This is a genomic window from Lacihabitans sp. CCS-44 (assembly GCF_024343735.1).
GTDB lineage: Bacteria > Bacteroidota > Bacteroidia > Cytophagales > Spirosomataceae > Leadbetterella.
The window spans coordinates 403,700-461,370 of sequence record NZ_RJUE01000060.1; the positions used below are offsets into that span (position 1 = coordinate 403,700).

Annotated in this window: 52 protein-coding genes and 1 tRNA gene (2 of these 53 running past the window's edge); 27 read left to right on the top strand and 26 right to left on the bottom strand. The window is 37.8% G+C overall.

Features of this window, described 5'->3' with window-relative positions; all coding sequences use genetic code 11:
- Positions 1-365, top strand: partial view of an amidohydrolase gene (locus tag EGI26_RS15970; protein WP_255079989.1) — the 3' portion only. Its footprint begins 1,060 nt before the window's first position; 365 of the gene's 1,425 nt are visible here — the last part of the coding sequence; its start codon lies beyond the left edge, outside the window; it ends in the stop codon at positions 363-365.
- A 59-nt stretch (positions 366-424) separates the two neighbouring features.
- On the opposite strand, the gene EGI26_RS15975 is transcribed toward EGI26_RS15970, so the two are convergent.
- From EGI26_RS15975 to EGI26_RS15990, 4 genes are all read right to left on the bottom strand, one after another.
- Positions 425-781: a protease inhibitor I42 family protein gene (locus EGI26_RS15975; protein ID WP_255079990.1), complete on the bottom strand. Its 357-nt coding sequence runs from the start codon at positions 779-781 to the stop codon at positions 425-427.
- Between the two features lie 175 nt (positions 782-956).
- Positions 957-1,370 carry an alternative ribosome rescue aminoacyl-tRNA hydrolase ArfB gene (arfB, locus tag EGI26_RS15980; RefSeq protein WP_255079991.1) on the bottom strand — a complete coding sequence of 138 codons (414 nt, stop codon included), beginning with the start codon at positions 1,368-1,370 and terminating at the stop codon, positions 957-959.
- A 9-nt stretch (positions 1,371-1,379) separates the two neighbouring features.
- Entirely contained in the window at positions 1,380-2,096 is a 717-nt protein-coding gene (locus EGI26_RS15985; RefSeq protein WP_255079992.1) for a glucosamine-6-phosphate deaminase, read from the bottom strand.
- A 62-nt stretch (positions 2,097-2,158) separates the two neighbouring features.
- Positions 2,159-2,983, bottom strand: coding sequence for an SGNH/GDSL hydrolase family protein (locus EGI26_RS15990; protein ID WP_255079994.1), 825 nt, complete (start codon positions 2,981-2,983; stop codon positions 2,159-2,161).
- A 208-nt stretch (positions 2,984-3,191) separates the two neighbouring features.
- Between EGI26_RS15990 and EGI26_RS15995 the strand changes: the two genes are divergently transcribed.
- The gene (locus EGI26_RS15995) at positions 3,192-4,472 is read left to right on the top strand and encodes an NAD(P)/FAD-dependent oxidoreductase (RefSeq protein ID WP_255079996.1); all 1,281 of its coding nucleotides are present in this window, start codon (positions 3,192-3,194) and stop codon (positions 4,470-4,472) included.
- Positions 4,473-4,691: 219 nt separating this feature from the next.
- Here EGI26_RS15995 and EGI26_RS16000 read toward each other — a convergent pair whose 3' ends face one another.
- Positions 4,692-4,880, bottom strand: coding sequence for a hypothetical protein (locus tag EGI26_RS16000; RefSeq protein ID WP_255079997.1), 189 nt, complete (start codon positions 4,878-4,880; stop codon positions 4,692-4,694).
- 389 nt (positions 4,881-5,269) lie between these two features.
- Positions 5,270-6,745, bottom strand: coding sequence for a PLP-dependent aminotransferase family protein (locus tag EGI26_RS16005; protein WP_255079999.1), 1,476 nt, complete (start codon positions 6,743-6,745; stop codon positions 5,270-5,272).
- Positions 6,746-6,828: 83 nt separating this feature from the next.
- On the opposite strand from EGI26_RS16005, the gene EGI26_RS16010 reads away from it, so the two are divergent.
- The 5 genes from EGI26_RS16010 (at position 6,829) to fabG (ending at position 10,470) form a co-directional block, all read left to right on the top strand.
- Positions 6,829-7,248, top strand: coding sequence for a GNAT family N-acetyltransferase (locus EGI26_RS16010; RefSeq protein WP_255080000.1), 420 nt, complete (start codon positions 6,829-6,831; stop codon positions 7,246-7,248).
- A 29-nt stretch (positions 7,249-7,277) separates the two neighbouring features.
- Entirely contained in the window at positions 7,278-7,916 is a 639-nt protein-coding gene (locus tag EGI26_RS16015) for a pyridoxamine 5'-phosphate oxidase family protein (RefSeq protein WP_255080002.1), read from the top strand.
- Between the two features lie 32 nt (positions 7,917-7,948).
- Positions 7,949-8,377: a GNAT family N-acetyltransferase gene (locus EGI26_RS16020; RefSeq protein WP_255080004.1), complete on the top strand. Its 429-nt coding sequence runs from the start codon at positions 7,949-7,951 to the stop codon at positions 8,375-8,377.
- Positions 8,378-8,559: 182 nt separating this feature from the next.
- Positions 8,560-9,654, top strand: a complete 1,095-nt coding sequence (gene gcvT / locus EGI26_RS16025; protein WP_255080006.1) for a glycine cleavage system aminomethyltransferase GcvT — start codon at positions 8,560-8,562, stop codon at positions 9,652-9,654.
- 81 nt (positions 9,655-9,735) lie between these two features.
- The gene (fabG, locus tag EGI26_RS16030; protein ID WP_255080009.1) at positions 9,736-10,470 is read left to right on the top strand and encodes a 3-oxoacyl-[acyl-carrier-protein] reductase; all 735 of its coding nucleotides are present in this window, start codon (positions 9,736-9,738) and stop codon (positions 10,468-10,470) included.
- Between the two features lie 89 nt (positions 10,471-10,559).
- Here the strand turns inward: fabG and EGI26_RS21240 are convergent, their stop codons facing one another.
- From EGI26_RS21240 to EGI26_RS16045, 3 genes are all read right to left on the bottom strand, one after another.
- Entirely contained in the window at positions 10,560-11,984 is a 1,425-nt protein-coding gene (locus EGI26_RS21240; RefSeq protein WP_255080012.1) for an adenosine deaminase, read from the bottom strand.
- A 108-nt stretch (positions 11,985-12,092) separates the two neighbouring features.
- Positions 12,093-12,947, bottom strand: a complete 855-nt coding sequence (locus tag EGI26_RS16040) for a lipopolysaccharide assembly protein LapB (protein WP_255080014.1) — start codon at positions 12,945-12,947, stop codon at positions 12,093-12,095.
- A 196-nt stretch (positions 12,948-13,143) separates the two neighbouring features.
- Entirely contained in the window at positions 13,144-14,760 is a 1,617-nt protein-coding gene (locus tag EGI26_RS16045; protein ID WP_255080017.1) for an ABC-F family ATP-binding cassette domain-containing protein, read from the bottom strand.
- Positions 14,761-14,983: 223 nt separating this feature from the next.
- On the opposite strand from EGI26_RS16045, the gene EGI26_RS16050 reads away from it, so the two are divergent.
- Positions 14,984-17,953: a glycoside hydrolase family 3 N-terminal domain-containing protein gene (locus EGI26_RS16050; protein WP_255080018.1), complete on the top strand. Its 2,970-nt coding sequence runs from the start codon at positions 14,984-14,986 to the stop codon at positions 17,951-17,953.
- Positions 17,954-18,050: 97 nt separating this feature from the next.
- Here the strand turns inward: EGI26_RS16050 and EGI26_RS16055 are convergent, their stop codons facing one another.
- From EGI26_RS16055 to EGI26_RS16080, 6 genes are all read right to left on the bottom strand, one after another.
- Positions 18,051-18,491, bottom strand: coding sequence for a LytTR family DNA-binding domain-containing protein (locus EGI26_RS16055; RefSeq protein WP_255080019.1), 441 nt, complete (start codon positions 18,489-18,491; stop codon positions 18,051-18,053).
- Between the two features lie 287 nt (positions 18,492-18,778).
- Positions 18,779-19,327, bottom strand: coding sequence for a hypothetical protein (locus EGI26_RS16060; RefSeq protein WP_255080020.1), 549 nt, complete (start codon positions 19,325-19,327; stop codon positions 18,779-18,781).
- A complete protein-coding gene (locus EGI26_RS16065; RefSeq protein ID WP_255080023.1) occupies positions 19,324-20,604 on the bottom strand; it encodes an adenylosuccinate synthase in 1,281 nt (426 codons plus the stop codon). Before EGI26_RS16065 ends, EGI26_RS16060 begins: the two co-directional genes overlap by 4 nt.
- A 22-nt stretch (positions 20,605-20,626) precedes the next feature.
- Positions 20,627-21,097, bottom strand: coding sequence for a Fur family transcriptional regulator (locus EGI26_RS16070; RefSeq protein WP_255080024.1), 471 nt, complete (start codon positions 21,095-21,097; stop codon positions 20,627-20,629).
- An 81-nt stretch (positions 21,098-21,178) separates the two neighbouring features.
- Positions 21,179-21,721 carry a hypothetical protein gene (locus tag EGI26_RS16075; protein WP_255080026.1) on the bottom strand — a complete coding sequence of 181 codons (543 nt, stop codon included), beginning with the start codon at positions 21,719-21,721 and terminating at the stop codon, positions 21,179-21,181.
- A gap of 7 nt (positions 21,722-21,728) precedes the next feature.
- Complete coding sequence (locus EGI26_RS16080) at positions 21,729-24,002, bottom strand: bifunctional (p)ppGpp synthetase/guanosine-3',5'-bis(diphosphate) 3'-pyrophosphohydrolase (RefSeq protein ID WP_255080027.1); 2,274 nt, start codon at positions 24,000-24,002, stop codon at positions 21,729-21,731.
- 198 nt (positions 24,003-24,200) lie between these two features.
- Here EGI26_RS16080 and EGI26_RS16085 point away from each other — a divergent pair.
- The 5 genes from EGI26_RS16085 to EGI26_RS16105 all read left to right on the top strand — a co-directional run bounded on the left by EGI26_RS16085 (position 24,201) and on the right by EGI26_RS16105 (position 28,798).
- Positions 24,201-24,282, top strand: a tRNA-Leu gene (locus tag EGI26_RS16085).
- 75 nt (positions 24,283-24,357) lie between these two features.
- Complete coding sequence (locus EGI26_RS16090) at positions 24,358-25,701, top strand: trigger factor (protein WP_255080029.1); 1,344 nt, start codon at positions 24,358-24,360, stop codon at positions 25,699-25,701.
- Positions 25,702-25,823: 122 nt separating this feature from the next.
- On the top strand, positions 25,824-26,495 hold the full coding sequence (locus EGI26_RS16095) for a ClpP family protease (protein ID WP_255035526.1): 672 nt from the start codon (positions 25,824-25,826) through the stop codon (positions 26,493-26,495).
- 133 nt (positions 26,496-26,628) lie between these two features.
- On the top strand, positions 26,629-27,891 hold the full coding sequence (clpX, locus tag EGI26_RS16100) for an ATP-dependent Clp protease ATP-binding subunit ClpX (protein ID WP_255080031.1): 1,263 nt from the start codon (positions 26,629-26,631) through the stop codon (positions 27,889-27,891).
- A 139-nt stretch (positions 27,892-28,030) separates the two neighbouring features.
- Complete coding sequence (locus tag EGI26_RS16105) at positions 28,031-28,798, top strand: hypothetical protein (protein WP_255080032.1); 768 nt, start codon at positions 28,031-28,033, stop codon at positions 28,796-28,798.
- Between the two features lie 78 nt (positions 28,799-28,876).
- Here EGI26_RS16105 and EGI26_RS16110 read toward each other — a convergent pair whose 3' ends face one another.
- Complete coding sequence (locus tag EGI26_RS16110) at positions 28,877-30,328, bottom strand: tagaturonate reductase (protein ID WP_255080034.1); 1,452 nt, start codon at positions 30,326-30,328, stop codon at positions 28,877-28,879.
- A 235-nt stretch (positions 30,329-30,563) separates the two neighbouring features.
- Here EGI26_RS16110 and EGI26_RS16115 point away from each other — a divergent pair, with 235 nt between their 5' ends.
- From EGI26_RS16115 to EGI26_RS16135, 5 genes are all read left to right on the top strand, one after another.
- The gene (locus EGI26_RS16115; protein ID WP_255080036.1) at positions 30,564-31,343 is read left to right on the top strand and encodes a (Fe-S)-binding protein; all 780 of its coding nucleotides are present in this window, start codon (positions 30,564-30,566) and stop codon (positions 31,341-31,343) included.
- Positions 31,344-31,595: 252 nt separating this feature from the next.
- On the top strand, positions 31,596-32,885 hold the full coding sequence (locus EGI26_RS16120; RefSeq protein ID WP_255080037.1) for a Gfo/Idh/MocA family protein: 1,290 nt from the start codon (positions 31,596-31,598) through the stop codon (positions 32,883-32,885).
- 107 nt (positions 32,886-32,992) lie between these two features.
- A complete protein-coding gene (gene nhaD / locus EGI26_RS16125; protein ID WP_255080042.1) occupies positions 32,993-34,270 on the top strand; it encodes a sodium:proton antiporter NhaD in 1,278 nt (425 codons plus the stop codon).
- Between the two features lie 126 nt (positions 34,271-34,396).
- Entirely contained in the window at positions 34,397-35,161 is a 765-nt protein-coding gene (locus EGI26_RS16130; protein WP_255080044.1) for a ThuA domain-containing protein, read from the top strand.
- Between the two features lie 201 nt (positions 35,162-35,362).
- A complete protein-coding gene (locus EGI26_RS16135) occupies positions 35,363-35,998 on the top strand; it encodes a GNAT family N-acetyltransferase (RefSeq protein ID WP_255080045.1) in 636 nt (211 codons plus the stop codon).
- A gap of 1 nt (position 35,999) precedes the next feature.
- Here the strand turns inward: EGI26_RS16135 and EGI26_RS16140 are convergent, their stop codons facing one another.
- From EGI26_RS16140 to EGI26_RS16165, 6 genes are all read right to left on the bottom strand, one after another.
- A complete protein-coding gene (locus EGI26_RS16140) occupies positions 36,000-36,842 on the bottom strand; it encodes a hypothetical protein (RefSeq protein WP_255080047.1) in 843 nt (280 codons plus the stop codon).
- On the bottom strand, positions 36,839-37,720 hold the full coding sequence (gene bla, locus EGI26_RS16145; RefSeq protein ID WP_255080052.1) for a class A beta-lactamase, subclass A2: 882 nt from the start codon (positions 37,718-37,720) through the stop codon (positions 36,839-36,841). Before bla ends, EGI26_RS16140 begins: the two co-directional genes overlap by 4 nt.
- A 154-nt stretch (positions 37,721-37,874) precedes the next feature.
- Positions 37,875-38,867, bottom strand: a complete 993-nt coding sequence (locus tag EGI26_RS16150) for an aspartate-semialdehyde dehydrogenase (RefSeq protein WP_255080055.1) — start codon at positions 38,865-38,867, stop codon at positions 37,875-37,877.
- A 186-nt stretch (positions 38,868-39,053) separates the two neighbouring features.
- Positions 39,054-39,647: a 5-formyltetrahydrofolate cyclo-ligase gene (locus EGI26_RS16155; protein WP_255080058.1), complete on the bottom strand. Its 594-nt coding sequence runs from the start codon at positions 39,645-39,647 to the stop codon at positions 39,054-39,056.
- Positions 39,648-39,665: 18 nt separating this feature from the next.
- Positions 39,666-40,853, bottom strand: a complete 1,188-nt coding sequence (locus EGI26_RS16160; RefSeq protein ID WP_255080059.1) for a molybdopterin molybdotransferase MoeA — start codon at positions 40,851-40,853, stop codon at positions 39,666-39,668.
- A complete protein-coding gene (locus tag EGI26_RS16165; RefSeq protein ID WP_255080061.1) occupies positions 40,854-41,948 on the bottom strand; it encodes an XdhC family protein in 1,095 nt (364 codons plus the stop codon).
- Between the two features lie 54 nt (positions 41,949-42,002).
- Here EGI26_RS16165 and EGI26_RS16170 point away from each other — a divergent pair, with 54 nt between their 5' ends.
- The 7 genes from EGI26_RS16170 (at position 42,003) to EGI26_RS16200 (ending at position 50,164) form a co-directional block, all read left to right on the top strand.
- Positions 42,003-42,785: a sulfite exporter TauE/SafE family protein gene (locus EGI26_RS16170; protein ID WP_255080062.1), complete on the top strand. Its 783-nt coding sequence runs from the start codon at positions 42,003-42,005 to the stop codon at positions 42,783-42,785.
- Entirely contained in the window at positions 42,782-43,024 is a 243-nt protein-coding gene (locus EGI26_RS16175; protein ID WP_255080064.1) for a MoaD/ThiS family protein, read from the top strand. Before EGI26_RS16170 ends, EGI26_RS16175 begins: the two co-directional genes overlap by 4 nt.
- Positions 43,025-43,071: 47 nt before the next feature.
- Entirely contained in the window at positions 43,072-43,497 is a 426-nt protein-coding gene (locus EGI26_RS16180) for a molybdenum cofactor biosynthesis protein MoaE (protein ID WP_255080067.1), read from the top strand.
- A 90-nt stretch (positions 43,498-43,587) separates the two neighbouring features.
- Positions 43,588-46,284 carry a DUF1553 domain-containing protein gene (locus tag EGI26_RS16185; protein WP_255080068.1) on the top strand — a complete coding sequence of 899 codons (2,697 nt, stop codon included), beginning with the start codon at positions 43,588-43,590 and terminating at the stop codon, positions 46,282-46,284.
- Complete coding sequence (locus EGI26_RS16190) at positions 46,284-47,765, top strand: DUF1501 domain-containing protein (protein ID WP_255080076.1); 1,482 nt, start codon at positions 46,284-46,286, stop codon at positions 47,763-47,765. Before EGI26_RS16185 ends, EGI26_RS16190 begins: the two co-directional genes overlap by 1 nt.
- A gap of 129 nt (positions 47,766-47,894) precedes the next feature.
- Positions 47,895-48,809 carry a sugar phosphate isomerase/epimerase gene (locus EGI26_RS16195; protein WP_255080077.1) on the top strand — a complete coding sequence of 305 codons (915 nt, stop codon included), beginning with the start codon at positions 47,895-47,897 and terminating at the stop codon, positions 48,807-48,809.
- Positions 48,806-50,164 carry a c-type cytochrome domain-containing protein gene (locus EGI26_RS16200; RefSeq protein WP_255080078.1) on the top strand — a complete coding sequence of 453 codons (1,359 nt, stop codon included), beginning with the start codon at positions 48,806-48,808 and terminating at the stop codon, positions 50,162-50,164. Before EGI26_RS16195 ends, EGI26_RS16200 begins: the two co-directional genes overlap by 4 nt.
- Here EGI26_RS16200 and EGI26_RS16205 read toward each other — a convergent pair.
- The 4 genes from EGI26_RS16205 to EGI26_RS16220 all read right to left on the bottom strand — a co-directional run bounded on the left by EGI26_RS16205 (position 50,157) and on the right by EGI26_RS16220 (position 56,050).
- On the bottom strand, positions 50,157-51,806 hold the full coding sequence (locus EGI26_RS16205; protein WP_255080079.1) for a hypothetical protein: 1,650 nt from the start codon (positions 51,804-51,806) through the stop codon (positions 50,157-50,159). The two genes, EGI26_RS16200 and EGI26_RS16205, sit on opposite strands and share 8 nt — an antisense overlap.
- 43 nt (positions 51,807-51,849) lie before the next feature.
- Entirely contained in the window at positions 51,850-52,947 is a 1,098-nt protein-coding gene (locus tag EGI26_RS16210; RefSeq protein WP_255080080.1) for an NTP transferase domain-containing protein, read from the bottom strand.
- 63 nt (positions 52,948-53,010) lie between these two features.
- Positions 53,011-53,490 (bottom strand): cyclic pyranopterin monophosphate synthase MoaC, encoded by a 480-nt coding sequence (gene moaC / locus EGI26_RS16215; RefSeq protein ID WP_255080081.1) that lies wholly within the window; start codon positions 53,488-53,490, stop codon positions 53,011-53,013.
- 94 nt (positions 53,491-53,584) lie between these two features.
- The gene (locus EGI26_RS16220) at positions 53,585-56,050 is read right to left on the bottom strand and encodes a DUF5916 domain-containing protein (protein ID WP_255080082.1); all 2,466 of its coding nucleotides are present in this window, start codon (positions 56,048-56,050) and stop codon (positions 53,585-53,587) included.
- Positions 56,051-56,280: 230 nt separating this feature from the next.
- Between EGI26_RS16220 and EGI26_RS16225 the strand changes: the two genes are divergently transcribed.
- Positions 56,281-57,309 (top strand): LacI family DNA-binding transcriptional regulator, encoded by a 1,029-nt coding sequence (locus EGI26_RS16225; RefSeq protein ID WP_255080083.1) that lies wholly within the window; start codon positions 56,281-56,283, stop codon positions 57,307-57,309.
- A gap of 219 nt (positions 57,310-57,528) precedes the next feature.
- Positions 57,529-57,671 carry the 5' portion of a TonB-dependent receptor gene (locus EGI26_RS16230; protein ID WP_255080084.1) on the top strand. 2,869 nt of this gene lie beyond the right edge of the window, so 143 of the gene's 3,012 nt are visible here — the first part of the coding sequence; its start codon is at positions 57,529-57,531; the stop codon falls past the right edge of the window.

Genomic DNA, 57,671 nt, shown 5'->3' on the forward strand with positions numbered 1-57,671 from the left:
CTTTGGCCACACTAGAGTCGGCAGACCAAATAAAACCATACACTTCGGGATTGGCTACACCAGCATCAACAGATGTGGGTGATGTGAGTTGGGTGGTTCCTACGGCTGGACTTTCTACTGCCACTTGGGTGCCTGGTGTGCCAGCACATAGTTGGCAAGCGGTTGCTTGTAATGGCATGAGTATTGGGCACAAAGGCATGATAAATGCAGCTAAAACAATGGCTTTAACTGCAAAAGACTTGTTTTCAGACGCAGATTTGGTTGAGAAATCGAAAGAAGAACTTTATAAAATGCGTGGAGGCAAAGACTTTGAATACAAGTCACTCGCCGGAGACAGAAAGCCACCATTAGATTATAGAAAATAGGCTTAAGACAATCACTAATACACGTTTTATTTGTGTATTAGTGGCAAAAATCACAGAGACTATTCAACATTAACCGTCAAAGTATCCGATTGAGCAGGAGGAACATCTGTTTCCCAAGATCTTCGGTAGGTGAATATTATTTGAGTACTACCGGCACTAACACCTTCTATTCTGTATTTAAACTTCGATGGCGTTCCTACCATACCTTCTTTATTTTCAGAGACAATTTCCTCAGATATTTTCACTATTTCAGGATTTTCGGCTTTGTACTGCCATGTGTATCCTGTTGTAGGATTTCCTTCTAATTCATGCGTAATACTTTGTCCAATTTTGATGGTCTTTCCCATAAGTTTATGTTTTTGTTGACAGCTCCATGTGGTGATGGTGATGAGGGCGATGATTAGGTTTTTTTTCATGGTTTTGGTTATTGGTTTGATTATTAATGTATTGTGGCTTTACGGTTTGAGGTGTCTGAGTTGCTATGCTTTTTGCAATGATTGCGTGTTACTGTGCTTGAGCCGCAATGCGTGTTACTATGCTTGAGCCGCAATGCATTGCGGCTTTACGGCGGCGGCGGATCGGCCTGCTGCACTAGTCGTGCATAGGCCTTGCCCGCATTGCCTTTTTTTCGGCGTTTACTTTCTTGGTTTTTAGTCTTTTTTCTATTTTTTCGAGTGTTGGTTTGGTTGGTTTTCGCTTTTTAGGCACAGTTAGAGCCGATATCAAGAGTTCCTTGAACTTCTTGAGAGCCAATTCTTTGTTTTTTAACTGCGACCGACTTTCTTGGCAAACCACCAAAAGTTCGTCTTCTTGGTTAATCTGGTTTTTGAGTTTTTCTCTGATTTTCTCTTTTTCAGTTTCGTCCAAAAGGGCAGAAGCATTAATATCAAACCTTAATTCTACCTTTGTTTCGACTTTATTGATATTTTGGCCTCCGGCTCCACTACTTTTTGAAGTATTAAAAACCACCTCACCAGTGAAATCTATTTTTGCGATATTTTTCATTTCTAAAAATTACAAATTGGCCGCCGCTTCTTTGTCTATCCATAGCAAACCGTCCTTATGTTTTCTTAAAACAGTAGCGGGAAGTTTTTCGTTTATTTCCTCCGAAATCATTCTTTTAATTATATCGGCTTTTCCAGCACCATTGGCCATTACCATAGCTTCTTTGGCGTCTAAAAGATGTTTCAATCCGACTGTTATTCCCTTTGTCAAGGGCGTACTCGAATTAAAGTATTTTTGCCCAGTAATAGCAGTAACTTCTTCTAAATTAGTCACTTGACAATAGGAATCAAACGAAGAACCAGGTTCATTTAGTCCAAGATGCCCATTTGTTCCCAAGCCCACAAGGATAAAATCAAGGCCGCCTTTGGCAAATATCAAATCGTCCACCCTTTTACATTCTGATTCTAAATCTTCAGTCATGGAATCAAAAAAAGCGTAGTTCGATTCAGGAATATTCAAAGGTTTGAGTAGATTTTGTTCTACTATATACCTACAGCTGCCTTCACTTTCGCCCGAAATACCTACCCATTCGTCTAAGCCGATAATAAAAGTCTGATCAAAGTCTTCTGTTTTGGCCAGTTCAGTTAATTTTTGGTAGGCAAGTATGGGAGTATTGCCAGACGTAAGTACCAACGTGGCATTTGGCTTATTTCTTACCAATGCTAAAATGTGTTTGGCCACTGCAAGAGAAAGGGCCTCGTGATTGCTAAATACTTCTAAGAGCATTTTTGAATTATTTGGGGTCAAAACTGTGTTGTTAAATGTTTGGCAATATTAGCCAAATAAAATCACTTTTTATTAAACGCCTTTATTATAGCGTTTGCTATAATCTCATTGCCATTGTCGGATGGATGAAGTCCGTCATAAGTCATGGCTATGGCATCCTCAGGATATGGATATTCATCTTTTTCAGGATTAAAAGGTATTTTTGTATAGGCTGGATACTTATATCTCTTACTCAATCCTGTTTTTGGGTCTTTAAGAAGTTTGTATTTCACCGCGTTTTTAACAGATAATTTTTTGTTGTGATACAAATCCACCACTTGAATGTTTTCAGCCTTTCCTATTGCCTTTATAGCATCAACAAATTGTTCAAGAAACTGTCCATTTTTGTCTTTATACGACCCGTAAGCATTGTTTTTCATGTTGGCCAAATAGACAAAATCACCTCTCTGCATAGGAGTAATTAAGACAATTTTGGCATCTTTGTTCAGACTTTTGAGTTTGTCAAGAATTACTCTGAAAGCTCCATTAACTGTACCAATTCCCGTATTTTTCTCATAATCATCCAAAGTACCGAGCGGTTTTCCTCCCCACCAATCATTTGTGCCAAGAAAAACAGTGTAAATATCTGCTTTTTCTATTTTTAAATCTTCTATTTTTTCGGCAATTCGAATGGCAGTCCAACCATTATGACCTTGGTTTACATAAGAAATATGGGGAAGTTTTTCGGTTACTCTTGTCAAATATCCTTTTTTAACGCGATTGCCAGTTTGTTCAGGATGGTCGTTTAGATAGGTAATGGAATCGCCAATGGCTACCCATTTGATATTTTGAAAAGATAAAGAGCTCAATCCTATAAAAAGGACGAGACTGAAGAGTAGTTTTTTCATTTAAAAGGTTGATTTTGAATAGAAAACAAATTTATACTATTCTCGAATCTGTTTTTGGTTTTTATAAAAATGTTTTTGAAACTAAATCTTGTCAAAAGAAACTATTTTTGCTCACGAAAATGTTCTCTAAACAAAGGTGTTACATTTAAAACAAAGAAATATCAGATAGATTTTAAGCTATAAAATCATCGAAATATTTAACTAAAATATGAATCCGAACATACCAGAAACCAATCAGAAAAGAGTAGTAATTGTAGGAGCAGGCTTCGGAGGCCTCGTATTTGCTCAAAAAATCGCCAAACAAAATTTCCAAATCGTATTAATCGATAAAAATAATTATCACCAGTTTCAGCCGCTGTTTTATCAAGTCGCGATGGCCGGATTGGAGCCCAGTTCTATTTCGTTTCCACTTCGGAAAATATTTCAACACATGCCGAATGTCCACATCAGAATTACGAAAGTAAATGCTGTGGATGCCACAAAACAGTCGATTTCGACAGATTTGGGTGAAATTTCTTATGATTATCTGGTTTTGGGACTGGGAACAGACACCAATTTTTTTGGAATGCAAAATATGATAGATAAGGCCATTCCGATGAAGTCAGTTTCAGAGGCCATTTATTTAAGAAATAGAGTTTTGCAAAACCTTGAAGATGCTTTAACCACCCAAGATCCGCTAGAAAGAGAGGGCTTGATGAACATGGTGGTAGTTGGCGGTGGACCAACAGGCGTGGAGGTTTCGGGTACATTGGCAGAAATGAAAAAGATAATTTTGCCGAAAGATTATCCAGAATTGGACTTCAATTTAATGAAAATCTATCTTTTTGAATCGTCACCAGAAGTTTTGGAAGTAATGTCTGATCAAGCTTCGGTAAAAGGAAAAGAATATCTTGAAAAGCTTGGAGTAATTATCAGAACTGGCGTGAGAATCGTGGACTTTGATGGGGAATACGCCTACACCAACACAGACGAGAAAATAAGAACCAACAACGTGGTTTGGGCAGCAGGAGTGCGAGCGAATGGAATTGAGGGTTTTTCTTCCGAAATTTTTACTAGAGGAAATAGAATTAAAGTAAACGAATTTAACCAAGTAGAAGGTTTTCAAAATATCTTCGCCTTGGGCGATTTGGCCTTAATGACAGCGGACTCGGAATTCCCGAACGGTCACCCACAAATGGCTCAACCGGCCATTCAACAAGGAAAACTTTTGGCAGCGAATTTTTCCAAAATTATCAATAATCAGAGCCACAAGCCATTCAAATACAAAGACTTAGGTTCGATGGCCACCATTGGCCGACATCTTGCCGTGGTGGATTTGCCATTCTGGAAATTCCAAGGCACATTTGCGTGGTATGTGTGGATGTTTGTACACCTGATGTCTATTTTGGGCGTAAAAAACAAAATCCTGATATTCATAAACTGGCTTTGGAGTTATATCACTTATGATCAGTCTTTGAGATTGATAATTAAGCCTAGGTTTAAGGAGTAGGGCAGTATTTTTTACAGTTTAATTTCCATGAATAGGGTTCTTGCATTTCTAAACGAGTATTTCCCTCTTTGAGCTAACTAAAACAAAATGTTTTTTATATTCATTTATTTCAATTTTGCTGTTTTTTAAGTCAATTGGCGAATGATATGAAGGAAATATCCTTCAAGAGATGGACCTCTTTCACAACTGCAAATGTAAAGGTCTTTGTAAAATACGTGCTTACTTGACAAATTCTCTATAAATCATTGAAATACCCAATAAAATTGCTCCTATTGCTGCCCAATAACCTCTTATATTTGCTACCCAAGATAGACCAGCACTTTCTTTTAATGATGTGGTTTTTTTCATATAAATATAAAAACCAAGACCGAAAATTAGCGATAAAATTCCTAATAAAATAGTTTTCATTTTTTCTTGAATTAATTCAGTGGTTTTTGCAAGATTTTCAACTTTACTAGTGTCATTCCTTTATATATGGTCTAACCAACCCCTTCTGTTTCTGATGTAATCACTTTACCAATTGTACCGTAGAATTTGTTAGTCTCTCAGTTGGTTTTAGCTCTCCCAGTGCATGCTTACACAAATGTGTACTTATGGTTTTTGTGCAAAGTGAAACACAGTGTTTTTTTTAATTTGTTTCAATTATGCGATATTAGTTTGTAAAACCAAAAATCTCTACGACGGCTAAAAATCTGCTATTAACGAGTGGGAAAGAAATATTCTTAATTCATGAAACAAATTTCAGTCGTAAAAATAACCTAATTCTACAATATATTTTCAAAGTAGAAATCTAAATGTCAAACCGAAGTGAACTGCACGGAACGTTTCAACACCTCAACCGCTTCCCTCAACTCTTCAATAGTAGACGAAGCAAAGCCAAGCCGGGTATAGTTTTTAATCTTCCATTCTACATTGTGGTGAACGCCATTGGAGAGGTAAAGTCCATTTTTCAGGGCCACTTCAGTGGTTTTCTGTATGTCTATTTCATCTGCAAACTTTACCCAAACAGACATTCCGCCTTCAGGTATCTGAAAATCAACCAATTCGCCAAAGACCCTTTTAAGCTCTTCGCAGAAAAAATCACGTCTGTTTTTATATTCTTTCAAGCCTTTGCGTAGGTGTTTTTGGATTATTCCTTCGTGCAAAAGTTGGGCTATGGCGTTTTCGAGCATATTGTCGCCTTGGCGGTCAATAATTCTTCTATAATGGGCCAAATGTTCAATCACGTCTTCTGTCGCCACCAAATATCCTACTCGAAAGGCAGGTGATATGCTTTTGGTGAAAGAGCCCGAATACAAAACCATGCCTTGGTTATCTGCACTAGCCAAAGGCATGAGCGGTCGGCTTTGGTAATGAAAATCATAGTCATAATCGTCCTCAAAGATGATGAACTTGTATTTTTGAGCCAGTTGTAACAACTTTATTCTTCTATCTGCCTTCAGCGTGACGGTAGTAGGATAGTTGTGGTGCGAAGTTATATAGATCAATCGGATGATATGGCTTTTACATAATTCCTCTAAAGCATCCACATCTAATCCATTTTCGTCGATTGGCACTTTCAAAAGCTCTGCACCGGCTTGTAGGAAACTTATATTAGCACTTTGCCAACTAGATTCTCCAATGGCCACTTTATCGCCCGCCTTAATAAATGCCAGACTGGTAAGATACAAACCCATTATTGTGCCTCTCACTATGAGCAAATTGTTTTCATTGATATTCAGTCCTCGAGTCTCATTCAAATATTTTGCGAGCTCTTTTCTGAGCCAAAGACTTCCTTTTGTATCACCATAGCCGAGTTTTTGATAAGAATTTCCAAGAATCAAATTACTGCGATAGGCTCTTGCCAAGTCCGCCAAAGGGGCCAATCGTGGGTCTGGAAAACCGTCGTCGAGATGAAGTTTGTCAGTAGCTTTTATCACTTCTCTGATAAGGAAATCTTTCTTTTCAAATGCAAATCCAGCACTTTTTGATTTTTGATTTTTTTGATTTTCTTCTAAAAATTGTGGGATTATTTCAGGTAGATTTTGAGCCACGAAAGTCCCATTTCCTTGTTTGGTTTCGAGCCATCCTTGAGTTATAAGTTCGTCATAAACTTGAGTAATGGTTTTTCGATGAACGCCCAAGGCTTCGCTTAAAGCCCTAGAGCTGAGTAGTTTTTGACCAAAAGACAGTTTTCCATCACGTATCAAAACCATCAATTGCTGAGAAATTTGCTGATAGATCGGGTTTTTTAGTGATTTATCAATCGTTATATTTGACTTGAAAGGAAACATAAATTGGACTACTTGTTTTATAAATATTGGACGATTTGTGTCAGCCAGTAAAAGTATAGCTTTGTGGTGTAATAAAAAATACGATGGAAATAAAATTTGCAGAAACCGAAGAAGATTTAAAGAAATGTTTGGAAGTTATTCAGGCCTTGCGACCGCATTTGACCTTGGATCGATTCCTTTCTTTGGTTCCAGAAATGAAAAAAGAATCCTACCGGCTTGCTTTTATTGAAGAAAATGGAAAAGCCGTTTCTGCTTGCGGGTTCAGATACATGACTACGCTTTTTGAGTGTAGGTATATCTATATTGACGACCTCAGCACTTTGCCCGAAGCGAGAGGAAAAGGTTACGCTGGAGCACTTTTTGATTTTGTTGTAGAAATGGCGAAAGAGGAAGGGTTGCCAGCCGTTCATTTAGATTCGGGCCATCAACGATTTGATGCCCACAGACTTTACCTCAACAAAGGAATGAAGATTGTTTACCATCATTTTAGACTTGAAATTTGATTTAGAATTTTTTAAAAACGAAGAAAATTATGATACAACAAACCCCACGTACTACCACGAGTAGAATGCCCAAACGTACACAATACGATGAAGAACTAGTCTATTCTATTTTGGACGAAGCCTTATTTTGCACCATTAGCTATGCCATTGATAATCAACCTTTTTCTATCCCAACAGCATTCGTTAGGAAAGAAAATAGGTTATATATCCACGGTTCTGTGGGCAGCCATTTTTTACGAGGAATAGAATCTGGAATACCTGTTTGTATTTCGGTGATGCTCACCGATTCTTTGGTGGTGGCGAAGTCTGCATTTCATCATTCAGTCAATTATCGGTCTGTTATTATTTTCTCGAATGCAGTAAAACACGAAGAGTTTGACGAAAAAGCTTCTTTTTTTCAAGAATTGACAGAGAAAATAGTACCGAACAGTTGGGATTATCTTCGTCCTATGAAAGCCAGTGAGGTCAATAAAACCACACTTTTGTCTTTCGAAATACTAGAAGCATCGGCCCGTATGCGTACAGGGATGCCCAATGACGATGAAGCCGACAAAGAACTTCCCATTTGGTCAGGAATTATCCCGATTCCAAGCAAAAGACTAACACCAGTTGCTGATGAAAACAGTGTCGGTATTCAGTTGCCAGAGCATTTGGAGAATATGCAATAGTTTAAATCATATTTTTAATAACAGAATCAATTATGGATAACATAAAAATTAAAACAGGAAAGGAAAACATGGATATAAAAGAAATACATCGTTTTCTAAGCAATGAGTCATATTGGGCAAAAGGGATATCATTTGATTTAGTGAACAACTCTCTTGAAAATTCATTCTGTATAGGGGCATTTGTGAATGATAAGCAAGTTGGATTTGGACGAATTATTACAGATTATCACACATTTGGGTGGTTTGCAGACTTCTTTGTTTTGTCGGAGTTTCGAGGCCAGGGGGTTTCAAAAAAAATGATTTCACACATTTCAAATCAGGAATGGATAAAAAACCTAAGGAGGATAATGTTAAATACAAGTGACGCACATGGGTTGTACCAACAATTTGGTTTTAAAGAATTGACAAATCCAACATTTATACTCGAGATTTACAGGCCAGATGTCCATTTGCGTCCGTAATGGTGACTAGGGTTGCCCAACAGCCGCAATTTGATTTGTGATTTTCTCTAAAAAAGATTTTGAAAAAGGTCTTTACGGATTAATACCTAAGGGATGTTTAAATTAGTGGACGCTAAAAGTAGGTTATTTACAAACCGTAAGGAACAAATATTATCTTTGTAAAAAAAAATCAAAATCAATAAATGGACGCAAAGAAAATAACGCTCAGTGACTTTCACGAATCGATTGGTGGCAAAATGGTGCCTTTTGCAGGCTTTTATATGCCTGTAAGATATTCATCTGACAATGAAGAACATCGTTGTGTGCGTGAGGGCGTGGGCGTATTTGACGTGTCGCACATGGGTGAGTTTCATTTGAAAGGCGAAAAAGCTTTGGATTTGATTCAATATGTAACCTCAAACGATGCCTCAGTTTTGTTTGATGGTAAAATTCAATACGCATACTTACCCAACAAAGAGGGCGGGGTAGTAGATGACCTTTTGGTTTATAAAATACAAGACAACGAATATATGTTGGTCGTCAATGCGGGAAACATAGAAAAAGATTGGAACTGGATTTCGAGCCACAATACTTTTGGCGTTGAAATGAAAGACCTTTCTGATGCAACGAGTTTGTTTGCAGTTCAGGGTCCGAAAGCTACTGAAACGCTCCAAAAGCTGACCAGTATCGATTTGTCTACAATGGACTATTACACCTTTGTTAAAGGCGAATTTGCGGGTCATCAAGGCATTACAATTTCGGCCACAGGTTACACAGGAGCAGGCGGATTTGAGATTTATCTGCCAAATGAAATAGCAGAGGAGGTTTGGAAAAAAATATTTGAAGCAGGAGCAGAATTTGATATTAAACCAATTGGTTTGGGAGCAAGAGATACGTTGAGACTTGAAATGGGCTATTGTCTTTATGGCAATGACATCACAGATACTACTTCGCCGCTTGAAGCAGGCTTGGGCTGGGTGACCAAATTCACCAAAAGTTTTATCAATAGTGAAAACCTGTTGGCTCAAAAGCAAGTTGGTTTAAAGCAAAAATTGGTTGGCCTTGAAATGATTGACCGTGGAATACCTCGCAGTCACTACGAAATCTGTGATGCAGACGGAAATACGATTGGCGAAATTTCTTCAGGGACACAATCACCAACTTTGAATAAGGGTATTGCGATGGGTTTTGTAAAAACCGATTTTAGTAAAGTAGGAACTGAAATTTTTGTAAAAATCAGAGAAAAATTGGTAAAAGCACAAGTGGTGAAATTACCTTTTGTAAAGCCTGGGGTGTAATATAGTCGCCAAAGTCTGTGTCTTCACGGACTTTGAATAGCCAACTTGGAAAGTTTTCCAAAACATCAACCTTAAAACTAAATGAAACTAAACAATAAAGTAGCCGTCATCACAGGCGGAGCAAGAGGAATCGGAAAAGCATCAGCAGAACTTTTTGCCAAAGAAGGGGCAACAGTCATCATCTGGGATTTACTTGATGCTGGCCAAGAAACTGCTGACGGAATACTTAAAGCAGGAGGAAACTGTCAGTTCATGAAAGTGGCAGTAACTGATCCTGAGGCGATAGGAAAGGCGGTAGCTGAAATTATCAGTCAACATCAGAAAGTAGACATTTTAATCAACAATGCTGGTATCACTCGTGACAAAAGCATGCTCAAAATGACGCATGACGAATGGCAGTCTGTAATCGACGTGAATTTGACTGGTGTTTTTAACTGCACGAAAGCAGTGGTTCCATACATGGTAGAACAAAAGTATGGTAGAATAATCTGCACTTCGTCAATAGTCGGAATTTCTGGAAACTTCGGACAAACCAACTATGTGGCCACAAAAGCTGCGATAATCGGCATGGTAAAAACTTGGGCCAAGGAATTCGGAAAACACAATATCACAGCAAATGCTGTAGCTCCAGGTTTTATAAAAACCGACATGACAGATCTTATGCCTCAGGAAGTTATAGATAAAATGGTGTCCGAAATACCTTCAAAAGGTATGGGATTACCAATAGACATCGCCAATGCATACCTGTTTTTGGCATCAGAGGAGGCTTCATTTATCAATGGCCATACGCTTTCGGTGAATGGTGGGATGGTGTAAGTTTGACAGAAAATATAAATTTGTTGATAAAAAAAGGTAGAAAGAAAAAGAAATTCTATCCGTGTCAAATCAGTTAAATCCGTGTTCTTTCACTTCTCAAAAACTATTTTCTCAAATTCAAGAAAATCATTTTCCAATTTCTTCAAAATAGAAGTTTTCAAACTTTCCTCTTCAATAAAAGAAAAGCGAATACTGTTGAAAACCAGCTGCTTAATTTCTGAATAAGAAAACTCTGGATATCTTTTAGCCAGCAAAACGTATTGTTCCGTAAGATTGGTTCTTAAAACCCCAGCATCGTCCGTAGAAATTACGATAGGAACACCGTGTTGATGATAAAGCGAAATGGGATGCTCGTCGTTTTTAACATTCAGAATAAATTCATTACTCGTCAGGTTAATTTCTACTGCAATTTGCTCGTCTTTCATTTTTTTCAAAAGCGAAAAAGCATCTTTTTCAAATGGCATGTCTATTCCATGTCCAACTCGCTTCGCATTGGCTACAGAAATGGCTTCATTGATGTGCCAAGACAGATCTTCAGGCTTCACCAATCCAAGTGACAGTTCGCCTGCATGAAGTGCGTTTTTGGTGTTCGGAAACTTCTTGTTTAGGTATTTGTACATTTGCATGTGAAGCCAATAATCATTCATGGCCACATCACGATCTTCTTGCCCCACAATGTTCACACCATTAATTAGCTGGCTGCCTTGGTCGCTTAGATAGCAAACAAGCAAATCTCCAAAGACTTCTGCTGGCTGTTTAAGTCGCAGTATTGCATTTTGATAGCGAAGGGTGAAGTTTTGATCATCAATCTTGTTAGAATTATGAATTTTTGCCAAACCTTCATTATAAATTTTTGCTTGATTCTCTGCCCCGTTTTTCATGAAATAGGCATGCATTTCATCCAATATTTTTTCCAAATCCTCCTCACTTTGCTTGGCTTGAGCAACTCTAAGGGGTGTGTTAAAAGCATCGACTTCGTTGCCATTTTTTCCTTTGAAAAACAGCAGAAACATAGTTTCGATATAACTCACATTTTCCTTTAAGGCTCTATTTTTTAGTTCCCCAAGTCCAGAAACTATCTCTCGGTCTTTAGCTGGACTGAAGCCATCGAAAGTGCTAAAAAAGTGGTCGTCGGAGGGGCCTTTTGAAGCATGAAAGTCTTTACTCGACCATTTTTCCAGAAGCTTTTGTTTATAAACGCCAAACTCATTTTTCTGAATTAAATCTGAAATTTTTCGCCAGCTTTTATCTTTTTGAACATTGCCAGAAAACTCTTTTTGAACAACTAAAGTACTGATATTGAGCCAAAAATCATTCTTTACGGCATAATCAATAAATGTTTCGGTATAAATAGAGCCATCGTAGTGGTGATGCAAATCTCCGCCTTTGGGCATAGCCGAAAAGAATGCCCTTAGTTTGGCAGTATTATCACGGATTTGGTCAAATTGAACATCGAGAGATTGACTTTTGGCAGAAAAAAAACTGAAAACGAAAAGGATGAATAATTTCTTCACTTGGCTGATTGTTGAGTTTAAACTTGAGTTTAAATTCTCTGCAAGTTACGGATTTTTTTGTTTTTTGTAATAAGAAGGATTTCTTAGAAAAGAATTACTTAGACAATTTCACTTAAAAATACCCTTGGGATCTCCCTTTTTTTTCAAAAGTTCTGTCAATATTTCAAAATTCACCTCTTTGGTATTTAGATCATACCCTTGATGGAAACTTCCCCAAGCTTCATCTAGCTTGTTTTCTATGATATTTACCAAAGTAAGCTGCATATAAGCAGGGGTATATTTGGGTTGAATTTCCAACGATTTCGAGAGTAGGTTGCGTGCGTTTGCCGTTTCTATCATTGAGTTTGGGTTGTTAAGTGCTGTTTTTATATAAACAGTGGCCAAGTCAACCATCAGTACATAATTCGATTCTTTTGAAATTTCTAAGCCCTTGTTCATGAGCTTTATGGCATTCGGAAAATTAGCAGTTTGAAACTCTATCACTCCCAAGCCCCAATAAGCATCAACGTTTTCAGGACTCAGCAACCAAGACAAATTGAACCGATGAATGGCGGTGTTTTTGTCGCCATCAGCAAGATAATCCCAGCCCATTTTAGAAAAAAACTCGCTTCCTTCCGTCCTAGATTTAAACTGTTTGTCGCAATCTGAAAGAAACATGTGGTCGTCGATTTCTTGAGATTCTGTCTTGGTGAAACCACCGAATAGCGGAACAAAATTGATGTCAACACCCGCTGGAGCAGTTTTGTTTACTATCACAACCTCAGCTGTAGTTTCAAGAGTGGTCGGTACTTCTTGTTTAGTTTTTGTCAGAGCAGAGTTAGAAGGCGTTTTTTTTTCAATAGGTAAACCAGTATTTTTTACCAAGGAATTGTTTCCTACGGTCTGCGACTTGAGTACCATTTGCTGAGCAAATACTCCAATACTCAAGCCAGAACAAACACCGATCAATATTATCTTTTTCACCAAGGCCTTATTTTTTCTTAAAAGCATAAACTAAACGCTAATTTTCAAAAATTATTTAATTTTTAATAATATTCTTTGAAATTTTCGTGCCAAATTTTTTCAACTCAGAAAACACTTAAAACTAGCAACTTAAAAACTATGAAAACAAAAAAAGCCACCCAATAAATTGAGTGGCTAAAGGTATTGATTTTAAAGCTTAATATATCTCTTTTCTCTGTCCTTTTATTCTTTCGTCTGTCAGGAATTCATCGAAAGTCATCATTTTGTCCAAACAGCCCTTCGGCCCGATTTCTATGATTCTGTTGGCCACGGAGTTGGTCAGTTGGTGGTCATGGCAAGCAAACAATATATTGCTGTCAAAGTCTTCCATACCTTTGTTTAGTGCTTGAATCGACTCCAAATCCAAGTGGTTGGTTGGTTCGTCAAATATCAAGACATTGGAGTTAGAAAGCATCATTTTGGAAAACATACAACGTTGTTTTTCTCCTCCTGAAAGTACCGAACTCTTTTTCAGTGCTTCTTCGCCCGAAAAGAGCATTCTTCCCAAAAATCCTCGAATAAATGATTCGTCTTTTTCTGTAGAATATTGTCTTAGCCAGTCTACTAAAATCATGCTGCTGTCTGAAAAATAATCAGAGTTATCATTTGGTAGATAGTCATTAGTGATGGTTACACCCCATTTAAATCCACCCTCTGTAGCTTGTTTTTTACCACTCAAAACGTCAAAAAATGCCGATACGGCCTGTCCATCTTTGCTCAAAAACGCAATCTTGTCGTTTTTTCCTACCCAAAAACTCACGTCTTTGAAAAGATAAACGCCTTCTTCATTTTTGTAACTCATACTGTCCACTTGTAATACTTGGTCGCCCACTTCTCTTTCGGGCTTAAATCCAATAAACGGATAACGTCTTGACGAAGGTTGAATGGCCGTAATATCTAGCTTCTCAATCATTTTCTGACGTGCAGTGGCTTGTTTAGACTTGGCTACGTTGGCAGAAAAACGACGGATAAAGTCCTCCAACTCCTTCTTCTTCTCTTCAGCTTTCTTGTTTTGGTCAGCCTTTTGGCGAGCGGCTAATTGGCTAGATTCATACCAGAACGAGTAATTTCCACCATAGATCGATATTTTTTTAAAGTCTAAGTCAGCCACATAAGTACAAACGTTATCTAAAAAGTGTCTATCGTGCGACACTACTATTACAGTGTTTTTGAAGTTCATCAAGAAATTTTCCAACCACAATATGGACTCAATGTCTAAGTTGTTGGTAGGCTCATCTAAAAGTAAAACGTCCGGATTTCCAAAAAGTGCTTGAGCCAACAAAACCTTAACTTTTTCGGTTGGGTTGATGTCTTTCATCAACAAATAATGGAGGTCTTCGGTTACCCCCAAACCTGAAAGCAAAGAACCAGCATCAGATTCAGCCTCCCAACCGTTCATTTCGGCAAATTCACCTTCTAATTCTGCCGCTTTGTTACCGTCTTCCTCACTAAAATCAGGCTTTAAATATATTGCATCTTTCTCAAGCATTACCTCATATAGCCTTTCGTTTCCTCGTAAAACTGTGTCAAGTACAGTGAACTCGTCAAAGGCGTTCTGATTTTGATTTAAAACCGACATTCTTTCGCCCGGATCCAACCCAACTCTACCCGAGGTAGGGTCTAACTCACCCGAAAGGATTTTTACGAAAGTGGTTTTCCCAGCACCGTTTGCTCCTATAAGACCATATACGTTACCGGGTACAAATTTTAAATTTACATCTTCAAACAAAACTCGCTTTCCAAATTGCAGCGAAAGATTAGAAACAGTCAGCATATTTTTTGTATTAATTGGGCGTTTGAAATCAACAAGACCCCAAACCGAGCCGCAAATTTACGAAAATTATAGGTACTCTGAAAAATATATATATTCTTCGTGAAAAAGGGCAATTCTATCTTCTTAAACTGCCTTTTGAGAGACCATTTGGGTTATTGTCCCATTAAAAATTTTTAATTCTTTGAGAAAAAGTGCTTTTTTGTAATTCGAAACCTCTTTATCAATGAAAAAATCCCATTCTTTTTTTGGAACAATTTCTATACTTCTGGGAATTTGGACACTTTTCACGTCTGCCAACCATCCCCTTAAACGACTAGCAGAAGATTTAAAAATAGAAAAACCGGTTGATTTTAAGCAAAAACAAATTTTATGGGCAGATAGTGTTTTGGCGACAATGTCGTTAGAGCAAAAGATTGGTCAGCTATTTATGATTTCAGCCTTTACCAACAGAAATGAAAATGACTACAGGCGAGTAGAAGAACAAATTAGGAAATACCATTTGGGAGGAGTTATTTTTTTTCAAGGAAATCCATTAAAACAAGCTGAATTAACCAATAGATATCAAAATGCCGCCACCACGCCACTGCTTATTGGTATTGATGGAGAGTGGGGCTTAGGCATGAGATTGGATGATGCTTTCTCTTTTCCAAAAGCAATTACATTGGGTGCTACTGGTGATGTAGACTTAATAGAAAAAATGTCTTTTGAGATAGGGAAACAATGTAAAAGATTGGGTATTCATATCAATTTTGCTCCAGATGTGGATATTAATTCTAACCCCAAAAACCCAGTTATCAACTTTCGTTCATTTGGAGAGTCGGTGGCTAACGTAACAAATCTTTCTTTGGCATATGCCAGAGGACTCAGAAAGGCCAACGTTATGGGCAGTGCGAAACATTTTCCAGGTCATGGAGACACGGGCGAAGATTCTCATTATGCTTTACCTGTTCTTAATCATACCTTTAAGCACATAAACGAAGTAGAAACGATGCCATTCAGAGCGTTGATTGAAGATAGCATAGCCAGCGTAATGATTGGACACTTGCATGTTCCCCAGCTCGATGACTCTCCGAATACGCCCGCGAGTGTTTCAGGAAAAATCATTAACGAATACCTAAAAAAAGGAATGAATTTTAATGGTTTGGTGGTAACTGATGCCCTTAACATGAGGGGGTTATTAAAATACTTTCCAACAGGGTTGGCGGAGGTTAAGGCTTTTCAAGCAGGGAATGATCTACTTTTGCAAACTGGAAATATAGATATTGCCTATGAGACTTTACACAAGAAATTTCTTGATAGCACCTTGTTAGTAGCTGACCTTGATCATAAAGTAAGAAAAATTTTGATGTCTAAATACTGGGTGGGACTTAATAAATATAAGCCAGTGGACCTTAAAAACCTCCTTGCAGACCTAAACAATCAAAAGTCAAAAGATATCACCCAAAAGATATTTGACCAAGCAAGCACAATAGTTAAGGACGAAGACGGGTTGCTTCCATTGGCGAATTCTCAAAATGTCGCTTATGCCTCTTTATCAATTGCAGGAAAAGAAGACAATGTTTTTCAAAAAACAATGTCAAACTATTCCAATATAGCCAATTATAATATTCCTTTTAAGCCTTCAAAGTCAAGCGACTGGACTTGGGTTGTTGAACAAGTAGCACAAAAGGATTTAGTTATTGTTGGCGTACATGGAATGCACAATCTAGATAGTAGAAACTTTGGCGTTGTTCCAGAAACTATTAAAATCATCAGAGAACTTCAAAAACAGACGAAAGTAATTGTTTGTGTATTTGGGAATCCTTATAGTTTGAAATTATTCGATGAGTTTGAAACGGTAATTTGTGGTTTTGAAGACGAACCAGAAGCCCACATTGCAGTGGCTAATATTATTTTTGGCATTGATGGGGCTAGAGGAAAAATACCAGTGAATACTCTTGCATTAGACGGCAAGGTTAATTTTGGTATCAATAGTGAGTCACTGGGGAGAATAGGCTGGGGTATTGCCTCAGAGGTGGGTATGGATGTAAGCAAGTTGAATCAAATTCGTTTGATAGCAAACAATAGTATTTCCAATCAAGAATTTCCGGGTTGTCAAATCTTGGTGGCAAGAAAAGGGAAAGTGGTTTATTATGAGTCATTCGGAAATCTTAAATATGGTGGTGATGAACCCGTTGATGGCCAGACATTGTTTGACTTGGCCTCTCTCACCAAAGTTACGGCCACATTACAAGCAATAATGATGCTTTATGATCAGAAAAAAATAGATATAAATCTAAAAGCGTCTCACTATTTGCCTGAATTGTCAAAGACAAACAAGAAAGATATTACAATAAGGGACATTCTGCTTCATCAGGCGGGTCTAAAGGCATTTATTCCATTTTATGACAACACAAAAGACAATGTTAACAACCTTAACCCGAAGTATTTTAAAAAGGAAAACGGAGATAAATCCCTTCTAAAAGTATCTGATAGTCTTTTTGTAAAACCTGCGATAAAAGATTCAGTTTTTCAGTGGATTGCCAACAGTGCTTTAGTACCTTCGGGAGGCTCTAAAAAATACCTTTATTCAGATTTAGGCTTAATTATTTTGCAACATATCGTAGAAAAAATTTCAGGACAAAGTTTGGATGTTTATGTTGATTCCAAAATCTACTTACCATTGGGGATGTACAATACAGGCTTCAATATTTTAGACAAAAAAAATACAACAAATATTGCTCCAACAGAAACAACGACTGACTTCAGAAATTCACAGATAAAAGGAACCGTTCATGACCCCAATGCTGCACTTTTGGGTGGTGTTGCCGGCCATGCAGGCCTATTTAGTAATGTTTGGGACTTGGCGAAGCTTTTTCAAATGAATCTCAACAAAGGAGAATATGAAGATACCCGCTATTTTTCTGAGAATACAATTGACTATTTTACTTCAAAACAATCTGCAGTGAGTCATAGAGGGCTCGGCTGGAATAAACCGATAAAAGATGACCCAAGCGTGTCTCAGTATGCCTCAGAGTCTACTTATGGCCACACGGGCTTCACCGGAACAGCAGCCTGGGTTGACCCAGAGAAAGAGCTTATATTTATCTTTTTGTCGAATAGGGTGTTTCCCTCTTCAGAAAACAATAAGATTATTAAAAACAAAACAAGAAAAAGGATTCATGACATCGTTTATGAATCAATAATTGAATAAAAGACCTGAAAGAGTATAAATGAAAAATGAAGCGTCGCACAGCAACGCTTCATTGTTTGTAACCCAAAAAGTAAAAATTAACGTCTAAGTGCTTTTATCAAGACACTCTCAGTTTAGTCTTCATCTTTATCGTAGAACTCACGTTTTTACCAGAAGCGGTTAAAAAACGCCTGTAGTGCCTTCTAAAGTCGGCAGCTTTTCTACGAGAGATATTAATAATTTCATTGTCCATAAATAACTCGCCACCGCGACAGTTGAACAATAGGTCTTTAACAAAGTCAAAATTAACGATATAAGATCTGTGAGGGCGAACAAAGTTTGACACACCTTTCAACTCCTCTTCAAACAGACCGAGAGTCTTAGAACTTATCACTTCTTTGCCACTTTTAAGTTTAAAAATGGTATAGTTCTTTGCACTTTTAAGATAAACTATATCGTTCAGGTCAATAAGCTTTCTTTTGCCGGCAACACGCATTTGCATTTCTGTCTCGGTAGACAGAACCCCTATAGATGGTAATCTCATCGGATTACTTGTCATCAAAGGTTTTGAATAAAGTAGTTTCATGTTTTTTTCTTGTTTTGCAGGAAAGCTTTAATTATCATTAGTGATGCAATATTGGTGTTGCTTTTCTACTAATCATAATGTAATTCGATAAATGGCAGAGAATTTCGGATAAGTGACGGGGATTGTTTTAAAAAAACCATTAAACGGTACCGTTTTCGGTTTTGGCATCTTTCAATAATTATTAAAAGGCTAAATGGAGAAAATGAGCGACATAAATTGTCGTCTAATTATGATTTTGGAAGGAGAACAACGGGAGAATATTACACTTGATACATGCTTTTCAGAGCCGCCCATAGCAATCTTTTTTCGTCTTTTTGATTTGATTGAATGGCGGGTAAATCGTCTACCAAAAGATACCTAACATTCTGATGCTGTTGACTTTGATAAGGGAAAAGCAACAGGTCGTTTCCTAACTTACTCATTCCAATGCCGAAGCTTATAATTTCTTTGGCGGAGGCATAATTTGAAAGTCGTGTATCTGGATTCTTGGATAATTCTACTATTTCAGCATTTTCAATATGCTGTTTTACAGAAATCAATATTTTGGATAAAAGCTCTCTTTCTGATTCTGAAAGTGAATTTGTAACAATAATCAAACTTTTATTTGAATGCACCACTTTGGGTGAAACTTCAACATTGCTAGGGGTAACGTCTTTTGGGATAGTAGTAACTACAACAGGTTTAGGCGTCTCTATCACAGGTTTAACCGCAGATTCGACAGATACACTTTCGTGTAAAGTCGAATCTGCTGTTTTTATGCCGAAGATAGTTTCTCCAGCAAATAAATAACCTGCTAAGTGTTTGTTCATAAGCCAGATGCTCTCGTAAGCGTGGCTGTGCGATCTGGGCCAGTAGAAACATAAGTTACAGGCACACCAACTTCTTTTTCTATATAGGCCGTGTAAGCTTTTAACTCTTCTGGCATTTTGTCAAAATCTGTAATATTTTCCAGTGAGCAGTTCCAGCCTTTGAATGTTTTGTAAATTGGTTTTACTTCAACATCACAAATATCATAAGGAAGCTCTTCTGTAGTGCTGCCGTCGGGCAATTCGTAGTGTGTACAAATACTGATTTCATCAAAAATATTGAGTACGTCTACTTTCATCATCACCAACTGAGTAACGCCATTAAGCATAATAGAATATTTCAAAGCAGGTAGATCCATCCATCCGCATCTGCGTGGACGGCCAGTTGTGCTTCCGAATTCTCTTCCTTCTTTACGCATTTTCTCACCAGTTTCTTCCAACAATTCCGTTGGGAATGGGCCAGAACCTACTCTAGTGCAGTATGCTTTGAAGATGCCATACACTTCGTTTATTTTCGAAGGGGCTACACCCAAACCTGAGCAAACGCCGGCTGCAGTGGTGCTTGAGCTTGTTACAAACGGATAAGAACCAAAATCGATATCAAGTAATGAACCTTGAGCCCCTTCGGCCAATACTTTTGTGCCTTTTTCAGCTAATTGGCTATTTATCAAATACTCTCCATCTACCAAGTTGAAGGTTTTGATGAATTCTAAAGCAGCAAAAAACTCTTTTTCGGTGTCTTCCAAAGTATATTCAAACTTGTAAAAGTCTAAAATTTGCTTGTGGCTATTTACGAGTTTTTGATATTTTTCTTTAAAATTTACAGAAAGAATATCTCCAAGTCTCAACCCTTGACGCGATACTTTGTCGGAGTAAGTTGGTCCGATTCCTTTCAATGTTGAGCCAATTTTCGCACTTCCTTTGGCTTGCTCATAGGCGGCATCAAGGAGTCTATGCGTAGGTATGATGATGGCTGTTTTCTTAGAAATGAACAGGTTTTTCTTAAAATCAATGTTATAAGAAGCCAAGCCATCAATTTCCTTCTTGAAAATGATTGGGTCCAATACCACCCCATTTCCAATAATATTTATACAGTCATCACGGAATATTCCTGATGGAATTTGGTGTAAAACATGTTTTTTACCATCAAACTCAAGCGTATGCCCAGCATTTGGTCCGCCTTGAAAACGTGCAACTACTTTATAATCAGGAGCCAAAACGTCCACAATCTTCCCTTTGCCCTCGTCGCCCCATTGAAGTCCCAATAAAATGTCAACCATTAATTTACGTTATATTTTAGTATTAATTCTTTACTCGATTTTCGCATTCAGCGTTTTTGCAGTTTCCATAAAAGATCAAAGAATGATGCATCACTTCGAAATTTAGGAAATCACCCACCATATTTTGGATATTTTGAACTCTTGGGTCACAAAACTCCTTCACTTTGTTGCAGTCCATACATATTAGGTGATCGTGCTGCTTAAACCCATAAGATTTTTCGTATTGGGCAAGGTTTTTACCAAATTGGTGCTTGGTTACTAGGTCGCATTCTACCAACAAGTCAAGGGTATTGTACACCGTGGCTCTGCTTACTTGGTACTTTTTGTTTTTCATCGAAATATACAAGTCCTCTACATCAAAGTGGTCGCCTCTGTTGTATATTTCTTCAAGAATAGCATACCTTTCGGGGGTTTTTCTCAACTGTTTGTTTTCAAGGTAAGCCGTAAAAATCTGCTTAGCCGCTTGAAAATTTTTGTTATTTTCTAATACCATAGCGTTTGTGAGCCCAATTGCGTCTTAGGTAATTTTTAAAATGCAAAATTAAGGGTTTTAATGGTAGAAAAAATAAAATTGTTAAAAGTTAGCATAAAGGCCAAAATTTCGGCTGGGCGTATATCCAATTTTGAGGTCTAATTCTTTTGACTTCGCTTTGCTTTTTAACTTTTCATTGTAAAGGTCCACAGATTTTGCTTTAAACTCATTGGCATATTCTATCATACAAATCCCTACTGCAAATATGGCAATTCCGCCTAACAATTGTTCTATAGGTCGTACGTAGTAGGTGTAAAGTTTTCCATCTACTTCGGTCTGCATTTTTGTGCCTTTTATGGCATCATAACCGAGATAAATTCCCCCCAAAACAAGTGGAGGCCCAGCTGGAAGAAAGTATTTAGATTTTTTGTAAAGTTGAATTGATTTTTTTGCATCCTCATTAGTATAAAGACTCAATATTTCTTTCTGTTTAATTGCGGTTCCCAAGTGAAGGATTTTTGTGTCTAAAACACCTCTTTTGTAAGTCATTGCTGCCACAAAGCTCGAGTCTTGTGCTTTAGCAAACATGCTAATTGTTACCAGAAACAATATGATTTGTGCTTTTATTATTTTTGTTTTATTCATGCTCTATTTATTCTGTTTGTCCTCTTGATACATTGCTTACACCATCTATTTCCTCCAATTTTGACATCAGAATATCCAAATGTTTGGTATCAAATACATACACTTTTATTTTCCCCTCAAATATTCCGTCGAAAGTTTCTACCGACAATCCACGCATGTTTATGTGTAATTCTCCAGAAATTACCTTCGAAATATCTTGAATCATACCCACTCTGTCGATTCCACTGAGGTCTATTGACACCAAATAGGATTTCTCAATTTGACTCGCCCAACGTGCTTTTATCACCCTGTTTCCATAGTTTGAGAGTAATTGTTGGGCATTTGGACAGAGATTTCTATGGATTTTTATGCCTTCATTAATGGTTAAAAATCCAAAAACGTCATCACCAGGAATAGGATTGCAACATCTTGATAGCGTGAAATCGATGTGCTGCATGTCATCGCCAATAAGCAGGGTGTCGTTGCCTTTGGTTTGTTTTATTTCTTTTTCAAAGCTCTTTGCATCCTTGAAGGCCTTTTCGTCGATGACAATTTTTTTCTGACGATTTACAAGAGCTTCTCTTTCGTGTTTGAACTTCTTGATTTCATCCGGTAGAATGTATCCTTTTCCGAAGAAATAAAACAATTCGTTGTAGTCTTTCTTGTTAAAAAACGCCCGCAGCTGGTTAAACGTCTCTAGGTTATTTTCTAAGCCAAGATTTTTCAGCTTCTTTATTATTAGCTCTTTACCCTCTGTTACATATCCTTTGTTGGACTCTTTGAGGGTATCTTTTATTCTTGCCTTGGCTTTTGAAGTTACCACAAACCTTAGCCAATCCTCTGAAGGTTTCTGATTTTTGGTGGTTAGAATCTCCACTTGGTCACCATTTTGCAAGACATGACTTATAGGCACCAAGTGGCTGTTTACCTTTCCTGCGGTGCATTTCCGACCGATTTCGGTATGGACATCAAACGCAAAGTCTAAGACGGTTGCTCCTTTTCTTAATACTTTCAGGTCGCCTTTTGGCGTAAAAACAAATATTTCTTCGTTGAAAAGATTACCTCTAAAGTCTTCTAAAAATTCAATGGCTGAGCTGTCTTTTGAGGCAAGTGTATCTCGCACCTGGTTCAGCCAATTGTCAAGTGGTTTGTCAAGTGACGTGTCTGCACCTTTATATTTCCAGTGGGCGGCATAGCCTTTTTCGGCTATTTCATCCATCCGTTCGGTACGGATTTGCACCTCTACCCAAACGCCGGCATTGCTCATTACGGTGGTATGTAAGGATTCATACCCATTTGCTCGGGGGGTAGATATCCAATCTTTTAGTCGGTCGGGGTTAGGCCTATACTCGTCTGTTACAATAGAATACGCTTGCCAACAAGCCGCCTTTTCTTTTTCTTTTTCTTGTGGAGGTATTCCCCTGAGGATTATTCGTATCGCAAAAAGGTCATAAATGTTCTCAAAAGTAACATTTTGAGCATTAAGCTTTTTCCAGATAGAATAAATGTGTTTTGGCCGGCCTTTGATATAAAAATCGAGGTGGGCTTCTTTTAGCCGCTTCGAAATAGGCCTCATAAAACTATCAATTAACTTCTTTCTTGCGGTTTGGGAGGTATTAAGCCTAGAAGAAATGTCTTTGTAAACTTCTGGTTCGGTATACTTTAGGTACAAATCTTCGAGTTCGGACTTGATTTGGTACAAGCCTAGTCTATGAGCCAGAGGAGCGTAAATGTAAATGGTTTCATGGGCAATTTTTAGCTGAGAATTGCGAGCCATACTACCCAAGGTACGCATATTGTGGAGCCTGTCTGCCAATTTTATCAAAATTACCCGCACATCTTGCGAAAGCGTCAAGAGCATTTTTCTGAAATTCTCAGCTTGGGCAGATTGCGTTTGCTCGAAGTTCTCGGCTATTTTGGTTAAGCCATCTATTATTTGTGCTACTTTAGGGCCAAAGTCCTTTTCTATTTCGGCCAAAGTTATTGCTGTGTCTTCAACCACATCATGCAACAGGGCACATATAATAGAAGTGGGTCCAAGGCCAATTTCTTCCACACAGATATAGGCTACCTCCAGCGGGTGATAGATATACGGCTCCCCTGATTTGCGACGCATTTCTTTATGAGCCTCCATAGAAATATCCAAAGCCTTTCTTATCAATTTGGTATCACCATCTTTGATATGCTCCTTTGCTCCACGCAAAATCTTCTTATACCACTTGGTTATTTCCTTTTTTTCGGATTCGGTATAATATTCGTGCGGTAGCTCTACGGCCAATATATTCTCGTTACTCAATCCCATCAATTTTTCTCCTCCCCAGAAATAGACTTAATTTCTGCTAATGTATACAAAAACTAATATTTTCTAAAGCAAAAATTGCATTACCTTTAGTTTGGCGGGAATATCTTCAAAAAAATTGAAAAACATTTGTGTATTATTTGAAAAATAAAAAAATAAGTCTAACTTTGCACCCCGAATAAGCGAAAGACGTATTCATTTGCGGGCGTGGCGGAACTGGTAGACGTGCTAGACTTAGGATCTAGTGCCGCAAGGCGTGGGGGTTCGATTCCCTCCGCCCGTACTTCAAACCCTTCAATCCTCAAGTATGATTGAAGGGTTTTTAAATTTTATAGAGTTCGAACAAAAATTCAAGTAAATGCAAACAAAATTTGACAAAGTTTCTTCTACATTGGCTAATCTGACAGTAGAAGTTGGCGAGGAAGATTACAAGGGATTAGTAGATAAAAAACTTAAAGAATACGCTAAAACGGCTCAAGTAAAAGGATTCAGACCAGGTCATGTGCCACTTCAATATATTAAAAGTATTTATGGCAAAGGTGTTTTGGTTGACGAGGTCATAAAAATTGCAAGTGATGAAGTAAATAAAACTATCACTGACAATAAGTTGAATGTTGTAGGCGAACCTACTCCGAAAGAAGATGCATACAAAATAGATTGGTCTGCTCAGAAAGAATTCGTTTTTGAATACGAAATTGGTTTCGCTTCTGATTTTACAGTAGATTTAGAAAAACTTCCAGTTCTTACACAATATGAGATTCAGCCTTCTGATAAGCAGGTAAACGATACCGTAGAAGATCTTAAAAATAGATTTGGAGTAGAAACAGAGCCAGAAGAAGCTGAAGTTGGTGACATTATTTTTGGAAAACTAAGCCAAGAGTCAAGTGAGTTTATGTTTCAGTCGGGCATTCCGACTGACAAAGTAAAGGAAGAGTCTCAAAAACTATTTGTAGGCTTAGAAAAAGGCAGCTCTCTAAAGCTTGATATACAATCTATCTTTAATTCAGACAAAGAGTTGGGTTTTGCCACTGGCAAATCTGATGAGGATGCGGCGGCATTGCAAGGCGAGTTTGAGTTTGTAGTGGAAAAAATCACAAGAATCAAACCGTCGGAACTCACACAAGAGCTTTTTGACAAGGTTTTAGGGCCAGGAAAAGCATCCAGTGAAGAAGAGTTTTTGAGCCAACTAACAGAAATCATCAAAGGAAACTACAACAGAGAATCAGACTTTTTGTTAGATTTTGATGTGGATAAGATGTTGATTGACAGCACGTCGATTGAACTTCCAACAGAGTTTTTGAAAAAATGGTTGGTAGAAATAAACCAAGGAAAAGCTACTGTTGAAGACGTAGAGAAAGAGTACGACGCTATAGCGAGAGGTCTTAAATTAGATTTGATTAGAACTGAAATAGCCAAACAAAACGACTTGAAAATACAGTATGATGACGTTTTGGAAGAAGTGAAAAACGAAATCAGAGGATATTTTGGACAACAGGGTGGTTTTGAAGGCATGGAAGAATTCATTGATAGCATGGCCAAGAAACAATTGGGTGAGAAAAACAATGAAGCCACCAAAAAGCACTACGAGAAGGCTTTTGGTAGAAAAGTTTTGAATTTTGTAAAAGATAAAGTGAAGAAAGAAACCAAGTCAGTCTTGGTAGAAGAATTCAACGAGATAGCTTCTGAGAAATACAAAGTATAATTCGTTCGAAAATATAGATTTGAAAATCGGGTACTGGGTTCGCTCAAACCCGATTTTTACGTTTTGGGAGTTTTGAACTTTTAGATAATTTAGGTAGTTTTAAGATAAACAAAATAATTAAAATGCATTTAGGAGAAGAATTTAGAAAATATGCGGTGCATCACCAAGGAATGAGTGGTCTGATGATAGACGACTACATGAAGCACAATGTAACCAACATGACTCCCAACATTATCGAAGAAAGACCGATGCGTTTTGCGGCCATTGATGTATTCTCTCGTTTGATAATGGACAGAATCATATTTTTGGGTACTGGTGTTGACGATCAAATCGCCAACATCGTTGTGGCTCAGTTGTTGTTTTTAGAATCTGTAGATGCCAAAAAAGACATTTTAATGTACATCAATAGTCCTGGTGGATCGGTTTATGCTGGTTTGGGAATGTACGACACCATGCAATATGTAAGACCCGAAGTTGCTACTATTTGTACATCTTTGGCGGCCTCAATGGGAGCGGTATTATTGGCTGGAGGTGCGGCTGGTAAGCGTACTGCCTTGCCTCATGCACGTGTTATGATTCACCAACCTAGTGGCGGTGCTCAAGGACAATCTCGCGATATGGAGATTACGGTGAAGCAAATCATTGAGCTAAGAAAAGAGCTTTATGAAATACTTGCGAAACACTCAGGCAAAACATTTGAAGAAATAGAAGCTGACTCAGACAGAGACTACTGGATGAAAGCAGAAGAAGCAAAAGCCTATGGTTTGATAGACGAGGTTTTGTATAGAAATTGATCAAAAAAAATCTTTATGAGCCTTTCCAAGAATCGAGGAAAGGCTCATTTTTATTTCAAGTAGATAGATATTTCAAGACTACTTTTACTTACAAATTAGTCAAAATCAATTATTTTTATAAAAATTTTAATAAATGGCATCAAATAAAGAACCCAACTGCTCTTTTTGTGGGAGAAAAAAAAACGAAGTGGAGCTTCTACTATCGGGAACAGATGGGCATATATGCAACTTGTGTATAGAGCAAGGATATGAATTGATTCAACAAGAACTGTATGGTGTTGGACCCAAAACGAAGAAAAAGAAAAAGGGAGCGGACATTCCAAAATTTGACATAAAACCACCTATTGAGCTAAAAAAGTATCTCGATAAATTTATAATCGGGCAAGACGAAGCCAAGAAGGTGTTGTCAGTAGCTGTATACAACCATTACAAGAGACTTTCGCAACCCAAAGGCGATGAGGACGTAAACATTGAAAAGTCGAACATCATTATGGTCGGCGAAACAGGCACTGGCAAGACCTACTTGGCCAGAACCATCGCGAGAATGCTCCAAGTGCCGTTTGCTATTGCCGATGCCACGGTTCTTACCGAAGCCGGTTATGTGGGTGAAGATGTGGAGAGTATTTTGAGCCGATTGCTGCAGGCGGCAGATTATAATTCAGAATTGGCAGAAAGAGGAATAGTTTACATCGATGAAATAGACAAAATAGCTAGGAAATCGGATAATCCATCTATTACTCGTGACGTAAGCGGGGAAGGAGTGCAGCAAGGATTATTGAAACTTTTAGAGGGTTCTATAGTAGGAGTACCACCACAAGGTGGAAGAAAACATCCAGACCAACAGCTGGTGCAGGTAAATACGGAGAACATATTGTTTATTTGCGGAGGTGCTTTTGATGGCATTGCCCGTCATATAGGAAAGAGAATCAACAAAGCACCAATTGGCTTCAAGGTAGATGCTAAAGGACTTGATTTTAACAACGAAGACAGTCTTTTGAAGTTTGTAACTCAACAGGACTTGAAGTCTTTTGGCTTGATTCCAGAGCTAATAGGACGTTTGCCTTTGTTAACCTATCTCAATCCTTTAGACAAAGAAACCCTTCGAAAGATTCTGACCGAACCTCAGAACGCTTTGATTAAGCAATATAAAAAGCTTTTTGATATGGAAGGAATAAAGCTCGAATTCAACGACGAAGCACTGGATTACATTGTAGACCAAGCCATTGTCTTCAATCTTGGAGCCAGGGGACTAAGGTCAATTTGCGAAGCAATACTAACGGACGCCATGTTTGAATTACCTTCTGACAAGAGCATAAAATCATTTGCAGTTACCAAAGAATACGCTCAGCGGAAATTTGAGCATTCAACCTTTTATGAGGTGAAACTGGTGGCGTAAAGTATCAATATTTTTTGTAAACCCTTGATTTTTAAAATCAAGGGTTTTTTTGTTTTTATAATGTATCAAGCCCTAAGCCATCTTGTTTTTATAAAAGTAATTTTTAAATTGCATTATCTTAAAATTAAACCCTATTCAAATGTCACAAAAACTCCAGAACAATTTGGCCAATGGCTATGAAGTAAAAATCGGCGATTACATATCACGTGGTTACGAAATTTTTAAAGAAAACATGGGGGCCTATATTGGTTATACGGTCTTGTATTTTCTTATAACCATGGTTGTGAATTTTATCCCATTTTTAAACATTATCAGTTCCTTGGTGATTTCTCCATGTTTGGTTTTTGGATTTCATTTGGTTTCTAAACAAATATCTCAAGACAATACCATTCCTCCTTTCAATACATTCTTTAATGGCTTTAGTTCAGCTGGGAAACTGATCGTGATTGCACTTATTACCATGGTGGTTTTTCTTATTTGTATGCTACCGTTTTTAATTTCTGTTGGTGTAAGTATTTTCACACTTAGAGATAGCAGCTCTGCTGAAATTTTTTCTGCTGTTTTAGCGGGTCCACTGCCGATTTTGGGCCTTGGTTTGTTAGTAATGGCCTACTTTGGTGTAAGTTGGACTTTCTCATCTTTGGTTGCTGTTTTTCATAACAAAGAGTCTTGGGCAGCTATGGAAATCAGCAGGAAAGTGGTAGGCAAAAACTGGTTTATGATTTTTGTTTTTCTGTTTGTAGTTGGTGTAATAGTAGGTGCTGGCATGTTGGTCTTAGGTGTCGGAATTATTTTTACATTACCACTGGGTATGTGTAGTCTTTATGCGGCCTTTGAAGATATCTTTGGCTCACCTGACGATGGAAAAGTTGTGGATGAAATTAACCAAATAGGCGAAGGAATATAAAACATTTGACACATTCTTTTATCAAAAAAAGCCTTTGAATTAGTGTTCAAAGGCTCTTTTTTTTGATGGCCTTGTTATTTAAGCATAAACATTTAAGGCAGACGCAACATCTTTTACACCACAAATCATCATATTTGACAAATGATTTTCAACATTACTCTCGAAGCCCTTAAGCGTAGTTAAGTCGTGACCCCACAGTTCTTTATTTTTCAGAACTAGCGATACAACCTCGTGAGCAGACTTATGCTCCCATACGGTTTTAAAATAGGACGCCGAATCACAATTTATGAGGTAGGTTTCTCCTTCGGTTTCTCCGTAAAACTTCCCACCTTCTTCTTTTGTTACCTTCATGAAAAGAAGGTAAGCGGCAAAACACCTTGCAAAATATTGTGGAACCGAATCAAAGGTATTGTAATAATTGATAAGAAGTGGAATAGCCCTCGCCTTCATTTTGAGGGTATACTGAAGCGTTATGCTCAACCATTGATGCTCAAGATAGGGGTTTCTAAATCTATCCATTACTTCTCTGCCATATCGGTGAGTAGTTTTTTGGTCTAAATTAAGAGCAATAGCTGGCCCAAGTTCGGTAAGCATCAGAATAGTGATATATTTCTCCATCATCTCATCGCTCAAGGCCTCTTTTACAAGCCTGAAACCAGACAAATAAGCCATTCCACACAGAAGTGTATGCGGAGCATTTAGTAGTCTTAGCTTTAGTTCTCTATATTTGTCAATGTTTTTGGCTATTTTGACGCCATTGTCGGCTTCAGCGAATTCCAAAAAGTCTTCGATGTTTTCTCCTTCTATGGCCCATAAGCGGTACACTTCCGATTTGATAATCAAGCTGTCTTTGTAGCCAATTCTTTCATATAGCTTCTGAGCCTCTTCTCCGCTTGGTTTTCCCGGAACAATCCTATCGACAAGCGAACTACAGAACTTGACTTTTTCATCCAACCACGCCACAAACGCATCTCCTAGTTTATTTTGTTGAGCATGTTTGTAAACTATTTCTTTAAGAACTCCTCCATTATTGACAATCAATTCGGTAGGAATTACCAAGGTTTCTACCTGGTTGGTCGTAAATCTTTTGTGTAGCCAAGCGGTTAGTTTTCCAGGGTAAGACTCTGGGCAACCTTGTGTTACATTTTCTTCAACATATTGCAGGCCCGCTTCAGTGGTGTTAGATACAACTAGCTGAATTTCACAATTTTCTGCCGTTTTTAGTATATCGTCCCAATGCGTTTTTGAGCTTAAAGTGCGGCTGATACAATCCACCACAATGTCTTCTTCTATGGCTGCTCCGTTTTCAATTCCCCTCACACAAATGGTGTAAAGGTTGTCTTGCTGCGTAAACTCTGAAACATCAGGGCCGGTAGTTTTTACCATTACCACGCTTCCGTTGAAAATGCCCTTTTTGTTGGCTTTGTCTATAAAATAATCTATCAAACCTCTTAGCAGCACTCCAGTACCAAATTGAAGAACTTTTTCTGGATAAACAGAGGTAATATTTTTAGTGGTCTTGTTAAGCATTGAATGTTTATTTGAAAGGTCAAAAATATCTAATTATTGCTTTATTTTTTAGTAAAATCCAACTATTATTTGATGATAATTTGACAACAAATACCAATAGGTGGTCATATTTGTACCATAGTGAAAGTGGGACATCAAAAAAATACTATTTTCTCATGGAAGTGAACAATAAAAAATGAAACAATTTGCAATTGTTATGCAAGCATACTATTTTTGTTTCAAATCATAAATTACTATGGACTACAAAATTTCTACAATGGCCGAGATGGCCGCCAATGGTCAATCGCCAGAAATATTGTTTTGGGTAGGATGTGCCGGGTCGTTTGACGACAGGTATAAAAAAGTGACCAAGGCTTTTGTAAAAATTTTGAATCATATTGATATAAAATTTGCGGTTTTAGGTACTGAGGAGGCCTGTACGGGTGATCCCGCCAGGAGAGCAGGTAATGAGTTTACGTTTCAGATGCTGGCTCAGCAAAACATTCAAGTTTTGAATGGCTATGGTGTAAAAAAAATAGTAACGGCCTGTCCGCATTGTTTTAATACGTTAAAAAATGAATATCCAGAGCTTGGCGGAAGTTATGACGTAATTCACCATTCCACGTATTTGCAAGAATTGATAAATTCAGGAAAACTTAAAGTAGAAGGCGGAGCGTTTAAGGGACAAAAAATCACCTACCACGACTCCTGTTATCTGGGCCGAGCCAACGATATTTATGAAGCACCACGAGATTTGATAAAAGCCTTGGATGCGGAGCTGGTAGAAATGAAAAAATGCAAAACTAACGGCCTTTGTTGCGGAGCTGGCGGTGGACAAATGTTTAAAGAACCTGAAAAAGGCACAAAAGACATCAACATAGAACGCATTGAGGATGCCATAGCCACAGGCTCAAAAGCGATAGCTGTAGCATGTCCTTTCTGTATGGTGATGATGTCTGATGGCGTAAAAAATAAAGAGAAGGAACACGAAGTAAAAGTTTACGACCTAGCTGAGCTTTTGGCAGAAAGCTTGTAAGTGACGGTCAGACCGCAGGTCGGACCTGCCGGTACAATATATAAAAAAACGCTTCATTTATCGCCTTATTGAGGGTTCGACCGCAGGTCGGACCTGCTTTAGTCCAATATTAAAAAAAACAGAATTATTACCATATTAATTGCCTTATTTAATATTTGAGGCCAACTCAGCCAAAGAATTTTGGAAAATTGTTTTACTCGATTAAAAAAACACCTACTTTCATATTCAAAATAATTCAACCCTATTTTTTCTATGAAAAACATTTCATCAAGAAGAGAATTCCTTCAAAAGGCGACATTAGCTACGCTTGGCATGGCGGTATTTCCGAGTTTTGCAAGAAGAATTGCCCCTAGTGATAAAGTCCGAGTAGCACATATTGGCCTTGGAGGAATGGGCAATAGCCACTTGAATTGGTTCGCTGCATTACCCGAGGTTGACGTAGTGGGTATTTGCGATTTGGATTCAGAGCATCTCAACAACACCGCAAAAAAATATTCAACCAAATATCCTGACCGAAAACTTGAGTTTTTTGACGATTTCCGGAGGGTTTTGGACAGAAAAGACATTGATGCCATTACCGTTGCTACCCCAGATCATTGGCATGCACAGTTGGCTATTTTGGCTTTCGAAGCTGGAAAAGATGTTTATGGCGAAAAGCCGCTATCCTACAGCGTAAGAGAGGGTCAAATGATGTTGGCAGCACAAAAAAAGCACAATAAAATATTTCAGCTCGGCACACAGATACACGCAAGCGACAACTACCACCGAGTACAGGAAATTATTCAGTCGGGTGTTTTAGGCAAAATAAATACTGTAAGGCTTTGGAAAACAGGACTTCCGCCAGTACTAGGTCCTTCAAATTACCAAAAACCACCAGCCAATCTCAACTATGATATGTGGCTTGGACCAGCACCTTATCACGAATATTCCCCAGAGCGTGTGCATTTCAATTACAGATATTTTCTAGATTATTCTGGCGGAGTGTTTCAGGATTTTTGGTGTCATATTGCCGATATTGTTTGGATGTCACTGAATCCTCAAAATCTTAGAAAAGTTACGGCAAATGGCCAAAAACCAGACGGAGTTGGCGACGCACCGAAGACTATAGAAATAGAATATGAATTTGATGACTTGAAAATCTTCTGGACATCAACACCTCCAAATGTCCCAGGAGCGGCCACAAGAGGCATTGGAGCATATTTTGAAGGTGAAAAAGGTACATTAATATGTGATTATGGTACCAAAGAAATTACCATAAATGGCATCACAATGCTAGATGTTCCTGAAGTACCGATTTCAATAATTCGTTCACCCGGGCATCAGCAAAACTTTATAGATGCAGTAAAAAGTCGTAAACAACCAGAAAGTAATCTGGAATACGCCCGAAAAATGACCATGCCGATGCATTTGGGATTAATTTCTTACCGCTTAGGAAAATCTTTAAAGTGGAATCCTGAAACAGAACGTTTCATGAAAAATAGGAAAGCAAACAAAATGCTTTGGAGGCCTTACCGTAAAGAATGGAATTTGATAGATACCTAATTAAAAACAGGTCGGGTTTAAAGGTATACACTGTCCAAATATTTGAAAGGATTGAGAAGGATTGCTAAAAAACAAGCTAATTTTGGGCATTAATAATTCAAGATTTTATGGAAGGACTCATAGTTCTTATTTTTGTTGTTGGGTATGCTGCCATCGTAATGGAGCACAAGTTATCTATAAACAAATCGGCTTCGGCATTATTAACAGGCGTACTGTGTTGGACAATAGTTGCTTTAGTTTCTACAAACATTGAAGAGACACAGCATCATCTCAATGAACATTTGAGCGAAATTGCGGGCATTTTATTCTTTCTAATGGGAGCCATGACCATCGTTGAGTTAATAGCAACTTATGGTGGCTTCGAAATTATTACCGATAAAATAACCACCACCAGTCAGTCAAGATTACTATGGATTATTTCCATGATTACTTTTTTTATGTCTGCATTGTTAGATAACCTTACTACCACAATTGTAATGGCGGCCTTGGTAAGCAAAATAGTACACGACTCCAAGTTGCGATTGATGTATGTAGGCCTAATTGTTATTGCAGCAAATGCTGGCGGAGCATGGTCACCTATTGGCGACGTAACTACCACCATGCTCTGGATTGGTGGACAAATATCTACCATGAGTATAATGACTCAGCTGTTTTTGCCGTCCTTTATCAGTTTATTAATCCCTACTTATGTACTATCTACACAAATGAAAGGAGTACTGCCTAAGTCACAGAGCAGTAAAGAAAATGGAGTACATACAGATGGTGATTTTGGCAAAAAAACCATTTTTTGGGTAGGCTTGGTAGGTTTATTGTCGGTGCCTGTTTTTAAATCGGTTACACATTTGCCGCCATTTATGGGTATGTTGCTGGCCTTGGGCACCATTTGGGCTGTTTCTGAGCTATTGCTAAAAGATAAAGAAGAACATGTAAAAAGTAAGCTTTCTATTTTTCGTGTTATCGAAAAAATAGATTTGCCAAGCATACTGTTTTTCCTGGGTATTTTGTTGTCCGTAGGAGCCTTGCAGACCATGGGAATGCTTACTTCGGCGGCAGATTGGTTAACCGAAAATCTTAAAAACCAAACCGTAGTTGTTACCGTAATAGGCTTACTATCAGCAATTGTAGACAATGTGCCATTGGTTGCTGCGGCTATGGGAATGTACAATTTAGAACAATTTCCAATGGACGACCCATTTTGGGAACTGTTGGCTTTTTGTGCGGGTACGGGCGGTAGTATTCTCATCATTGGCTCGGCTGCGGGCGTAGCGGCCATGGGGTTGGCCAAAATAGAGTTTTTCTGGTATTTGAAAAAAATGAGTTGGCTTGCTTTGATAGGTTATTTTGCAGGAATCGGGGTGTTTTTATTACAAAAGATGATTTTCTAATTTACCAGTCATAAATCTATAAAAAGACTTTTGGGCATTGGCTCGAAGGTCTTTTATTTTTTAGAACTTTTAGAAACCAAATCTTTTCGTATTTTTGGATATAAATATTCAACCAATCAAAATATTATGAAAAACAAATATTTTTTTTCCTTAGCAGTACTATTTCTTTGCAGTATTTCTGCTTTTTCTCAAAAACAATTCAAGGTTTTATTGTTTACAAAAACGGCTGGCTGGCACCATGAATCTATTCATGAGGGCGTGGAGGCTATTCGAAAAATGGGTGATAGACACTTTTTTGATGTGGATTGGCAGGAAAACACCATGTTTATTAATGAGAAAAATCTAGAGAAATATCAGGTTATTATTTTCTTGAACACCACAGCAGATGTTTTGAACGACGAACAACAAAAGGCAGTGGAGAAATTTATACAAGCTGGAAAAGGTTGGGTAGGAATACACTCTGCGTCTGACACCGAATATGAATGGCCGTGGTACACCAAAATGGTGGGGATGATGTTTAAAATACATCCGACCAACCAAACGGCTTATTTGAGAGTACAAGACAGCAATTTCCCTGGCATGGAGCGTTTCCCGAAAAAACTTCTTTGGACCGACGAATGGTATGAGTTTCAGACACCTGCCAAAGCCACAGACTTGAAAATATTGGTAACAGTAGATGAAAAAACCTACAATCCAAACGCCAAATGGGGAACCAACGAAGGCAAAGGTATGGGGGCTGTTCACCCAATCAGTTGGTATCATCCTTACGATGGCGGAAGAGCTTTTTACACGGCTTTAGGACACATTCCGTCAACATTTTCAGACCAAACTTTCCTTGACCACATCTATGGCGGCATTTATTGGGCAGCTACTGGTAAGGGGATTGAGTAAAGCAAGGCATTGAGGTACAAAGGCACTGAGGTATTTGTCATAAGTTATGAAAGCATTCAGGCACAAGGACATAGTATTCTATATTAACTGTGTGGCTATGTGTTTAATAAACCAAAATGAGCAAAGAGAATACTCTGTGAACCTCAAAAACTCAAAGTGAATAAAAAGAAACCTTGGTGTAACTCTGTGTCAAACTAGAACATGGAAATAGAAAAGATAACAATAGATCAAAAAGAAACGCTCGACGAGGCCTTCAAAATCTATGAATCTTCATTTCCAGCCAATGAGCGTCAGACTTTAGAAACATTAAAAATCAGACTTAAAGAAGACAAAGAAGTACTTTTTGCCGCTAAAATTAACGACGAAGTCGTGGGCATTGGGTTCTTGTTTGACTTACTTGGGTCTGATTTTTTACTTTTAGACTACTTGGCCGTCAAAGAACACCACCGTGGCAAGCAAATAGGAGAGAGGCTTTTTGAGTTTCTGAAGGATTATGCAAATCAGCAACATAAACATCTGCTTATGGAAGTAGATGACCCCGATTTTGGAGATGATAAATTCTTGAAAATTAAACGAATAGCGTTTTACCAAAAAAATGGAGCACTTTGGCTTAAAGACATAGAATATATCTTACCAGCTTTGGATGGCACAAATTCAACGGAGCAGATTCTTATGATTGTTCCGTATAGTTCAAAAAACGAGTTTTCCGGAGCAGAAATTAAAACTTTGGTAGAATTGCTTTATTCTGAGCTTTATGGGATTGAGGGAGAGGATAATAATCTTTCTAAAACTATAAAATCAGTAAGCGAAAAAGTAGATGCTTTATCTTTTTTATAATTCAAAATCCCATCAAATCAGGCTCAACAAATTCCTTCCTGGCCCTTTCATTTTTTAAAATGTCAAAGCTATAATGTTCAGAAACCAATTGTTTGAAGTCATATTTCAATGTTGGAAAAGCTTGGATGAAATCTAGAAAATTAGCGGCTTCGGCTTTTTGCATAAAATGATGAACCATGTTAATGGAGGCAACCGTTAGTGTTTTGTTAAACTTTTCCTCAGCTCCAAGGGGCTTTACAAAAGCCAAAATCTGTTCACAAATTATTTCAGAACCAAGGTTTAGCCCATGGGTTTGAATCATAATCCAAGCCAATCGTAAGTGGGCTTCGTGTGTAAAAATTTCAGGAATAAGCGTTTTATCAGTAAACTGACTGGCAAATTCTTCATCAGAAAGTATTTGGTGTTTTTCTAAAGGGAAAGCCACTTCGTTATCAATCGGCAGCTTTTCTAAATCTGGCTCCAGCCATTCATTTCTTGCTTTTGAAGAAAAAAGGTCGTCTTTGGAATAAAATCTCAAAGCCAAACTTCGGCTAGCCCAATCAGAATTTATAAACGTTTCTGCAGTTTCTTCAAAAGATTTTTCTTTGTTTAAATTCACAAAGTTTGCGGCGACCAAGAGCCAAAACCTCGTCAAAGTTTCGTGATAACCTTGGCTGTCTGTGTTGGGTGTTCCGACTGAAAGGTTAAAACTTTTAATATGAAAACGCAGTAAGTTCAAAGCCTTGGGCAAATCGTAGGATTTGCAATACCAAATGGCTACAATCAAATGAGCTTCATGCGTCCATTTTTCTTTTGGTAAAGTGCAAGAATTGAATTTGGTTACTAAATCTTCGTAATCGCTCATTTCAAATAATCGTAGGTGGCTTTGGCTATTTCAGCAATAATTTTTTCGTTGATTTCGATTTTTTCTTTCGAATTACTCACAAAAACGGCTATCGCAAACTGATTTCCATTGGGGAGGGTTACGATTCCGATGTCATTTACTGCCGCCATTATTCCCGTTTCTTTGTTGGTGCCAGAGGTTCCTGTTTTGTGTGCTAATATAGTTCCAGCAGGAAACAATCCTTTGAGTCTATTAGGCCCAGTGGAGGTTTCTAGTAATAGTTTATTGATAAAATCCTGACTTTTAGCAGAAAGTATTTTCTTGTCATGAAGAACCCTTAATAATTCAATAGCAGACTTTGGCGAAGAATAATTTTCAAATTGTGGCCCCCAAGAAGCCTGCATAGCGGTTTCGTTATGTTTTACTTGTACGTCTTTCATACCTATTTTTTTTAGATAATCGTCCACCACTTTTGGACCTCCGATGAGATCAAGCAGAACTTCACATCCCACATTGTCACTCTCCGAAACCGTTGGTTTCAAAATCTCAGCCAGCGTTAGTTTTGCATTACCGTTAGGGTATTTGGTTCGTAAAGGGCTGTACCAATCTGGTTCCATGCGTTCTTTCGAAATGTAAACTTCTTGTGAAAGGCTCAGCTTGCCTTTATCCACTAAGTCTAAAACCGCCAAAGCAATATGAAACTTGAAGACACTTTGCATCGGGAAATGCTCCGTTTGGTTGATTCCGTAAGATTTTTTGTTCTTGAAATCGTATATTGAAACACCTACTTTTACTTTTTTGCCTTTCAAAATTTCTGAAAACTGTTTATTTAAGTCTGTGGTTTGGGCAAAAGACTTTATAGAAAGCAGAATAATTAGCAAAGAGTAAAATTTTCTCATTTATGTATTTTTATCATAAAATTAAAGTTTTTGTAAGATTTTAAAACTATTTGGTTTTGAATAAATTAAAATCACACTTTTTGTCCAATTTTTTACAAAAAAAATCCCGCCAATTACTCAGCGGGATTTTCTAATATTCGTTTCTGTTCTGAAATCAAATCAACCCTTTTTTCAAAAGATGTTCTGCTATTTGTACTGCGTTTGTGGCGGCTCCTTTTCGTAGGTTATCGGCTACACACCAAAGGTTTAGTGTTTTTTCTTGTGATTCGTCTCTACGGATACGGCCCACAAAAACTTCGTCTTTACCGTGAGCAGTAATCGGCATTGGGTAAAGGAAATTGGCCGGGTCGTCTTGAACAATCACCCCTTCTGTGGCTGCCAAAAGCTCACGAACAGTGGTCAAATCAAAGTCATTTTCAAACTCTATGTTTACAGCCTCAGAGTGACCACCAATAGTAGGGATACGAACTGTAGTAGCCGTTACTTTGATGCTATCGTCGCCCATGATTTTGTTGGTCTCTTTGATCATCTTCATTTCTTCTTTGGTGTAACCATTTTCAAGAAATACATCGATGTGAGGTAACACGTTCAAGTCGATTTTGTGCGGATACACTTTAGCTACGCTATCGTCACCCGCTCTTTCTGCAAAAAGTTGGTCAACCGCCGCTTTGCCTGTTCCAGTAACCGACTGATAGGTAGATACTACCACACGTTTGATTTTATATTTTTCATGCAAAGGCTTCATCACCACCACCATCTGTATGGTAGAGCAATTTGGATTTGCAATGATTTTGTCTTCTGCCGTCAACACGTCAGCGTTCACTTCAGGCACCACCAATTTCTTGGTAGGATCCATACGCCAAGCCGATGAATTGTCGATAACCGTAATGCCGGCCTCAGCAAACTTAGGGGCCATTTCGAGTGAAGTGCCACCGCCAGCGGAGAAAATGGCAACGTTTGGCTTCATTTTGATGGCGTCGTCGTAACCCACAACCGTAAATTCTTGGCCTTTAAAACTGATTTTTTTCCCGATAGAACGCTCCGAAGCGACCGGGATGATTTCTGTAACTGGGAAATTTCTTTCCGCCAAAACTTTCAAGATTTCGCCACCCACTAGACCGGTAGCTCCTACTACTGCAACTTTCATGATAATTAATGTACCCCCCGACCCATGGCAGAGCATTTAAATTATTGATAAAGAGAGAGGTCTATTCTCTTTTTGTTGAATTTGTTGTAAACGTATTGATGGGTGTAAATGGGTTGCAAAATTAAGAAAAAGATTTTTTAATAAAAATAGGTTGGACATATTAGTAGAACGATTTTTCAAATCCTTTTACAATTGCCACACCCGCTCAGGTGTAACACAAAAATTTATTTTTATGTCAAAAGCGTCGGTATCTTCTATCAGTTCAACAGGTTCAAAGATCGAAAGTCCAACTATGGTGGTGTCTTGTGTGGCGAACTGTAAAAACTTGTCGTAATAACCTTTGCCATACCCCACTCGGTTTCCCTTTTTGTCGAAGGCCAAAAGCGGTACAAATATTAAAATATCTTCGGTTTTGTATTTTTCAAAAAAGGCTTCTGAACTTAGTGATTCGGTAAGGTCTTTAGGTTCTTCTATGCCCCAAGCGTTGGTTTCTAAAATGGTGCTGACCTCATATTTTACATGAACCAGCTCACCATTTTCCAAACTTTTACTTATATACAAATCAGGGGCAAAATCTTTCCTAAGTGTATTGATTATCAGGTGTGTATTAGGCTCATTGTTTCTTAAAATGGGTAGAAATAGGTGAATTGGCGAATACCGATGAATTGCGAGTCTGCTGAAAACCAAATCATGTATCTTTTTATTGAATTTTTCACACTGTTCTACTGTCAGAGCCTTTCTTTTATCTTTATATATTTTTCTGATTTCAGCTTTAGTCACAGTTTAAATGTTTTTAGTTTAAATAGCGAAGAAATCAACGATTTCGCCTTTCAAAAATAGGCCAGACTCCCGAAATGGCAATTCTATAAATCCATCGGCCTCTGCCAGACTTATAAAATCACCCGATCCGTGGTGTTTTAATGGCGTGGCGTAAAGACAACCATTATCATTCTCAATTTTTACTTGCAAAAAGTAATTCAATTTGGGCTTGAAAACTATATCTTCTGTCAAAATCACACTTGGGTTTTTTTCCTCAAGAATTCCCAAATTCTTTTTCAACCAAGGCAAAACATATTTGATGGTGCACAAGTAAGTTGAAACTGGATTTCCGGGTAGGGCAAACACAATCGTCGTGTCACTTTTGCCAAACCACATGGGTTTACCAGGTTTTTGTGCAATTTTATGGAAGAGCTCCTTTACGTTGTTTTCGGCAAGAGCTTGAGGTATAAAATCTTTTTTGCCCATCGATACTCCACCAGAAAATATCAGCACATCATATTTTTTGAGCAATTCTTCTATTTTCGAAACCGAGCCGTCCAAAGTGTCATTGATGTGAAAAATATCTACTGCGGCACTTACTTTTTTAAGAATGGAGGCAATGGCATAAACGTTAGAAAGTCGGATTTGGTGAGGCAGCGGAACTTCAGAAATCCCCACCAACTCGTCTCCAGATGAAGCAATCGCTATTTTTGGCAAAGCCCGAACTCCCAAAAGGTGCTTACCGATAGAAGCGGCTATGGCTACATGCGAAGCATTTATTACTTGCCCTTCCCGAACCAAAACTTGGCCAGACAACTTGTCTTGTCCTTGAAAATGCACATTTTGATGGGGTTTTATTTCTGCCAATATCGTTGCGAAGCCATTTTCAATTTCCAAATCCTCATATCGAATAACAGTGTTGGAGTTTTTTGGCAAGACCGCTCCAGTCATTATTTCTATACAGTTTTCATGAGAATCGAGTGTTTTTTGCTCGTCCCCAGCCGCCTGCATTTCTTGTATTTTGAAGTTTTTTTGTCCAGCAACCAATGCTGAAAAATCTATCGCGATGCCGTCCATGGTCACTCTGTCAAAAGGAGGAAAATCACGGTCTGCCACCAAATCTTCAGCCAATACTCTACCCAAAGATGTCTGAAAATTCACCAGTTCTGTTTTAGGAGAAATGGTGTTTTCTAAAACCAGTTTCAAAGCATTTTCTACTGAGATCATTCAGTTAAAATTAAAGATTTCCTGTGTACGTTCGTTTATGGGTAGCGTTCTTTCTTTTAAATACCCACCTTTTCTATCGCTAAAAACGGCCTTTATTTCTGCAACAATGGCCAAGGCGATTTCTTCGGGTGTAGTGGCTCCAATGTCTAAGCCGGTAGGTCCAAAAATTTGAGTTGGATTAACTTCAATACCAGATTCTTTTAGTTCGGCCAACATTTTTTCTGAGCGAACTTTCGGCCCCAAAAGCCCAATATATTTCAATTTGCTTTTGGCCAGTAAAGCTAAGTTTTTTTTGTCGGTTTGAAGCGAATGCGACATCAAAATGGCAGCCGAATTTTTTGTAAAAATACTTATATCAAAGTTTTCTGGCGAAATGATGTTGATGCCTGTTTTGTTCTCAATTTTATTGGGTTCAGTGACTACGGTTATATTCCAGTGTAGCCATTTTAGTATTTCTATGAATGGATAAATATCGTATTGATGTCCAAACAAAAACACATCTACATTTGATGGTAGAATTTCGAAAAACAGCCTTGAATGGTTGTCAATCTGTAAGTTTTTGGATTTATCGAGACTCTTAAATTCTTGTTCGAGCGTCTGAATATCGCAGATTTCTTCTAAAAAATTAATATCATTAGGAGTTTTGTATTGAAATATTTTTCCAAGAAAAGCAGTATTTTTCTCAGACTTAAAAACGGTAATCAGGGGTATTTCGGGCTCTAAAATGGCACTTTTTAATATTTCGATTGGATTATTGTCAAGCTCAAAGTTTATAGGCAAAAAAAGCACTTCAATGATACCGTTGCAGCCAAGTCCAACACCAATTTGGTGGTCGTCACCTTTGGTAGTATCGTATTTGGCTAAATTAGGTTTTCCTTTCAGAATCGATAATCGTGCTTTTTTGAGAGCATCACCTTCGAGACATCCGCCACTTATGCCACCTTCCCAGCGACCATCTTCAGACACGAGCATTCTGGCTCCAGTTCGGCGATACGAAGAGCCTTCAACATAAACCACTGTTGCTAAAGCACATGCGTTTTTAGCATCTGTTTTTAGGGTTTCATAAAAAGCGATGATTTTATTTATTTCTCTCATTTCACAAGCAATTTCTATATTTTTTTTGACTGGCGATAAAAAAAACTCATTTTTGTGTTTGAAATAATACCCAATCTGTTGGAACTCATAATCGAAAACCTTGAATTATTGCTTTTGTTTTTTGGCATAGCTTTGCTCTATTCGTCTGTGGGCTTTGGTGGAGGGTCAAGTTATTTGGCCATTATGGCTTTGTTTAACTTCGATTTCAAGGTTTTGAGGGCGGTTTCATTGTTATGCAACATCACGGTGGTCTCTAACGGCACGGTACAGTTTTATAGAAAAGGTCTGCTGAACCTCAAAAAAGTGATGCCACTCGTTATAGTAAGTGTTCCGATGGCTTTTTTGGGGGGGAAAATGGCGATTTCCGAAAAGACTTTTTTCATTCTGTTGGGTATTACTTTGTTGTTGGCAGCTGTATTATTGTGGTTTCAGCCGCAAAAAAAAGCAATAAACATTACTAACATTTCAGATAAAATTGTTTTTAATGCGTTTTTGGGCGGAGCAATTGGTTTTTTGTCAGGAATGGTAGGCATTGGTGGAGGTATATTTTTATCTCCAGTTCTGAATATGTTGAATTGGGACAATCCCAAAAACATTGCCGCTACTGCCAGTTTTTTTATTTTAGTAAATTCGGTAGCTGGATTGCTTGGACAAGCAACAACTTTCCCTGCAGACTTACCATGGATGTTGGTGTTTTTTTTGATGATTTCGGTAGGTATTGGAGGGTTTTTGGGTACATATTTGGCCACCAATAAGTTTTCACAAATATGGGTTCGTAAGGCAACGGCCATATTGATTGCTTATGTGAGTTACACAGTTTTGAACAAAAATTTATGAAAGTAAAATTGCTCAGTTTCGGTATTACAAAAGAAATGGTGGGAAGTTTCGAAAAAAACTTAGAATTACCATCGGGTACTACTGTGGAAGGTTTTTTGGAAATATTGAAAAGCGAATATCCAGCCCTTAAAAAACTGACTTCGCTTAGAATAGCTGTGAATGAAGAATATGCAGAAGGCAACCATGAAATTATGGAAAGAGACGAGATTGTCCTTGTGCCGCCAGTAAGTGGCGGGTAATTTAAAGTGTATTATTGAGATTTAAAACGTCTAGAGATTCTTTTGAAATGGAACAGCATATCAATATAAAATTAACCCAAACCGTTCTTTCGCTAGAAGCTTGCTCAGCGTTTGTTTCTGCTGACAATGTGGGTGGTATTGTGAATTTTGTGGGTACCGTAAGAAACCAAACCAAAGGCAAAAAAGTACTAAAACTTGATTTTGAGGCCTATGAACCCATGGCCGTTTCTGAGATGGCTAAAATAGCACAACAAGCAATAGAAAAGTATGAGGTACACAAAATGGCGATTCACCATAGAATAGGAATGCTGGAAGTTGGAGAAATTCCAGTTATAATTGCAGCTTCCTCGGCCCACCGGAAGGCTGCTTTTGAAGCATGTCAGTACGCTATAGATACCTTAAAAGAAACAGTACCTATCTGGAAAAGAGAGGTTTTTGAAGATGGCGAAGTTTGGGTTTCTGCAACTCCTTGATTTTTAAGTCTCAAAGAAATGGAGATTTGTTTTTTTAGCAAATTAAAATCTTCATATATTGTGCATAGATTTTCAACCCTCTATAAAAATATGCGATTTGCTAAATTCATTTTAGTCTTTCTGTCTTTTGTTGCAGTGTCTTCATGTAGTTTTTTTCAAGAAAAGATAGACTTTAATGCCCAAGTAAAGCCAATCATCAACAAAAACTGCATAGCCTGTCACGGCGGCGTAAAAAAGCAAGGCGGCTACAGTTTACTTTTTAAAGAGGAAGCTTTTTCAAAAGGGAAATCTGGCAAAGTCGGCATAGTTCCAGGAGATGCTTCAGCAAGCGAATTCATCAGGAGACTTACCCTGGGTGATCCAGACGAACGCATGCCGCACGAAAAAGACCCGCTGAGTTCAGAAGAAATCGAGATTCTTACAAAATGGATAGATCAGGGAGCAGAATGGCAAGAACATTGGGCTTATATTCCAGTAAAAAAACAAGATATTCCAGAAGTATCTAACGACTGGATAAAAAACGACATCGACAGGTTTGTTTTTGAAAATGCTGAAAAACACAACCTTAAACCTTCAGAAAGAGCCTCAAATGAAGACTTAGTCAGAAGAGCGGCTTTGGATATAATTGGTTTTCCTGCTGAAGAAAAGACTAGAAATGTATTTTTGCAAAAGGGGAAATACGAAACCTACATCGATAGCTTGTTGTCATCGCCCAGTTATGGTGAAAAATGGACTTCCATGTGGCTAGATATGGCCAGATATGCAGACACCAAAGGATATGAAAGAGATGGCAAACGGAATATTTGGAGATACAGAGACTGGCTCATAAAGGCGTTTAACGAAGATATGCCATATGATAAATTCCTTACCGAGCAATTGGCTGGAGATTTGCTTCCAAATCCTTCCGAAAATCAATACATTGCCACTGCCTTTCATCGAAACACCATGACCAACGACGAAGGCGGCACAGACAACGAAGAGTTCAGAACAGCCGCAGTATTGGATAGGGTTAATACCACTTGGGAAACGCTAATGGGCACTTCTTTTTCATGTGTACAATGCCACAGCCATCCTTATGATCCCTTTCGGCATGATGAATATTACAAGTTTTTGGCGTTTTTCAATAACAGTCGTGATGAAGACACCAATGCCGAATATCCAGTTTGGAGGCATTTTGATGAAAAACAAAAAGCAGAACTGACGAATCTGTCCAGCTGGTTTTCAAAAACAGTTTCAGAAAAAGAGAAAAAAGAACTCATAAGTTTTTTACAAACACTTCAGCCGTCTCATAATTCGCTAAAATGTGATGATTTTGTGAATGCCGAACTAAATGATACCAAATGGCTGGCCATGAGAAATCACTCTTCGGCAAGACTTAAAAGCGTGAACCTAGAAGGTAAAAAGAAACTCATTATGCAATATAAAGATTTTGCAAATGGGGCTTTTGAAATAAGATTGGACAATCCGAAAGGCAAAGTTTTAACTAGGTTAAATATTTTTAAAAAAGAGGAGAATAAAGGTTGGAAAACCATTGAGTTGGCATTAGAAAATGCACAAGGTGTTCGTGATATTTATTTTGTTTACAGTAGCTCAGTTTTAGATAATCCAAATGCGAACGGCATAATGTTCGACTGGTTTTATTTTACAGAAGGATTTCCAGCAGGGAAAACGCCAGAGTTTGCTCAGCAAAAACAGAAGTTTTGGAATTTATTGAATGCTTCTGTAGAAAACACACCGATTATGTATGAAAACCCTGAAGGTTTCAACAGAAAAACACATGTATTTGAAAGAGGAAGTTGGTTGTCAGAAGGAAAGGAAGTAGTTGCAGGAGTTCCAGCATCTTTAGGGAAATTACCATCGAATGTTCCAAACAATAGACTTGGTTTAGCAATGTGGATGACCTCTAAAAACAACCCTCTTGTAGCTAGAACAATGGTAAACAGAGTCTGGGAACAACTTTTTGGAATGGGACTTGTTGAAACATTAGAAGACCTAGGTTCGCAAGGAGCAACTCCGACCAATAAAGAACTTTTAGACCATTTAAGTTATAAATTTATGACTGAGTACAAGTGGTCTGTAAAAACACTTATTAAAGAAATCATGCTTTCGGCAACTTATCAGCAAAGCTCTAAAGTCACCCCAGACGGTTTAGAAAAAGACCCTTCCAATAGGTATTTGGCTCGTGGCCCAAGAGTAAGGCTCTCAGCCGAACAAATAAGAGACCAAGCTTTAGCGATAAGCGGAGTTTTAAATCCGGAGATGTACGGTTCACCAGTAATGCCTTATCAACCCGAAGGCATTTGGAGTTCGCCTTACAATGGCGAAAAGTGGGTAAAGTCAGACAAATCACGACAATATAGAAGAGCAATTTATACTTTTTGGAAACGAACGAGTCCCTATCCGAGCATGATATCGTTTGATGGAGTGGGTCGTGAAGTGTGTGTTTCGCGAAGAATTCGTACCAATACACCACTACAAGCTTTAGTTACTTTGAATGATTCTGTTTATGTGGATATTTCAGCCAAATTAGCACAAAAGGCTTTGAATGTTTCGAAGAAAAATTATTTGGAGAGTATCAAAACAGCATATATGCTGGCTTCGGGCAAAAAAATAACAAAAGAAAATTTTATAATTCTTTCTACATTATATCAGAAAACCTTGAACATTTATAGGAAAGACAAGCAAAAAACCAAAGCACTTTCTGGTGGAGAGAACCCTGAGATGGCCGCATTGATTTTGGTAAGTAATACCATCTTAAACCTTGACGAAGTAATCACAAAAAGCTGATGGAAAAAATGATACGTGAGGCCTTTTTGAGGCATTTGGAAAAAGACACCCGAAGAAACTTCCTTAAAGGCAGTTTTTTAGGTTTGGGCGGATTAGCTTTAGGCTCTATGATGTCTTGTAACAATGACAAAAAGACGATAAATAGCCTTTTTGATCCTCAAAATCCGTTGGCTCCTAAGTCGCCCCATTTTGCACCCAAAGCAAAGTCTGTCATCTATTTACACATGGCAGGGGCACCATCGCAGTTGGAATTGTTTGATTATAAACCTGAACTGGCCAAGCTTGATGGGCAAGATTGTCCACAATCTTTTTTGGAAGGCAAGAAGTTCGCTTTTATTAGAGGAGTACCAAAGATGTTGGCCTCGCAAGCGGTTTTCAAACAGCACGGCCAATCCGGAGCCTTGATAAGCAACTACTTGCCGCATCTTTCTACCGTAGCAGATGATTTAAGTTTTTTGAAAGCGGTTACAACCGACCAATTTAATCACGCTCCTGCCCAATTACTGATGCAAACTGGAAGTGCAAGACTCGGTAGGCCAAGTATGGGTTCTTGGGTAACTTATGGGCTGGGTTCTGAAAACAATAATTTACCAGCCTTTGTAGTGCTCACTTCAGGAGGAAACAATCCTGATGCTGGCAAAAGTGTCTGGGGGAGTGGATTTTTACCTTCGGTTTATCAGGGTGTACAATGTAGGTCTGAAGGAGACCCAGTGCTGTTCATAAAAGATCCAGACGGAATAAGTCGAGATATTAGAAAAGCATCAATTGAGGCTATCAACGAAATCAACCAAAATGAATACAAAGCCTATGGAGACCCTGAGATTTTGAGCAGAATTAGCCAATACGAAATGGCCTATAAAATGCAGATTTCAGCTCCAGAAGTGATGGATATTAAAAGTGAGCCAGCATATATACATGAAATGTATGGTACAAAGCCTGGACAGGCAAGTTTTGCTAACAATGTGCTTTTGGCAAGAAAGTTAGTTGAAAATGGTGTTAGGTTTATCCAATTGTATGATTGGGGTTGGGACACGCATGGAACAAGTGAAGATGGAGCCATAGACATTGGATTAATAAATAAGTGCAGGTCTGTTGATAAAGCCATAACAGCCCTTATTTTGGACTTAAAACAAAGAGGCTTGTTTGACGAAACGTTAATTGTATGGGGTGGAGAGTTTGGCAGAACCCCTATGGCCGAAAACCGAGAAGGAAAACCCAACGCTTTTAAAGGTAGAGACCACCATGCGGAGGCATTCACAATGTGGATGGCGGGCGGTGGAATAAAACCTGGTATAAGTTATGGTGAAACAGATGAGTTGGGTTATTCTGCGATTTCAGGGAAAGTGAGTCCCCACGATATTCAAGCAACAATAATGAACCAACTGGGTTTTGACCATGAAAAACTAACGTTTGATTTCCAAGGCCGATCTTTTCGATTGACTGATGTGGAAGGGAAGGTGGTGAAGGAGTTGGTGGGGTGAGAAATACTTGAAAATAGGTCAGGTTTGGTTTGTCCCTAGCTTGTCGAGGGGAAGGTAAGGCCCGTCTTCAATCTCGTAATCAAATTCATGCAGGGCTCTTGTTAATAATTATTGGATGAATAATATAAAATGAACCGTAGAAATTTCATAATCAAAACATTAGCTTCAACTACGGCACTAGCCTCAGCGACAGAAGCATTAGGAAAAAACAATATGAAAACAGATTTAGAAGTTTTGGTAATGGCAACCAATTGGGGTTTTGAGGGTACCAATGAGCAGCTCTGTAAAAAAGTAAAAGCCTTGGGCTACGACGGCATAGAGGTTTGGTGGCCGAGTAATGCTGATGCTTACAAAGACTTGATGAATGCTCTTCAAAAATACGAACTCCAAGTGGGTTTTCTTTGCGGAGGCTCAGATACAAACTTTGAAAAACATCAGACACAATTTAAAACCGCTGTTTCAGAAGCCGTAAAATCTTCGACTCAAAGGCCACTTTATATCAATTGTCACTCAGGAAGAGACTATTATGAAGCTACTCAAAACTCAAAATTAATCGACTTTACAATCGAAAAATCAGAACAAAGTGGTGTTGGAATTTATCATGAAACTCACAGAAGCCGAATGTGTTTTGCGGCACATATTACCAAGTCGTTTTTGGAAAAACATCCAAAAATGAAATTAACGCTAGATATTTCTCATTGGACAAATGTGCACGAGTCACTTTTAGAAGATCAGCCAGAAGCCGTTAATTTGGCGTTGCAACGCACTGAGCACATACATGCTCGCATAGGCCATCAAGAAGGCCCGCAAGTAAGTGACCCACGGGCACCAGAATGGAAAGGCACGCTCGATAAGCACCTCGGTTGGTGGGATGAAGTAATAAAAAACAAAGAAAAGACAGGCTCAAAACGTATCACCTTTCTGACGGAATTTGGTCCACCAAATTATTTGCCCACATTGCCTTATACCATGCAACCCGTTGCTGATCAATGGGATATAAATGTTTATATGCTTAATCTTATCAAAAATCGCTATACTAAATGATAATTGATTTTTTAGGAAAATTTCATCCCCTTTTAGTGCATTTACCTATCGGTTTTTTTGTTTTGGCATTTGCACTAAAGGTTCTTTCATTTTGGAAAAATGAAGAAGCTATAAATGCCATTTTGCCGGTTATGCTCATTTTGAGTTTTTGTGCTTCATTATTCAGCTCTATCACTGGTTTTTTACTTTCCCAAAGTGGTGAATACGATATAGAGATGGTCAATAACCACCAATGGGCAGGTATTGGGTTCACCGTATTTGTTGGTGGTTTTTATATACTGAGAAATAATTCTAAACTCAATTTGCCTTTTTGGGGAATTTCAATAATTCTTTTGGTTGTGGTAGGGCATTTAGGAGGAAGTTTGACACATGGAGAGGACTTTTTGAGCTTGTCGACCAAACCTGTTGAAAATAAACCAATTGCAGATGTTCAAAAAGCTGCAGTTTACGAAGAAATTATAAAGCCAATTTTTGAAGAAAAATGTTATAGTTGCCATTCCGCAAAAAAACAAAAAGGAAATCTTAGGCTCGATTCACCAGACTCGATTTTGAAGGGGGGTAAAAATGGAAAAACCATCGTGCCACATGAAATTGAAAAAAGCATTTTGTCACAAAGATTGTTTTTGAAAGATTCTGACGAAGAACACATGCCACCTAAAGGCAAAACACAGCTATCAAATGAGGAGTTAAAAATTATCAATTGGTGGATAAAGGAAGGAGCTTCTTTTGACAAAAAGGCAAATCAACTGAACCAAACCACTGAGATAAAACAAGCGTTATTGACATTTCAAGCGGGGAATGTGGTAGCAAAGGGGATAAGTAATGTTCCTGAAAAAGATGTTGAAAAAGGATCAGAAGAAAGTATTGTACTTTTGAAAACATCAGGAATTTTGGCCATAACTGTTGCGGCCAATTCCAATTACCTTTTGGTAAATCTTAGAGGGATAGATCCATCTGCTAAGGATATAGAGGCTTTGAAATCGCTAAAAAAGCAAGTAGTTTGGTTTAATGCCGCAAACTTAAAAAATGCAGAAGGATTAGCAAATCTTTTTAAAGAATTGAATGAAATCAGAGTTCTTCATCTCAACAAAACCAACTTTTCGGACAAAGCAATGGCAGAAATAAGTTACTTGAGCCATCTACAAACGCTCAATTTATCGCACACCTTGGTAACCGAAAAAGGGCTAGAAAAGCTGAAAGACTTAAAAGAACTGCAAAAAGTATTCTTATATAAATCAAAAGTGAAATTTAGTTTGTTAGATTTTTCTAAATTTCCAAACATTAAAATTGACACAGGGGGTTATTACGTGCCAACTTTTGAAACAGACACCACCACAGTAAAAGAAGTTATCTAAAAGGAGGAGTTTGTATTTTGGTGGGATTCACACAAATCACACTGCATTTTAGTGGCTTTTCCAATTTGAAATACCCCATTTCGAATTCTTTGGAAAGGAAATCTATCTCTTTTTCTTCTGTAATGAGCCTCTTTAATATCGAAGTGGGTTTCCTGAATCCGTTAAGAATAATGGCTTTATTGTTTTTATCTATTAGCTGTATAAAGTAGGTTTCACTTGCAGGGAATGTTCCATAAACAAATAGTTTATTCAAAATGGTGCTTTTTCCGCCCCAGTCGGATTCAAATGTGGGGTCGAAGTCCACATATTTCAACACTACTTTTTCAGGATAAACTACCGTTCCAGTTTTTATTTTACATAAAACATCATTATATAATTCTTGAGCATTGAAATAGCCTTTTTCTTTCAAATAATCATACTTGTATCGGGCTTCAAATGTATTGTTGGCAACTTCATTTTTTACCATTCCTTTTTCTAGATTGTATGCATCTATCATTTGAGTTTCTTTTTTCAGGGTAATTAAATACCATGATTTTAATAACCAAAGCACATAAATAACAATTATACCAATAGAAGTATAGACCTTCATTGCAGTAGTATTTTTCTGCTTAAAAGCGAATGAAATTGCCAAAATAAAAATTATCACACCATAAATTTTATATCTGGGAACCAAAACACTTTCATAGCCAATTACCCAATAGTTATACCTATTCAGTACAATTATAGCCAGAGAGCTTGCCATAAATAAGAAAACCAACTTCTCAAAATCTAGCTCTTTTTCCTTCCAATTATTCAGTAAAAACAATGAACAGCCTATAAAAATTATTATTCCAAAAATACCTGAAATGGCAAAGCTGGCATAATTTGACATAAACTGAAACATACCACCCAAAGACATAAAATAAGCCCAAATAAGTTCAAACTTATATTTAAAAACATTTTCGAAAAAACCAGTAGTTGATTCGTTCTCGGTACCATAGCTATAATACAGGTATAGTTGAAGAATAAACAGAGTTAAAATGTAATACCATCGCGGGGTTGTTTTTCTTATAAACGCGTAAATTAATGCAAAAAACACGGTAATAAATCCTACAGCACTACCAAACGGTACCAAGAAAAGGCAAATAAATATAGTGCTATTTTTGAGAAAAGGTTTACGATAATCAGAGCTTGAAATCAGAAAAAAAGCTAGTATTGATAATGAAATAGAAGCTAGTTGATAAGATGCTACATCACTTCTAAAAAACAATTCCCAGTTGCAGAGACTTAGTAAACTAAAACAAGAAATAATGACCAGATAAGGGTTTTTCCAATACTTTTTTATGAAAACAGCGGCTAGGATAAAGGTATATGCATTAAAAGCAATAAGTAAGTACCTGAAATTAATTTTATCAAAAAGAGCCAATTGAATCAGAAGAGAGATTCTTATGAGAAACGGACGACTTTCATTATCTGGAGTTAAAAACAGTGTGATTTTCTCTCCAATATTTTGTGCATTGAGGTAATTGTAGGAGAAATCTAAAAATACCCGATGACCATCTTCGAATGGAAAATTCAAAGAGAACTTATCTAATACAAAAAGATGAATTAAAACTGGTATGAGGATTAATAACCAGAGCAGAATATTTTTTTTACTTTTCAAAGTTTAATTTTTGTCTGGGAATATTTGCAAAAATAATCTTTATTTATGAAAAATACTTTTCTATGTCATTTTTCTCGGTGGGAGTATTCACATTGGCCAAAATTTCAGGTTCCGCTAAATTTATTATTTCTGTACAAGAGTTTATCAATACTTTTCTTGGGCAAGAGTATCCTAAAGGCAGGAAATTAAGCAAAACTTGGTATATTTTTGGCTCCCAAATAGTGAATAACGGATCAGGAAAATCAGTTGCGGGGTTATAACAAGCCGTGGCAAATTTAAAAGTATTTCGGCTTGATATCAGGTTGGCAATATCTTTAGATTTTATCAATGGCATATCACATGCCACAACCAGCCATGCAGAATTAGGGTCGTACTGGAATGCCGAAAGGATGGCTCCATAAGGCCCAAGTCCTATGAACTTATCTGTAATAATATTTCCCTCGAAATCATTTTTTTGATCGTCTCGGCACGAAATGTACGGTTCGAGCCCCAACGTCTCCACTATTTCATACAAAAATTGATATTGCGGCTGCCCGTGATATTCAAGGGTGGCTTTATCGCTGCCCATACGTGTACTTTTTCCTCCAGCGAGGATAAGAACTTTTAGTGGGGCTGGTTTTATTTGTTCAGATATAAAAGCCGATATTTTTGAAGCTTCGGCTACATTAAAGATAGGAATTTCAGGAGAAACCTCGAGCCAATCGTAAACTTCAGTTTCACCTTCGTCGAGTATTACTGCTTTTATATCAGTCAGTTGACCCATTCGCTTTTTTAGCGAAGCCTCTTTTTTAGAATGAATAATGACGATTTGACTTTTGGCTTCAAAATGATTACCATTTACCAATACAAGGTCTTGGTCATTGAGCAGAAATTTCTGTTCAAACTGAGATATAGTCTTTTTCCCTAAGCTTTTATGACTGATTTTGTCTTGAAAAATATTTTTAGAAAAAACTTCATTTTCGTTGCTTCCATGGTCAGCATCAACATAGATTGTATTTAAACCTGTCGGAAGGTTTTCGATTATTTTATCCACTAAACTCTCAATCAGTCCACACGGTGCACCGAGAAATGCAATTTCGTTTCTTCCAAAAAAACCAATTTCTGGCTTTATCAATTTGGCGTGTTTTTCGTGTTTTTTCATTTTTTTACCGCTAAGGCACTAAGACGCAAAGTTTTTTTCACTTTAATTTCAATTACAATTTTATCATTCAGAAAGCTTGAAATCTTTTTTGCCGCCTGTTTTTTCAATCAAACGAGTTTCTTTGATAATGATATTGTGTGACATAGCCTTGCACATATCATATATGGTTAGTGCCGCCACACTCGCACCCGTGAGAGCTTCCATTTCTATGCCTGTTTTTCCCGAAAGCGAGGCGGTGCAGAGAATCTCAATGTCGTTTTTACCGGTGACTTTTATAGAAATTTGGCAGTTTTCTAGTCCCAATGGATGACAAAGAGGAATAAGTTCGCCTGTTTTTTTAGCGGCCATCACACCAGCAATTATTGCGGTCTGAAATACCGGGCCTTTTTTAGAAAGAATCTCTTCCCCAACAAATTTGGCCATGATTTCATCGTCTACCATCACGATACTTCGTGCGGTTGCAGTTCGCTTGGTAACGGCTTTTTCACCAACATCTACCATTGATGGATTTCCGTGGGCATCGAGATGAGTGAATGAGGACATAAATTCGCTAAATTATTTCTTCAAAATTAGTGATATTTCGAGGAAATAATCAGACAAAAAATAAAAACAGAATTTTGGAAAAAGTTTGAACTTGTTACGAAGAACGTTTCACCCAACTTTTCATCGTCAAATAATCAACAAAATAGATCACTTTAAGAGAAATATTGTTGTTTTGGTCGGAGTTCATGCTGTTTCTGAGGTTCTCCCCATAAGAAATTAGCGAAGCATTGTCATTCGTAAATGCAGCGTCTTTCCATACAAAATTTAAGAAACTACCTGGGGCAAATTGCCAAGTATAAACCATGTCGATATTGAAATAGTTGACGTTTCGGTTATAATTTCCAGTGACAGAGGCCCTTTCGCTCAGCAAGCCATTATCTTCAAGATTAAAATAGGACTTGTTGGTCACGCGGCTATTGTAATGGCGTGTTCTGAAAGTCAGACCCATTTTGTTCGTAAAATTATATTTCAAGAAAAGAATATTTTCGAAGGTTTTTACATCACGTTTGGCAAAAACGATTTCGCCGTCTTCATTTCCAGCAAAACCTACCCCGTTTCGTCTTGGCAGAATACCTATTTGGTGATTTACCGAAAACTTGGTGTTGAATCTGTAAGTTTGGTTTATGGATGCATCGTAGGCAAATAGGTCGTAGAAATTGAAATATTTTCTCATAAAAAGTTCTCCATTTAGATAATATTTCTTAGCCGAATTGCCTTCTACAAATACACCTACCAAGCCGCTATTTCCTCTTTCGAAATACTTTCCTTCTACTCTTGGCTCATAAAAGTCATTTTGTTTTGGCATAAAATCATTTATTAGGCCTATCCAAACCAGTTTTTTGGTTTGCGTAACGATGCTTGTCTGAATTCTAGCATTTTGATACTTGGTAGCTATCTGGCCGATTGGCGAGAAAAGCGTACTGTAGGTCAAATTAAGATTGTACTGTAGCCGATTGTAGAATCTTTTTGGTGTGGTGTATCTATAACCTACATATCCTCTGTGGGTTATAAAGTTATTGTTGGTAAAATATCCTAGATCGTTGTTGTTAAATTTGGTATCGGTAAGTTCCTGATTGTATTGCCAATTAAACCTTCCGCTGGATTTTCCTAGTCCGAATGCATGAGAATATCCGAGTTTGTTTTCATCCACAAATCGTTGGTGGCTGAGTGCTGTTTTGCCTGAAACAAAATAGGTGTTTTTCTTGTCGAAAATACTAAACATGGCCGAGCTCACATTTGCGTCGTAGGCTTGGCCTGTGCGGGTAACGTTGGCATTGAGAAATGTCACGCTAGAGTTGTTTTTCAAGGTTTGGTCTAAAACGACTAAGCTATAGTTGGTGGCTGGATCTGTCTCGTATTCTCTTATTTCGCCTGTTTCTTTATTTCTTATTTGAGCATGTTGGCTTTTGGTAATGGCGTTCAGAATACCTATTCCAAGTCCCGATTTCGTCCTTCCTGATATCTTTGAAGCATTTATGAGTTTTGATTCAGTCGGATTGTTTATAACTTCTTCGTTTTCTTTCAGATTGTTGTATACTTCGTTTTGGTTAATGGGTGAACCGCCAATTCGTCTCGAATAGAAGAAATCGCCTTTGTTGAAAAGCTCTGTTCCTTCAGTAAAGAAATTTCGGTATTCGTTAAATTTTACTTCGAAAGGAGTTAGGTTCAACACCCTATTATCACTTTGTACTTGTCCAAAATCTGGAATTAAGGTGGCATCCAATGTAAATGCCTGACTGATACCCAGTTTCAGATCCAATCCGCCAGAATATTGGTTACTCCAACTCTTAACCTTTGGGTCTGTACTCGGGAAATGATTCTCATAAACCGAGAAATAAGGGAAAAGCTGAAGTCGAAGAGGAGGTTTGATATCCGTAATTCCAGTCCAAAGTCCTTCTTGGGTCAAAAACCCATTTACATTCATATCTACGGGATTCCAAGTGTATTGTTGTTCAGTTTTTCTCCGTCTTCGGGTAATATTTATGCCCCATGTTTGCACTTTGTCCTTGCTGAATCTGATGGCAGAGTAGGGGAGAAACATCTCAAATGCCCAGCCAGTTTTGTCGAGTATTACTTTACTTTTCCATACCGCATTCCAAGCAAAATCCTCGCCGCCATTATTGGAGTTTTGGACTGACGACATCTTGGAGTCCCATTGTTCTCCAAGTGGGGTTAAGAAATACTCAAAGGCATTGAGTTTGTCATTATAGGTATCGAAAATTATTCCTATGTAGTCATTTGTACCAAATCCATCACGACCTGTAAGCTCCCTCGAAACACTATCGATGTTGTTTTCGTGGCAAATTCCACCAAAATATATGCCTTCGTCGTCATACATTATGTAAGCCTCGGTTTGGTTTCCTTGGGCTTCTTTACGGCCAAAAGTCGGCCTAAACTCTATCAATTCATCAAATTTCGCAGCGTCTTTCCAGGCAGCTTCGTCAATTTTACCATCTATTACAACCTTTTGATTAGTACGTTTGGCCGGAATGTTTTTAACAGTAGTTTGAGCATAGGCAGCACTACCCACACTTAGTAGAATGATGAATAACTTCTTCAATTTGTAATGACTTTTAGAGTAATAGCTCACAAATGTAGCGAACTGGGCTTTTCCAATCTTTTAAAAAATGTTAAACGGAAAATCGTTTAGCATATTTTAACTTTCAGAAAGATGAAGGAAATTGTCGAAAAGTTGCATTTAATTATCGAAATTAACTTTTTGATAGATTTTAAGTTCTTAACTTCGTTTGGAATATTTTCCCAAAAGTTTGGAATTTAATAAAAGGAGGAATGAATAACATAACTATAAAAGACATTGCCAAAAAGTTTAAGTGTTCGCCATCAACGGTTTCCCGAGCCTTGAACGACCACTCAAATATCAATGCAGATACCAAGGAAACCATACAAGAGTATGCCCAAAAAATGGGGTATCAGAAAAACTCGATATCGCTGAGTTTGCTCAACAAGTCCACAAAGACCATTGGTGTATTGGTTCCTTCCATCAATCATTCGCATGAAACATTGATGATTCAAGGAATACAATCGGTTTTTAATAGCTTGGGTTATATGTTAATTTTCTGTGTGACCAACGAAAAGCACAATTTGGAACAGGACCATATAAAAAGACTTTTATCCAACAGAGTGGATGCCATTTTGGTATCTATTTCTCAAGAAACGGCCAGCTTAAGAGATTTTTCGCACTTTGATATGGTGAATAAGCGAAAAATACCATTGGTTTTTATAGATAGAGACATCGTAGAAAACTATGGAAGTAGTGTAGTTATTGACGATTATGCCGGGGCGTACTTAGCCACAAAACATTTGATAGAAAATGGATGCCGACGGATTGCTCATTTGGCTGGTCCGCAAGGCTTATTGGTTTCGAAGCTTCGTTTGGAAGGATATTTAGACTGTCTTAAAAATAATGGAATTGCCCCTAAAGATGATTGGATAAAACACATAGAATTTGATATTGAGGGTGCCATAGAACCCACAAAAAATTGGTTTGAAGCAAAAAATACTGCTACCCCAGATGCGATTTTTGGTGTAAACGATTATGTCTGCTACGGAGCCATTAATGTTTTGACAAGTTTAGGTATAAAAATTCCTGAAGAGGTGTCTGTGGTTGGGTTCGACAATTGTCCCATTTCTCCTTATTTTTCGCCAAAACTTACTACCATAGACAGAAAAAGTTATGAAATAGGTCGTTTGGCTGCCGAACAGACATTAGAAATGCTTTCGTCAGACACGTATTTTTCAGAAAAAAGTATATTAAATCCAATCTTAATAGAGCGAGAGTCTACGAGGCAAGTATATTAATTATGATATAAAATCTTCAAAAAAAAGTACTCCTTTGACATAGGGTTTATTTATTAAAATTTCTTAAAAACCTTCTTTTTAATAGTTTTAATGATGTTTTTCATGAATTTTATTTTTTGAAAACGATTTCAAACGTTTGCATTAATAATTTGTATTATACAATTTTTCTGTAGAAAAGTTATATTCTATAATTGCATCGAAACAAATAAATCGTTTTTTATGCAAAAAAATTACCCTAAATTGAAATTGCTCTTTTGTTTGGTGTTTTTGGCGTTTACATCTTTTGGTGTTTTTGCCCAAAATACAATAAAAGTAGCCGGAATCGTAAGCTCTTCTGATGGGGAAAAACTCCCTGGTGTTTC

Excerpts from the sequence above, each read along its gene's own strand:
- EGI26_RS15975 (WP_255079990.1), bottom strand. The coding sequence starts at position 781 with ATGAAAAAAAACCTAATCATCGCCCTCATCACCATCACCACATGGAGC.
- arfB (WP_255079991.1), bottom strand. The coding sequence starts at position 1,370 with ATGAAAAATATCGCAAAAATAGATTTCACTGGTGAGGTGGTTTTTAAT.
- EGI26_RS15985 (WP_255079992.1), bottom strand. The coding sequence starts at position 2,096 with ATGCTCTTAGAAGTATTTAGCAATCACGAGGCCCTTTCTCTTGCAGTG.
- EGI26_RS15990 (WP_255079994.1), bottom strand. The coding sequence starts at position 2,983 with ATGAAAAAACTACTCTTCAGTCTCGTCCTTTTTATAGGATTGAGCTCT.
- EGI26_RS15995 (WP_255079996.1), top strand. The coding sequence starts at position 3,192 with ATGAATCCGAACATACCAGAAACCAATCAGAAAAGAGTAGTAATTGTA.
- EGI26_RS16000 (WP_255079997.1), bottom strand. The coding sequence starts at position 4,880 with ATGAAAACTATTTTATTAGGAATTTTATCGCTAATTTTCGGTCTTGGT.
- EGI26_RS16005 (WP_255079999.1), bottom strand. The coding sequence starts at position 6,745 with ATGTTTCCTTTCAAGTCAAATATAACGATTGATAAATCACTAAAAAAC.
- EGI26_RS16010 (WP_255080000.1), top strand. The coding sequence starts at position 6,829 with ATGGAAATAAAATTTGCAGAAACCGAAGAAGATTTAAAGAAATGTTTG.
- EGI26_RS16015 (WP_255080002.1), top strand. The coding sequence starts at position 7,278 with ATGATACAACAAACCCCACGTACTACCACGAGTAGAATGCCCAAACGT.
- EGI26_RS16020 (WP_255080004.1), top strand. The coding sequence starts at position 7,949 with ATGGATAACATAAAAATTAAAACAGGAAAGGAAAACATGGATATAAAA.
- gcvT (WP_255080006.1), top strand. The coding sequence starts at position 8,560 with ATGGACGCAAAGAAAATAACGCTCAGTGACTTTCACGAATCGATTGGT.
- fabG (WP_255080009.1), top strand. The coding sequence starts at position 9,736 with ATGAAACTAAACAATAAAGTAGCCGTCATCACAGGCGGAGCAAGAGGA.
- EGI26_RS16045 (WP_255080017.1), bottom strand. The coding sequence starts at position 14,760 with ATGCTGACTGTTTCTAATCTTTCGCTGCAATTTGGAAAGCGAGTTTTG.
- EGI26_RS16050 (WP_255080018.1), top strand. The coding sequence starts at position 14,984 with ATGAAAAAATCCCATTCTTTTTTTGGAACAATTTCTATACTTCTGGGA.
- EGI26_RS16055 (WP_255080019.1), bottom strand. The coding sequence starts at position 18,491 with ATGACAAGTAATCCGATGAGATTACCATCTATAGGGGTTCTGTCTACC.
- EGI26_RS16060 (WP_255080020.1), bottom strand. The coding sequence starts at position 19,327 with ATGAACAAACACTTAGCAGGTTATTTATTTGCTGGAGAAACTATCTTC.
- EGI26_RS16065 (WP_255080023.1), bottom strand. The coding sequence starts at position 20,604 with ATGGTTGACATTTTATTGGGACTTCAATGGGGCGACGAGGGCAAAGGG.
- EGI26_RS16070 (WP_255080024.1), bottom strand. The coding sequence starts at position 21,097 with ATGGTATTAGAAAATAACAAAAATTTTCAAGCGGCTAAGCAGATTTTT.
- EGI26_RS16075 (WP_255080026.1), bottom strand. The coding sequence starts at position 21,721 with ATGAATAAAACAAAAATAATAAAAGCACAAATCATATTGTTTCTGGTA.
- EGI26_RS16080 (WP_255080027.1), bottom strand. The coding sequence starts at position 24,002 with ATGGGATTGAGTAACGAGAATATATTGGCCGTAGAGCTACCGCACGAA.
- EGI26_RS16090 (WP_255080029.1), top strand. The coding sequence starts at position 24,358 with ATGCAAACAAAATTTGACAAAGTTTCTTCTACATTGGCTAATCTGACA.
- EGI26_RS16095 (WP_255035526.1), top strand. The coding sequence starts at position 25,824 with ATGCATTTAGGAGAAGAATTTAGAAAATATGCGGTGCATCACCAAGGA.
- clpX (WP_255080031.1), top strand. The coding sequence starts at position 26,629 with ATGGCATCAAATAAAGAACCCAACTGCTCTTTTTGTGGGAGAAAAAAA.
- EGI26_RS16105 (WP_255080032.1), top strand. The coding sequence starts at position 28,031 with ATGTCACAAAAACTCCAGAACAATTTGGCCAATGGCTATGAAGTAAAA.
- EGI26_RS16110 (WP_255080034.1), bottom strand. The coding sequence starts at position 30,328 with ATGCTTAACAAGACCACTAAAAATATTACCTCTGTTTATCCAGAAAAA.
- EGI26_RS16115 (WP_255080036.1), top strand. The coding sequence starts at position 30,564 with ATGGACTACAAAATTTCTACAATGGCCGAGATGGCCGCCAATGGTCAA.
- EGI26_RS16120 (WP_255080037.1), top strand. The coding sequence starts at position 31,596 with ATGAAAAACATTTCATCAAGAAGAGAATTCCTTCAAAAGGCGACATTA.
- nhaD (WP_255080042.1), top strand. The coding sequence starts at position 32,993 with ATGGAAGGACTCATAGTTCTTATTTTTGTTGTTGGGTATGCTGCCATC.
- EGI26_RS16130 (WP_255080044.1), top strand. The coding sequence starts at position 34,397 with ATGAAAAACAAATATTTTTTTTCCTTAGCAGTACTATTTCTTTGCAGT.
- EGI26_RS16135 (WP_255080045.1), top strand. The coding sequence starts at position 35,363 with ATGGAAATAGAAAAGATAACAATAGATCAAAAAGAAACGCTCGACGAG.
- EGI26_RS16140 (WP_255080047.1), bottom strand. The coding sequence starts at position 36,842 with ATGAGCGATTACGAAGATTTAGTAACCAAATTCAATTCTTGCACTTTA.
- bla (WP_255080052.1), bottom strand. The coding sequence starts at position 37,720 with ATGAGAAAATTTTACTCTTTGCTAATTATTCTGCTTTCTATAAAGTCT.
- EGI26_RS16150 (WP_255080055.1), bottom strand. The coding sequence starts at position 38,867 with ATGAAAGTTGCAGTAGTAGGAGCTACCGGTCTAGTGGGTGGCGAAATC.
- EGI26_RS16160 (WP_255080059.1), bottom strand. The coding sequence starts at position 40,853 with ATGATCTCAGTAGAAAATGCTTTGAAACTGGTTTTAGAAAACACCATT.
- EGI26_RS16165 (WP_255080061.1), bottom strand. The coding sequence starts at position 41,948 with ATGAGAGAAATAAATAAAATCATCGCTTTTTATGAAACCCTAAAAACA.
- EGI26_RS16175 (WP_255080064.1), top strand. The coding sequence starts at position 42,782 with ATGAAAGTAAAATTGCTCAGTTTCGGTATTACAAAAGAAATGGTGGGA.
- EGI26_RS16180 (WP_255080067.1), top strand. The coding sequence starts at position 43,072 with ATGGAACAGCATATCAATATAAAATTAACCCAAACCGTTCTTTCGCTA.
- EGI26_RS16185 (WP_255080068.1), top strand. The coding sequence starts at position 43,588 with ATGCGATTTGCTAAATTCATTTTAGTCTTTCTGTCTTTTGTTGCAGTG.
- EGI26_RS16190 (WP_255080076.1), top strand. The coding sequence starts at position 46,284 with ATGGAAAAAATGATACGTGAGGCCTTTTTGAGGCATTTGGAAAAAGAC.
- EGI26_RS16195 (WP_255080077.1), top strand. The coding sequence starts at position 47,895 with ATGAACCGTAGAAATTTCATAATCAAAACATTAGCTTCAACTACGGCA.
- EGI26_RS16200 (WP_255080078.1), top strand. The coding sequence starts at position 48,806 with ATGATAATTGATTTTTTAGGAAAATTTCATCCCCTTTTAGTGCATTTA.
- EGI26_RS16210 (WP_255080080.1), bottom strand. The coding sequence starts at position 52,947 with ATGAAAAAACACGAAAAACACGCCAAATTGATAAAGCCAGAAATTGGT.
- moaC (WP_255080081.1), bottom strand. The coding sequence starts at position 53,490 with ATGTCCTCATTCACTCATCTCGATGCCCACGGAAATCCATCAATGGTA.
- EGI26_RS16225 (WP_255080083.1), top strand. The coding sequence starts at position 56,281 with ATGAATAACATAACTATAAAAGACATTGCCAAAAAGTTTAAGTGTTCG.